Here is a 57,671-nt window from a genome sequence, read left to right on the forward strand (position 1 = left end):
AGTATCTGGAGAGTCTAACGATTGTTCAACTGCTTTTGTTTTAAATTCAATTGAATGACTACGCCTAGTTTTGATTTTCATAACACTTATTCCTTAAATAAGTGTCCACTTTTATAGAGTCGTATCAGGTTCGAGCGACGAGTTGCGTGGAACCACTGCGCTTTAATTGTTCTGTAGGCGAGGCTTTATGCCGCGCACTTTAGTTGCGGGCAACGGGCTTCGGGTAACGGGCCTAGAAACTCGAAGCTCGAAGCTCGAAGCTAAATAACTGAACCTAGTTGGAATATAGGTAAGTACATGGCGACAATTAAGCCACCGACTAATACACCGAGCACTGCCATTATTAACGGCTCAAGTAAGCTAGATAGGCCATCTACCGCGTCATCCACTTCTTGTTCGTAAATAGTGGCAACTTTTGCCAGCATACCATCAAGCGATCCTGACTCTTCTCCAATGGCTACCATTTGTACCACCATATCAGGGAATATTTTTGAGTTGCGCATCGCCCAGTTCATTTGATTACCTGAACTCACCTCGGCTTTTATTTCTAAAATAGCATAACGGTAAACTGCATTGCCTGAGGCACCTGCTGCAGAATCAAGCGCATCGACTAGCGGTACACCGGCAGCAAAGGTGGTCGATAAAGTACGCGCATAGCGTGCTACCGCTGCTTTATTGAGTATCATGCCAATAACTGGGAGCTTTAGAATTGCTCGGTCGGTAGCATCTCTGAGCGCTAAACTTCTGAGTGCAGCTTCTTTATATATGTAGCCAAATGCCATTACAGCAATCAGTATCATCCACCAATAGGTTTGCATAAATTCAGAAATGGCGATGACGAATAAAGTAAAGGCGGGGAGCTCTGCACCAAAGCCGGCAAAAATCTCTTGGAATTGCGGCACTACAAAAATCAATAAGATGGAAGTTACAATTCCAGCAATTACTAATACTGATATTGGATAAAACATAGCTTTTTTAATTTTTGATTTTAGTGCTTCTGATTTTTCTTTATAAAGTGCTACACGATCAAATATTTTATCTAAAGCGCCCGATTGCTCACCTGAAGCCACTAAGTCGCAATATAAATCATCAAAGTAACGAGGATACTTTCTAAGTGCCATTGACAGTGGTTGCCCTGCTTTGACTTCATCGCCTATAGCACCCATGAGTTTGCTGACACTTTTATTGGTAGAACCTGAGCCTATCATCTCAATTGATTGGATCAGTGGTACACCCGCCATGAGCATAGTGGCGATTTGTCGTGTGACGAGTGCAATATCTTTTGGGGTGATTTTTTGTACGCTTTGCAAACCAAATAACGGTTTAGCTTTGCGTTTAACTTTAGAGGGGGTAATGCCTTGTTTACGCAATTGGGCTTTAACAAGCGAAATACTAGAGCCAGAAAGCTCGCCTTCAAGCTTTTTCCCTCGAGCGCTAACACCAACCCACTGAAAGGTATCAAGCCCTTTATCTTCTTGTTTTATTGCCATAGATTATGTTACCTAAGCGTGAGCAAAATTTACTATGAAACTAAAAAACCAAATTATTACTATAAAAAAGCGCTCATATAAGAGCGCTTAGCATAACTTCAAGATCACTCTTTAAGCGTGAGGGCAGCTCTTCGGTGCAAGATCTGTAGCATCGCCTGTTAAACCTGATGTAGCACATGTCCATTCACCTGTGGAAGCTCTTGTCCAAGTAATTACAGCTGAACTTATTTGCGTAGGAGCATTTCTAATTGTACATACAATAGTTGTTGCAGTTGCAGTTATCGCACAATTTTGTGTTGTAGTTTGTTTTATGCTCTTTAAGCTATCAACGTCAGTAATAGATTCTCCATTGTTACTGAGTATTTCAAACTCTGTTTTTGCACCTGTTATTTCAGATAGACCAGCCGTTAACTTTGATGACGCTTGGTAATCCGAATAAGCAGGTAATGCTACCGCTGCTAAAATACCGATGATTGCTACTACAATCATTAATTCAATTAGGGTGAAACCCTTTTGGTTTTGTTGTGTCATTGTTTGCATGTTTCCTCTCCTAAAGGATAATGTTGTGGTAAGCCAAACGGGTATAAGTTTATAAACTGTAACTTATGTTGTTTACTTAACCTGTTACTACAAAAATAAAATCATTTTGCCAAATTTAGTGCTGTGTTTAAGCGGTAAAAATTTTTCCGCGAAGACACGCGCTTTATGGCGGTTATTCGTTAATTTGTCCCTTACTTGAGCATAAACCTAACTATTAAAAGTTAGTTATAACCCGCGTAAGTTACAAGCTAATTATAAAAATAAACCCTATCGCTTATTTTTACTCTGTCCCTTATAAATGCTTTTCCACTCTTTTTAACTAATTAAATATTTAAAACTAGTCAATATGAATGAGTCTAACACTGTTTATTGCGCTTTTGTATGTAAAAACTTTATAAAAAACGCATTAATTTAATAACTTGTTACAAATAGTCCTTTTGGATTATTTAATGCCCTTTTTTAAAAGCTGTCAATCAATTAGCGCAAGAAACTATAAATAGTTTTTACATTATTTACTCAAATCGCATCGATAAATCGATTGATTGTAAATTTTTTGTAAGCGCACCACTTGAGATAAAGTCGACCCCAGCTTGTGAGTAGGCTTTTAGTGTTTCTAGGGTCATATTGCCCGACACTTCAAGTTTTGCGCGCTTATTTGTAATGCTAACTGCTTGGCGTATTTGCTCTGGATTAAAATTATCTAACATAATAATGTCGGCGCCTGCGTTAATGGCTTGCTCTAGCTCATCAAACGATTCAACTTCAACCTCTATAGGTTTATCGGCATGATTTAGCTTAGCTTGAGTAACCGCGTTATTAATTCCTCCACAGGCTGCTATGTGGTTTTCTTTAATTAAAAACGCATCAAACAAACCAATTCGGTGGTTTGCACCGCCGCCACATTTAACTGCATACTTTTGCAGCGCTCTAAGTCCTGGAATAGTTTTACGGGTATCGAGTAGTTGCGTGCTAGTGCCACTTAACTCTTTTACATAGTGCGCTGTAGTTGTGGCCGTACCAGAAAGCGTTTGTACAAAGTTAAGTGCGGTGCGCTCGGCTGTTAAAATAGCGCGAGCAGAACCTGATGCGGTAAATAAAGTGCTATTGGCACTGACAAAGTCGCCGTCGTTCACGCATATATTTACAACCACGCTTGGATCGACTTGCTTGAACACTTCAATGATTAGGTCTTTACCACAAAAGATGCAGTCTTCACGGGTGATCACTTTCGCATTGGCTTGCTCTGCTTGAGGAATAAGCTGTGCGGTAATATCGCCTTGTTCGGCGCTTTGGTAATTTAGATCTTCATCAAGTGCTAAGGTAACAAGTTGACTAATTAGGGTATGCGAAATAGACATGAAAAAGCTCATAATAGATAATAAATTAACTAAATTTTACTCTGTTTAATTACTAAATAGAAGCAGCTAACAACTAAACTAATAAGCCAGCGCTTAATTTACACGTTGATCATATTTTATCGTTTAGTATTACGCTATCTTTATAGGGTTAAATCTATTAGCATCTTGATATACATCAATTTTGGTTAGTTATGAAAATAGATTCTTTAGGCGTTATAAATAATATTAGCCAGCGGGCGTGTAGCCACTTTGACGAGCGACCTGCTCAGTGCGATATTTCGCTGTTGGTTATTCATAATATTTCATTGCCCGCAGGGCAGTTTAACACTCCGTACGTTGATGATTTATTTATGGGGTGTATTGATTGTAATGCACATTCTAGCTTTAGTGACCTAGAGGGGCTTAAGGTGTCAGCGCATTGTTTTATTAAGCGCTGCGGCGAAGTTATACAGTATGTGCCTTTTGAAAAACGTGCATGGCATGCGGGGCGCTCCTGCTTTGCTGGGCAACAAAATTGTAATGATTTTAGTATAGGTATAGAGCTTGAAGGCACAGATACAATTAACTATACCGATGCGCAATATCAAAGTTTAGCTGCATTGGCGCAGGCTATTATGCAGCGTTACCCAAAAATAACAGCCAGTAATATAGTAGGGCACTGCGATATTGCCCCTGGGCGAAAAACCGACCCTGGAGAGAGTTTTAACTGGCGTAAATTTTTTAACCTAATTAAATAACTAGGGTCTGTTGACCTTTCAAGGTTGAATTTGCAGCAGTCTGTTTGGTATTTAGGCAAGGCAGCGCCTATGTGGTGTGGTTATTCCCCATAAATAGGCGATAACGTAGCATCAATGCCAAACAGGCGCTGCCCTTCGGGTTCTGCCTAGGGACGATTTACTCTTTAGTTGCTCGGTTTTGACTTAGCCCACTAGGTTACAAACCTCGCGCCGCGATTAAATCGCCCCTAGTTTGAACAAATTATAATCCGCAAAGGTCAACAGACCCTAAATTAAGCGAGTAACAACATGATTTTGGTTTCAATAATAATTGCACTGATACTTGAGCGTTTAGGTGCTCGCTCTGCGCATTGGCAAATGAGTTATTACGCTAATGGCTACTTAACTCGCTCTGTTAATTTATTGACCAATAAAGGTTTATTTGGCACAGCTACGGGGTTTTTAATTTGGCTATTCCTGCCTGTGATTGCTGTTGGGTGTGTGTATTTTTTATCTGACTTTGTACTTTGGCAACTTGTTTTTAATGTGGCAGTGTTATTGGTGTGCTTTGGTTGTGCTAAACAGCGTGCTTTGTATAAGTCGTACCTCAATGCATTAACTCGAGGTGATCAAACTGCAGCTACCTTATACGCTTTGCAATTAGGGCAAAAACGCACCCAAGAGCAACAAGGCGGCGAAACCTTAGGGCAAACGCTGGCCTGGGTTAACTTTCGATTTTATTGTGCGGTTATATTTTGGTTTGTGGTATTGGGCGTTGCTGGTGCTGTTTTTTATGCATTAGTGCGTACCTTTGCCGACTTAGTGAGTGATAACCGTGATGAAGTCATTGCTAAGCATTTTAAACTCCTCCACCGTTTACTATTTTGGCTTGATTGGCTCCCTGCGCGTATTACCAGTTTTGGCTATTTAGTGATTGGTAACTTTAATAAAGGGACTAGCTGTTGGTTACATTACGTGTTTGACTTTTCAAGTCCTAATCGCAAGGTGGTTACTTATACGGCGCTAGCGGCTGAACAAGTTGAAGAGCGCTACTATGGTTGCACCTTTGAAGCCACCTGTATGATCAAACTGGTTAAGCGAAATGTACTTTTTTACTTAGTGTTAATTGCCTTGATGACTTTATTTGGTGGTTTAAGTTAAAGAGCAGGGATTAGGCTTTAGATTCTAGGCACTAGGGTTTACTTTTGCTTCTCATTTACTCTCATTGTCTTCTCTTTGTGTAATAGTTTTTAAGTAATTTATTTACCACAGAGAATGCAGAGTACACAGAGTAAGTGACAATGAATGGTTTTTCCCTCTTTGGAACGCGTAGCGTCTCTGTGCCCTCTGCGGTTCAAAAAATAAATATATTTGGTGCCTAGAGTTTTAGGTTCTAGGCAGAGATTAAGCTAAGCATAGTGTTGGGTTAATCGTAGGCGGGGCTTTATGCCGCGCGCTTTACGCTTTTTTGTGACGGGCTTCGAGTTGCGGGCTTAAAACCTTTAACCTAAACATGCGCGAGGTAAACTCCCGCCTACAATGTAAAAACATGTTTGCAAATTACTCTACGTTTTATCTTATTGCCGAACCCCGAACCCCGAACCCCGAACCCCGAACCCGAAAATTCAAATTAGCTGGTCTGACCATTTGTTTTTCATCTTATTAACCTTTCTTTATCCTCTGCATTCTGTGTATTATTTGAACTTTGTTTAAATTACGTTACGCTGGCCTTAGGGCTTTAAAACTGCTGTAAATTGACAGTAATTACGGTTTTTGATAACGTATGGCAAAATTTGGTATGACCAATTTACCTTTTGGTCAGGTCATTCGGTTAAAAGCCTTATTTAATGGGCTGCTAGCACTTATACAACGCGGACGTTGATTGATGTCTTTAAAAATTAAAGCGGCAAAATTATCTGATGTTATTTTACAACAACTTGAGAACATGATTCTTGAGGGGTCGTTAGCACCAGGAGAAAAGTTACCACCGGAGCGTGAACTCGCCAAGCAATTTGAAGTGTCGCGTCCGTCGTTGCGTGAAGCCATTCAAAAGCTTGAGGCAAAAGGGCTTGTAACCCGTCGTCAAGGTGGTGGAACGTATGTAAAAAATCAATTGGAGGAGGGGCTGACTGATCCGTTGTTTGATTTGATCAGTAAACACCCCGAATCGCAATTTGATTTATTAGAATTTCGTCATGCGCTAGAGGGAATTGCGGCTTATTACGCAGCACTTCGCGGAACAAGTAACGATTTTGCAAAAGTAAAACAGAGCTTTGATCAGATTGCATTAGCTAAAGATGAATTAAAGCAAAAAGCCAAAGCGATTAATGACTTTCATTTTTGCATTGCTGAGGCGTCTCATAACGTAGTGTTACTGCATTTAGTAAGAGGGATGCAAAGCTTACTTGAGCAGAATGTTTTACAAAATTTAACGGTGTTACTTAAAAAGTCAGATATAAGCAGCCAATTAGCCGAGCATAGACGCTTATTAATGGATGCAGTGATTGACGGTAATCCTGAACAAGCTCGCTTAGCGAGTAATGCGCATTTAGCCTATATTGAAGAAGCATTGCTTGAAGCGGGTAAAGAGCACTCGCGAATTGAACGTAGTTTGAGACGCACCAAACAAAATTAAGCAAGTACATTCACTGTTAACTTGATTCAACAGTGAAGTATTCAATACATAAAATTAGTATTTTAAACATAAGGAAACCTCCATATGTCTGAAGTCAATAAAATTGACGTAGACGCGCTAGAAACACAAGAGTGGTTACAAGCTCTTGAATCAGTTGTGCGCGAAGAAGGTGTTGAACGAGCTCAGTTTTTACTTGAGCAAGTGTTAGAGCAAGCCCGCTTAGACGGTGTTGATATGCCAACTGGCATTAACACAAACTACGTTAATACGATCCCGGTTGATCAAGAACCTGCTTACCCAGGTGATGTAAATCTTGAGCGCCGTATTCGTTCAATTATTCGTTGGAACGCGATTATGATTGTATTGCGTGCATCGAAAAAAGATCTCGACTTAGGCGGCCATATGGCGTCTTACCAATCGTCTGCTGCATTTTATGAAGTATGTTTTAACCATTTCTTCAAAGCGCCAAATGATGTTGATGGTGGCGATTTAGTTTATTACCAAGGTCATATTTCTCCGGGTATTTATGCGCGTGCATTTGTTGAAGGGCGTTTAAGTGCCGAACAGCTTGATAATTTCCGTCAGGAAGTAGATGGTAAAGGCTTACCTTCTTACCCTCACCCTAAATTAATGCCGGAGTTTTGGCAGTTCCCAACGGTATCTATGGGCTTAGGTCCAATTTCTTCAATTTACCAAGCACGTTTCTTAAAATACTTAGATGGCCGTGGCTTAAAAGACACTAAAAACCAACGTGTATACGCGTTTTTAGGTGACGGTGAAATGGATGAGCCAGAATCACGTGGTGCTATCTCTTTCGCTGCACGTGAAAAGCTAGACAACTTATGTTACTTAGTTAACTGTAACCTACAGCGCTTAGATGGCCCTGTAATGGGTAACGGTAAAATCATTCAAGAGCTAGAAGGGCTATTTAAAGGCGCTGGCTGGAATGTTATTAAACTTGTTTGGGGCAGCGGTTGGGATATTCTCCTTGCTAAAGACACCACAGGTAAATTACTGCAACTAATGAACGAAACTGTTGATGGCGATTACCAAACATATAAAGCAAAAGATGGTGCGTACGTACGTGAGCACTTCTTTGGTCGTTACCCTGAAACTGCAGCATTAGTTGCTGATATGACGGATGACGAAATTTTTGCGCTTAAGCGTGGTGGTCACGAATCTTCAAAACTTTATGCCGCATTTAAAAAGGCAGAAGAGACGAAAGGTCGTCCAACAGTGATCCTAGCTAAAACTGTAAAAGGTTACGGCATGGGTGAAGCAGCTGAAGGTAAAAACATTGCGCACCAAGTTAAGAAAATGGATATGTCGCATGTGGCTCACTTACGCTCACGCTTGGGCTTAGATGATTTAGTATCAGAAGAGCAATTAAAAGAGCTACCTTACTTAGAGCTTGAAAAAGATTCACCTGAGTACAAGTATTTACATGCTCGTCGTGATGCATTACAAGGTTACACACCAACACGTATTGCTAAGTTCTCTGAAAAGTTACAGTTGCCAGAAGTTGACGCATTCAAGCCATTACTTGAAGAACAAAAGCGTGATATTTCAACGACTATGGGCTTTGTTCGTGCTCTTAATATTTTATTAAAAGATAAAGGCATTGGTAAAAACATCGTGCCTATTATTGCCGATGAAGCACGTACCTTTGGTATGGAAGGTTTATTCCGTCAAATCGGTATTTACAACCCACACGGCCAAAACTACACGCCTCAAGACCGTGACATCGTTTCTTACTACAAAGAAGCAACGTCAGGACAAGTACTACAAGAAGGTATTAATGAGCTAGGTGCAATGTCGTCATGGGTTGCTGCTGCAACATCTTACAGCACCAACGACTTACCGATGATTCCATTCTACATTTACTACTCTATGTTTGGTTTCCAACGTGTTGGTGACATGGCGTGGATGGCAGGGGATCAACAAGCACGTGGCTTCTTATTAGGTGCTACGGCGGGTCGTACAACGCTAAATGGCGAAGGCTTACAGCACGAAGATGGCCACAGCCACATTCTTGCAAACACGGTACCTAACTGTATTTCTTACGATCCTACTTATGCATTTGAAGTAGCGGTTATTGTGCAAGACGGTATTCGTCGTATGTACGGTGAAGATCAAGAAAACATTTACTACTACCTAACGTTAATGAACGAGAACTACCATCAGCCAGCAATGCCAGAAGGCGCTGAGGAAGGTATTCGTAAAGGTATCTATAAGCTAGAAAGCTACGAAGGTAAAAAAGCCAACGTACAGCTATTAAGCTCAGGTACTATCATGACTGAAGTGCGTAAAGCGGCGGCAATTTTAAGCGAAGATTATGGTATTGCATCTGATGTTTACTCTGTAACTTCATTTAATGAACTTACGCGTGATGGACAAGATGTTGAGCGTTTCAACATGCTTAATCCAGAAAGCGAGCAAAAAACAGCTTACATTACAAGCGTATTAAACGATTCAGTCACTGTTGCTGCAACGGATTACATGAAAAACTACGCAGAGCAAGCACGTTCATTTATCCCAAGCAGTAACTACAAAGTATTGGGTACAGATGGTTACGGTCGTTCAGACAGCCGTGAAAACCTACGTCGTCACTTTGAAGTTAACGCAAGCTACGTGGTAGTTGCGACATTATCTGAACTTGCTAAACGTGGTGAAGTTGAAAAGTCAGTGGTTGTTGAAGCAATTAAAAAGTTCAACATCGACACTAACAAACTTAATCCACTGTACGCATAAGAGGTTTGCAATGAGTATTGAAATTAAAGTACCTGATATCGGTGGCGATGAAGTAGAAGTAACCGAAATACTAGTGAGCGTTGGCGATAAAGTTGAAGTTGACCAATCACTATTAAGTGTTGAAGGCGATAAAGCTGCGATGGAAGTACCTGCTGAACAAGCGGGTACGGTAAAAGAAATTAAAGTAAATGTGGGCGATACAGTAACCACAGGCAGTTTAGTGTTCATCTTTGAAGGTGAAGCGCAAAACCCTGCTGCTGACTCTAAAGAAGCTGAAAAAACCGAGGAAGCAGCACCGGCTGCGTCATCGGGCTCGTCAACCAAAGAAGTGACTGTGCCAGATATTGGCGATGATGAAGTTGAAGTGACTGAAGTGATGGTTGCGGTTGGCGATAGCGTAGAAGAAGAGCAATCTATCTTAAACGTTGAAGGCGATAAAGCCGCCATGGAAGTACCTGCACCCTTTGCTGGCACTGTAAAAGAAATTAAAGTAAATACTGGTGACAAAGTGAAAACGGGCTCATTAGTGTTTGTTTTTGAAGTCGCTGGTGGTGGTAACGAAACTGCACCTGCAAGTGATTCAAAAACGCAAGAGAAGCCTGCTGAAAAAGCTGCTTCATCTAAAGCGTCAGAATCAAGCACAAAAGAAGTTAGCGTACCGGATATTGGTGATGACGAAGTTGAAGTAACCGAAGTCATGGTTGCGGTTGGCGATAGCGTAGAAGAAGAGCAATCTATCTTAAACGTTGAGGGCGATAAAGCTGCTATGGAAGTACCGGCGCCGTTTGCTGGTACTGTAAAAGAAATTAAAGTAGCGACTGGCGATAAAGTTAAAACGGGTTCCCTGATTTTTGTATTTGAAGTGGCGGGTAGTGCACCAAGTGACGCGCCTGCAAAACAAGACGAGCCAAAGGCTGAATCTAAGCCAGCGGCTCAAGCAGAGTCAAAACCAACTGCTGCGCCTGAAAAAGCAAGTGCCGAAAGCTTTGAAAACAACAGCGCTTATGCTCATGCATCGCCAGTTGTTCGTCGTTTAGCACGTGAGTTTGGTATTAACCTTGCGAACGTAAAAGGCACAGGTCGTAAAAACCGTGTTGTTAAAGAAGACGTGCAAAACTATGTTAAGCAACTGGTTAAGCAAGTTGAATCTGGTCAAGTACCTGCAGCTAAAGGCAATGCCGGTGGCGGTGAGCTTGGATTAATTCCGTGGCCAAAAGTTGATTTTGCTAAGTTTGGTGAAATTGAAGAGAAAAAACTCTCTCGTATTCAAAAGCTATCAGGTAAAAACTTACACCGTAACTGGGTGCAAATCCCACATGTTACCCAGTTTGATGAAGCGGATATCACGAGCCTTGAGCAGTTCCGTAAAGAGCAAAACGCGCTTAACGAGAAGAAAAAGCTAGGTGTTAAAATTACGCCACTCGTGTTTGTAATGAAAGCAGCAGCTAAAGCATTAGCTGAGTTCCCAACATTTAACTCATCACTTTCTGAGGATGGCGAAAGCTTAATCCTTAAAAAGTACATCAACATTGGTGTAGCGGTTGATACGCCTAATGGCTTGGTTGTGCCAGTATTTAAAGATGTTGATAAAAAAGGCATTATTGAACTCTCTCGTGAACTAATGGAAGTATCTGTTAAAGCGCGTGATGGCAAGTTAAGTTCATCAGATATGCAAGGTGGTTGTTTTACTATTTCAAGCCTAGGTGGTATTGGCGGTACGGCATTTACGCCGATTGTGAATGCACCAGAGGTGGCTATTTTAGGTGTGTCTAAATCTGAAATGAAGCCTAAGTGGAATGGTAAAGAGTTTGAGCCTAAGCTAATGGTTCCACTTTCAATGTCTTACGACCATAGAGTGATTGACGGTGCACTTGCTGCACGCTTTACTGTTACTCTTGCAAGTTACATGAGTGATATACGCCAGTTAGTGATGTGATCACTACAGAGTGAGTAAAATCAAATCCCAGCCAGTTGTTTTTAGCTGGGATTTTTATCATTTGCAATGATACAATATTTGCACAAATGCCCTTTTCTGCCTTGCAGAAACATGGCAGTTAAATTTTGGGGCTGTGTCCCGTTCAAACAATAAAGGTAATAGCATGAGCAACGAATTAAAAACTCAAGTTGTTGTACTAGGCGGTGGTCCTGGTGGTTACTCTGCGGCTTTTCGCGCTGCTGACTTGGGCTTAGAAGTTACATTAGTAGAATCTCGCGAGACATTAGGCGGTGTATGTCTTAATGTTGGTTGTATTCCTTCTAAAGCACTTTTACACGTAGCTAAAGTGATTGATGATGCTGCAGAAATGTCATCTCACGGCGTTACTTTTGGCGCACCAAAAATTGACTTAGATGAAGTTCGTTCTTGGAAAGAGTCTGTTGTTGGCCAGCTTACAGGTGGCTTAGACGGTATGGCTAAAATGCGTAAAGTAAAAGTTGTATCTGGTTACGGTAAATTTACTGGTAGCAACACTTTAGACGTTGAAGGCGCTGACGGTAAAACAACCATTACCTTTGATAACGCAATTATTGCTGCGGGTTCTAAACCTGTAAACTTACCTTTCATCCCAGAAGATGATCGCGTTATTGATTCAACGGGTGCGCTAGAGCTTAAAGATGTTCCTGAAAAACTACTTGTTTTAGGTGGTGGTATTATCGGTCTAGAAATGGGTACGGTTTATCGTGCACTAGGTTCTGCAATTGACGTTGTAGAATTTGCTGACCAACTTGTACCTGCTGCTGATAAAGACATCATTAAAATTTACCAAAAGCATGTTAAAGACAAGTTTAACGTGATGCTTTCAACTAAAGTAACTGGCGTTGAAGCAAAAGACGACGGTTTATATGTTACTTTTGAAGGCAAAAATGCACCAGCAGAGCCAGTTCGTTACGACAAAGTACTTGTTGCTGTAGGTCGTACACCAAATGGTAACATGTTAGACGCTGATAAAGCGGGTGTGAATGTTGATGAGCGTGGTTTTATTAACGTTGATAAGCAATTACGTACTAACGTAGAACATATTTTTGCAATTGGTGACTTAGTGGGTCAGCCTATGCTTGCGCATAAAGCAGTTCATGAAGGTCATGTTGCTGCTGAAGTTATCTCTGGTCAAAAACATTACTTTGATCCTAAGTGTATTCCTTCAATTGCTTACACTGACCCTGAAATTGCATGGGTGGGTGTAACTGAAAAAGAAGCCAAAGAGCAAGGTTTAAGCATTGAAACAGCAGTATTTCCTTGGGCTGCATCGGGTCGTGCAATTGCCTCTTCACGTACTGAAGGTTCTACTAAGCTTATTTTTGATAAAGAGAGCGGCCGTATTATCGGTGGTGCTATGATTGGTATTAACGCAGGCGAAATGCTGGGCGAAATCGGTCTAGGTATTGAAATGGGTGCAGATGGTGAAGACCTAGCGCTAACAATTCATGCTCACCCAACATTGAACGAATCAATCGGCCTTGCAGCTGAAATTTTTGAAGGTTCAATCACTGATTTACCAAACAAAAAAGCAGTTAAAAAGAAGAAGTAATTTAACTTTTTAATTTAGTTTTTAAAAACCCAGCTTTTGCTGGGTTTTTGTTTTTATAGCCGCCAATTCAAAAATAGATAAAACAAAACTAGCTTTTGTTGGTATCGTTTTTTATTTTGAGCTGATAGCTGATAGCTGATAGCTGATAGCTGATAGCTGATAGCTGATAGCTGATAGCTGATAGCTGATAGCTGATAGCTGATAGCTGATAGCTGATAGCTGATAGCTGATATCTATTCCTTTTTATTTTAGCTACAATGCGCAGCCATCAATTTATAGGTAATAAACCACAGTGACTCAAGGTTTCAAAAATTCAGTTTTAGCGTTACGTGCCCAGCAAATAAGTGAATCTCGACGCGAGTTTAATGCCCGGGGCGGTAAGATGGACCGCTGTGAGCAATGCTTAATTGCAAAGCATTACTGTATTTGTGAGGGCGCTGAGTACGCAAGTTGCGACGCTGCGGTTTGTTTACTGATGTATCATAATGAAAGTTTTAAACCGTCTAATACAGGGCGTTTAATTGCTGAAATAGTCCCTGACAATTATGCGTTTCGCTGGGATAGAACCTCCCCAGATCCTGCTTTATTAGCATTATTGAATAATGATAAATATCAGCCTTTTGTGATTTTTCCTGCAGAAGATGTTGAAACAGATAGAGTAGTAACGCAAGTAGAGCCTGTTGCAGGTAAAACGCCTTTATTTATATTCTTAGATGGTACATGGCGTGAAGCTAAAAAAATGATCCGCAAAAGTCCTTATCTAGATAATTTGCCCGTGCTTTCTATTACCGCACAAAAGCTCTCAGATTACCGATTACGTGTAGCACCCCATGCTCACCAGTTAGGTACGGCAGAAGTGGCTATTATGGTATTGGCATTGGCTGGTGAAGTTGATGCGAGTACTAAATTAGAACAGCATTTTATCAAATTTCGCGACGCCTATTTGCTCGGTAAGCGCAACAAAGGCAGGCCGGAATAAACTGCAAGATGTTGATACGAAAAGGCTGGATTTAATGTTTGTTCATAGTTTGAATGTATATAATCTTGGCTGACCGCTGACCGCTGACCGCTGACCGCTGACCGCTGACCGCTGACCGCTGATTTTCAGGCAAAAGAAAAGCGCGAACCATCTCTAGTCGCGCTTGCGGAATCTTCTAACTTTGTTGCATCCTGCAATTGAACCTAATCAACTCCAATTTTTACGATCCGTGTTATTACAATATTACTTTCTAGTTCTATGTAATATAGGCTATCCGGGCCTGTCTCCATAAATCCCTAAAACATCCTGTAAGGTAAAATCTATTACCAATCCTTATTGCACATCCGAGTGCATTCCTTTTGCTACCATTCCGTTGTGTTGCCCTAAGGCCTGTCCGTTTTATTCCCTATCCTTTAGCAACAACTTTTCCGTGTTGTTATCCATTACGCATCATCCTGATGCTATCCCTTATGCAACATTCCATTGCGATACTCATCCTGAGCCTGTCCTTAAATCCCTGTTATCCTAAAAACCAAACCTTGGTATTCGAGTAGTTAGTCCGTTTCCATTTACTCGGTAAGCGTCGTTGCTTATTTATGGGTTAATTATAGAGAGTGATTTGCAGTAAATGTAGGATAAAACCGCTTATGGTTTAGGTTCTTACAAATGAAATATTTTTAAATTATATAAAATACAATAACTTGCTATGTTTTTGGGGTGTTGAACAGAGTGTTTTTACTCATTAGCTGTCATAAGCGTAAGAGATGTCTTACAAGGGTTTTCTTTTTTGGGCGTATTTATCACGAAGTGATTATATAAAGTGTGCACTTTTTAGTTCATCGCGGTAAAATTAATGATAATAATTATTAGTTAGGTAAGACAATATGAAAAAAACACTCGCGCTTGTTGTTGGGTTAATTGCCTCAGCACCGGCTGTTGCAACCGATGTTGTGAATATTTACTCATTTCGACAACCTTTTTTAATTAAACCTATTTTAGACGATTTTACACAGCAAACGGGCATTAAAACCAATGTGGTGTTTGCTAAAAAAGGCTTAATAGAACGTGTTAAGCGTGAAGGTAAACACAGCAAAGCCGATTTAGTTTTAACCTCAAACTTTAGTGCTTTAATTCAATTAGAAGAGCTAAATCTTACGCAAACCATAGAAAGCGAGCTGGTTAATAATAATGTCCCGGCGGCATTTCGTGATGGCGATGGTCAGTGGGTGGCGCTCACTAAGCGCGTGCGTAATGTTTACTCTTCAAAAGAGCGTTTAGGCGCATTGCCTAACCTTACCTACGAAGCGCTTGCTGAGCCGCAATACAAAGGACAAATTTGTACTCGCTCTGGCAAACACCCATATAACTTAGGCCTTGTGGCTTCTATGATTGCTCATCATGGTGAAGCACAGACGAAAACATGGCTTGAGGGTGTAAAAGCTAATTTAGCGCGTAAACCTCAAGGTAACGATCGAGCGCAAGTTAAAGCGGTTAAAGAAGGTTTATGTAATTTAGCCTTAGGTAATAGTTATTACTTGGGCAAAATGCTGCAAGACGAAGCACAAAAACCATGGGCTGAAGCCGTTCATATTAACTTTCCAAATCAAACTGACCGAGGATCACATATAAATGTATCGGGTGCGGTTATTACTAAGTATGCTAAAAACCCTGAAAATGCCTTGAAACTCATAGAGTATATGACAGACAATAAGGCGCAAAATATGTATGCCTCGCTCAATATGGAGTATCCGGTTAAGCCAGGTGTGAAACTTTCTAGTTTGGTTGCATCATGGGGAAGCTTTAAGGAAGACAGCTTACCGCTTGATGAAATTAGCAAATATCGTCCGTTAGCCCTTAAGCTAATTGATGAGGTGAAGTTCGATCTTTAATGACTTATAAATTTCAGCTGTCAAAATGGCAGCTTATTGCGTGGTCGACGGGGTTATTGCTGTCGACCCCGTTGTTTTTCCTACTATTAGAATCTTTACAAGGCGACTCAGAGGTATTTACCCACCTGTGGAATACCGTACTGTGGGACTATATAAGCAATACCGTATTACTGGTTTTAGGTGTAGGGCTGCTTAGTTGCGCCATTGCATTGCCGCTGGGTTGGTTAACCGCTTATTGCCGTTTTCCTGGTAAAAAACAATTTGAATGGGCATTGATGCTGCCTCTTGCCATGCCTACTTATATTATTGCTTATGTGTACACTGATTTACTCGATTATGCGGGGCCGGTACAAATAACTCTAAGAGAGTGGTTTGGTTGGCAGTCGCCAAGTGATTACTGGTTTTTTGATATACGCACCTTACCAGGGGCTATTGTTATGATTGCGCTGGTACTCTACCCGTATTTATATTTAATTTTTAAAACTGCACTGCGAGAACAATCTTTTAAGTTAGTCCAAGCCAGTCAGTTAATGGGGCTAAATGCATGGAAAAGCTTTTTTAAAGTCAGCCTTGTATTATCCCGCGGTGCCATTGTAGCGGCACTTGCTTTGATCAGCATGGAAACCATGGCTGATTTTGCCACCGTAAGCTATTTTGCTGTCAGTACATTAACCACTGCCGTATACGATACCTGGTTTGGCTATTATTCATTAACTGCAGCAGCAAAAATTTCAGGGGTGATGTTGTTATTGCTGTTCTTAGCATTGATCACCGAGCGTTTTAGCCGTCGTAACCAAGCGGTATTTGAGCGTCAATCGAGCGTGAACAGCGAGGCGCTTTATATCCTCAAAGGCAAGTCTGCGTGGCTAGCAACGGGGTTTTGTAGCTTTATTTTAATTATTTCGTTTATTATTCCGATGGTTGTATTGCTCAAATATGCAGTTATGTATTTTGATCAAGCGTGGAATAGTGAGTTTTTTAGCTATGCATGGCAAAGTTTAAAAGTGGCGGCTGTAGTCAGTGTGGTGACTATTATACTGAGTGTTTTAGTGGTGTTTTATCAGCGCATTGCTAAACAAACAAATCCATTAATACCCGGGCGTTTGGCCAGTACGGGCTATGCGTTACCCGGCACAGTATTAGCGATAGCGGTATTGTTGCCACTCACCCTATTAGAAAATACTATCAACCGCACTTTAGTTCCTTATGATTTAGATATTGGTTTATTACTTACTGGCAGCTTACTCACTATTATTTTTGCTTATATAGTGCGGTTTTACGCCGTTGCACACGGAGCTATTGAGTCGAGCTTTTCACGCATTAGTCCCTCCCTTGATATGGCAAGCCAGTCAATGGGAAAAAGCCAAGGGCGCACATTACGCTTAGTGCACTTACCTTTATTACGCCGAGGCTTATTAACCGCCGGTTTATTGGTCTTTATCGAGTGTATGAAAGAGCTACCCGCAGCTTTGTTGTTAAGGCCTTTTGATTTTGAAAGCTTAGCAACTCATGTGTTTCAGTATGTAAGCGATGAACAATTAGAGCTGGCCTCTATATCGGCTTTGTTTATTGTGGTGGTGGGGTTTATTCCGTTATATTTTATTAACCGTTCAATGGAGCAACGTAGCTAAATGAGTAGTTTGATTTTACAAGGCGTGAGCTATGCATATAACGGGACTAAGGTGATAGATAATTTAGATTTAACCTTAGGTAAAGACGAAATAGTGTGTTTGCTCGGAGCCAGTGGCTGCGGTAAAACCACCACACTAAAAGCCATTGCAGGATTAATTGAAGCCAAACAAGGGCAGGTATTTATTGATGGTAAGCTAGTCAGTGATGCTAATACGTTTGTTTCACCTGAGCACCGTAATATTGGCATGATGTTTCAAGACTATGCGTTATTTCCGCATTTAACGGTGGCTAATAATATTGCGTTTGGGCTAAGTGGCATGAGCAAAGCAGATAAACACGCACGCGTAAGTGAAATGCTAAAGCTGGTACACTTGGTAGGCTGCGCCGATAGATTCCCTCATCAACTCTCTGGTGGGCAACAGCAGCGAGTAGCGATTGCACGCGCATTAGCATATAAACCTAGCTTACTGTTACTTGACGAGCCATTTTCTAATATTGATACCCAAGTACGATTTGAGTTAATTGCCGACATTAGGCGCATTATTAAGGCGCAGCAAGTATCGGCTGTGTTTGTTACTCACTCAAAAGAAGAGGCGTTTGCTTTTTCAGATACACTTGCGGTTATGCACCAAGGCAAAATTGCGCAGCAAGGTACGCCAGAACAGCTTTTTGCTAAACCACGTTCAAAGGAGGTTGCAGAGTTTCTGGGTCAGGGCATATACTTAAGCGCAACCGTATTAACCGCCACTGAATATCAAACGCAGTTTGGGGTGGTTGAATCAATACAGCCACAGCAGCATGGCGTGGCCGATAAGGGCGTTATTTATGTGCGTCCGCATCAACTTGAACTTGTTAGTAATAACGATACTCAACAGCAACCTGAGCGGGTTAGTATATTAAGTAGTCGCTTTATTGGCTCTGCTTATGTATACACTGTGGTTATTGCTGAGCAAGAAATAGAAGTTGCAGCCCAGTATGGCCAGTCATTTGAAATTAATGAACAGGTTATAATAAAAATAAAACCGCACACGGTGAATTTTTTTGAATCGTAATTAATCGCTGTGTTTTGCTCTAAAAAGTAAGGAATAACAATGGCGCAAGCGCAATCAGGGATTTGTGCTGAAGCAAACTTACACGGTTTGCACTTATTTTTTAATGTACTTGATGGTCACGACGAATCACTTCGCGCTAAGCTTAAAAAAGTGAGCGATATTGAAGATGAGTTTAGTGATCAATTCTCTGAATCTATGCTTTCTTGTATGGTCGCCATTGGCGCGCAATATTGGCCACACATTCTGCCCGATTATATGCCAAGCGAGCTGCAAAGCTTTCCTAATATTACCCATAGCGATTTTGTGATGAGTGCAAGGCCTTGCGATTTATTTGTGCAAATCCGCTCAGACAGAGAAGATGTGAACCACCTGTTTGCATTGCAAATATTAAAACTTTTCAACCCTGATGTTGAGCTGGTGGAGCAAATTCGTAATTTTCGTTTTCTAGATGGCCGTGATTTTAATGGTTTTATTTATGCCGGTGATACACCGCATGGTCGTCAAAAACGGGTTACGGCCCTCGTTAATAAGCCTGATAGCTTTGAAGATCAAGGCAGCTATATTCATGTTCAGCGCTATAAGCATGACTTAACGTTATGGCAGCACTTGTCGTTGCAAGAACAAGAACAAATAATGGGGCGTACTCGTCTCGACAATACCCTAATAAGCCCCGCACTTGAAAGCAGCCATGCAACCCGAAGTGAATTAAAAGATGAACAGGGGCAAGCATTATTACTAAATCAAAGTATGCCTTATGGCGACGTGTATGAGCAGGGGATGTTAATGATTACGTGCTCGGCTAAAGGGGATGCGTTCGAGAAAGTACTCAATAGCCGATTAGGGCAGGGGGAGTATTACGACCATTGGCTTGATTTTACTCAAGCAGATATGGGCTCTGCGTTTTTTGCACCCTCAGTGCGATTTCTAAAGCAGCTATAAAACAAGCCAGTAACGGCTACGTATTAGTATAGCCGTAACAGTGATAACCGAACGAGTTTAAACCGTATCAAACAAAATACGCACACGCTCTAGTGTGAGGTCTATTTCTGATACTTTCGCTGGCGCAATAAAAATAGTGTCATCGCCGGCAATTGTTCCTAATACGCCATCTGCTTTACCTAATGAGTCAAGTAAACGGGCAATTAGCTGCGCAGCGCCTGGGCTGGTGCGAATAATAATCATCATTTCGTTATGCATAATGTCAATAACTAACTGGCGTAACGGGCTTTTAGCGGTTGGTACACCCATTTCGGCAGGTAAACAGTACACCATTTCTTGTTTTGCATTGCGGGTGCGTACCGCGCCAAACTTACTTAACATCCGCGACACTTTACTTTGGCTAATATTATCAAAGCCTTGTTCTTTTAATGCGTCAACTATTTCGCCTTGTGAGCCAAAATTCTCTTCTTTTAAAAGTGCTTTAAAGGCTTTTACCAATGCTTCTTGTTTGTCTTGTGGTTGCATAGTGTCTAATTAGTTATGTTGTCGATACTGCAAATTCTACACAAAAATGCATATTTATGCAGCAGTTGTTTAGGTTTTGCTGCGTTTAAACAGCAAAGTTTACAACTATGGTCGAAAATATAGCTAAAATAGGCAGGATAAATTTGTTTTTAGTCGCTAATTTCTTTATCTTATAAACCACAAATATTTCCTTCCTCAAATCACGGAGAATTCCAATGAAAGTTGCTGTATTAGGTGCTGCAGGTGGTATCGGTCAAGCGTTGTCTTTATTATTAAAAACAGGCTTACCAGCTGGTTCAGAATTATCACTATATGATGTTGCGCCAGTAGTTCCTGGTGTTGCTGTTGACCTTTCTCATATCCCAACAGATGTAAAAGTTGAAGGTTTTGGTGCAGATGCACTAGATAAAGCATTAACAGGTTGTGATATTGTTTTAATCCCAGCGGGTATGCCACGTAAGCCAGGTATGGATCGTGCAGATTTATTTAATGTTAACGCCGGTATCATTAAAACATTAGCAGAAGGTATTGTTGCTAACTGCCCTAAAGCGCTTGTAGGTATTATCACTAATCCTGTTAATGGAACTGTACCGATTGTTGCTGAAGTATTCAAAAAAGCAGGTACTTACGATGCTAAGCGTGTATTTGGTATTACAACACTTGATGTTATCCGTTCTGAAGCGTTTATTGCTGAACTTAAAGGCGTAGACGTAGCAAGTGTTAAAGTACCAGTGATTGGTGGCCACTCAGGCACAACCATTCTACCGTTACTTTCTCAAGTTGAAGGTGTTACTTTCACTGATGAAGAAGTAGCTACACTAACTCCTCGTATCCAAAACGCAGGTACTGAAGTAGTTAATGCTAAAGCGGGCGGTGGTTCTGCAACATTATCTATGGGTGCTGCTGCAGCACGTTTTTGTATGTCTTTAGTTAAAGGCTTACAAGGTGAAGACGTTGTAGATTATGCATACGTTGCTGTTGAAAATGGCGATGCAGAGTACTTTGCACACCCAGTACGTTTAGGCAAAAATGGCGTAGAAGAAATTCTTTCTTACGGCACTTTAAGCGCATTTGAAGAGCAAGCTAAAAATGACATGCTTGAAACGCTGAAAAAAGATATCAAAGAAGGTGTTGATTTTATGGCGTAATAGCCAAAATTAACCCATAAAAAAGCCTGCATTTGCAGGCTTTTTTATTGCTCGGAATTATCTACACAGTATTACTTAGTGGTCGCGGTCAACCCTTAGTGGTCGCGGTCAACCGCTATTCTAGCTAAACTAATTAGTGCTTGCTTATAACTCGACTCAGCTAAGCAATCTAAACAGGCAATTGCTTTATTAGCTTCTTGCTCGGCTTTTTCCATTGTGAACTCAAGGGCATTGGTATGTTTAAGTGCAGCCAGTATCTCGTCAAGGTGCTCCATACCATTACAGTGCTCAATAGCGTCTCTTATTAACTGTGTTTGATGCTCACTACCGTGTTGCATTGCATATATAAGAGGTAACGTCGGCTTACCTTCAGCTAAATCGTCGCCAATGTTTTTACCAAGTTGGTCGGCATCAGCGTTGTAATCTAAAACATCATCCACTAACTGAAAAGCAGTACCTAAATGCATGCCATACAAATTAAGTGCCTCTAGTACAGTATCGTCTTGCTCAGTAATAATGGCCGCAAGACCCGTCGCTGCTTCAAATAGCTTGGCGGTTTTAGAATAAATAACCTGCATATAACTGGCTTCAGTGGTATCAGGGTCGTTGCAGTTCATTAATTGCAGCACTTCACCTTCAGCAATAATGTTGGTTGCATCAGCCAGTACTTGCATTATTTGCATTTTACCAAGACCCACCATTAGCTGAAACGAGCGGGTGTAAATAAAATCACCCACCAGTACGCTAGCAGCATTACCAAACTCAGCATTTGCTGTAGGTGTGCCACGGCGCAAATTAGATTCATCTACAACATCATCATGTAAAAGCGTTGCGGTATGAATAAATTCAATGATAGTTGCTAGCGTAATGTGATCTTTGCCTTGATAACCTAGCGCTTTAGCCGCCAAAATAGCCAACATAGGGCGAACACGTTTGCCACCGCTGTTAACAATATACAAACCAAGTTGATTAACTAACGCCACATCTGAGCGCATTTGCGCATGTATTAGTTGATTGACGTCATTCATATCGCTTTCGATTAACGCCTGGATAGCTTTTATATCCATTGATCTCCGAGCCAATTTTAATGTGTGAACGGCGCAGATTGTACAACAAAAAATGCATTAGCTCGATATTTTGTGATGATTCCTTAAAAAAACACCCTTAAGTAGGTTAAATGACCTATTAACCTTGTGAATAATTGATTAAACACCCTGGTTTAATTTTGAATCACCCTTGGCGGTTAATTGAACTACATAGGCTCGCTTTGCTCTTGCTAATTTATTTTCTGTAACCGTTAAAAAGCGCTTGGCAAAGGGGGATTTTAATATAAAATAGAGGAAATATTGAATTGCTCTCAATGCAGCTACTTTTTATTCATTTAATTACAAAAAGAGGCTTGCTAGTTTTTACGCATTAGCGTAAACTTCGCGCCCTATTGAAGAATATTTTAGTTGCGTCGATTTGAGGGCGCACAGACGGAGTTAATTATGTACGCGGTTTTCCAAAGTGGTGGTAAACAGCACCGTGTGACTGAAGGTCAAACAATTCGTCTTGAGAAATTAGACGTTGAAACTGGTGCAGCAGTTGAATTTGATTCAGTACTTTTAGTTGCTGATGGTGAGAAGATCGAGATTGGTGTACCGTTCGTAAACGGTGGTAAAGTAACAGCTGAGGTTGTTTCACACGGTCGCGGTGAGAAGATTAAGGTTGTTAAATTTAGACGCCGTAAGCATTCTCGTAAGCAAATGGGCCATCGTCAATGGTTCACAGAAGTTAAAATCACTGGCATTAGCGCTTAATTAGAGGTACTTAGAAATGGCACATAAAAAAGCAGCTGGTAGTACTCGTAACGGTCGCGATTCAGAAAGCAAACGCCTAGGTGTTAAGCGTTTTGGTGGCGAATCAGTTCTAGCGGGTAGCATCATTGTTCGTCAGCGTGGAACTCGTTTCCACCCAGGCGCAAACGTAGGTATCGGTAAAGACCACACTATCTTCGCAAAAGCAGATGGTAAAGTTCAGTTTGAACAAAAAGGTCCTTTAAACCGTAAATACGTAACTATCGTAGCTGAGTAATCAGTAAGGTAGTTAAAAAACCCCGCCTTTGCGGGGTTTTTTGTTTTAAGCATATTTAAATATATACCCAAGTGTTTTTATGCTCAGTGTGCTCTATAGGCCACTTAGGTATATAATAGAGTTATTAACAAGCCAATCCCTAAAGTGAGTAATCATGAAGTTTGTAGATGAAGTAGAAATTCGCGCAGAAGCTGGTGACGGTGGCAGCGGCATCGTGTCTTTTCGTCGTGAGAAATATGTTCCAGATGGTGGACCTGATGGCGGTGACGGTGGAGACGGTGGTAGTGTTTATCTACAAGCTGATGAAAACTTAAATACCCTTATTGACTATCAATTTGAGCGTTTTCACAGAGCAGAACGCGGTACAAACGGTCAAAGCCGTAATTGTACGGGTAAAAAAGGTGAAGACCTGATCGTTAAAGTGCCTGTTGGTACACGTATTATTGATGTTGATACACAAGAATCATTAGGGGATTTAACCCAAGATGGTCAACGAATTGTGGTTGCAAAAGGCGGTTTCCATGGCTTGGGGAATGCGCGTTTTAAATCAAGTACTAATCGTGCTCCACGTCAAAAAACACTTGGCACACCGGGTGAAGTACGTAACCTTAAGTTAGAGCTAATGCTACTGGCTGATGTCGGCTTACTAGGCTTACCAAATGCAGGTAAATCAACCTTTATCCGCAGTGTGTCAGCTGCAAAACCTAAAGTAGCTGATTATCCATTTACTACGCTGATTCCTAACTTAGGGGTTGTTCGTCCTGAAGCAAACAAATCATTTGTAATTGCTGATATTCCAGGTTTGATTGAAGGCGCGTCAGAGGGTGCGGGATTAGGTATTCGCTTCTTAAAGCATTTAGAGCGTTGTCGTGTGCTTTTACATATTATAGATGTAATGCCAGTTGATGGCTCTAACCCTGTTGATAATGCATTTGCAATCATCAACGAGCTACACCAGTACAGCCCTAAGCTTGCTGAAAAGCCACGCTGGTTAGTATTTAATAAAATTGATTTATTGCCTGAAGATGAAGCCAAAGCCTTATGTGAGCAAATTGCAGAAGAGTTGGGTGAGTCTGAAAATATTTACAGTATTGCTGCAATTAATAAATTAAATACGCAGCCATTAATTCACGACATCATGACGCTACTTGATAACATGCCTAAAGAGAAGTTTGTTGAAGTGGCAGACGAAGAGGTTGAATTTAAGTGGGATACCTACCATCAAAAAGCCACTAAAGGCGATGATGATGACTGGGATGATTGGGATGAAGATGATTACGACGTAGAAGTTGTCTACGAGCGTTAATAATTGTTTATATTTAAAAGGAGCTAACGCTCCTTTTTCTTTGATTAGTAATAAAGTATTGGGTATTTAGTGTGATAATTTCAATGATTGCAGCAATGGCAAATAACCGTGTCATTGGCTTAGATAATAAAATGCCATGGCATTTACCTGGTGACCTTCAGCACTTTAAAAAAGTAACCTCTGGTAAACCCGTTATTATGGGGCGCAAAACATTTGAATCAATAGGCCGACCGTTACCTGGGCGACGTAATATTATTATTACTCGTAATAAAGACTATCACGCATCAGGAATTGAAACAGTAACCACACCAGAAGCTGCACTTGAGCTTGTTAATGATGTTGCAGAGGTGATGATAATTGGTGGCGGAAACATCTACCAGCAGTTTTTAGCGCAGGCGCAGCGCTTGTATTTAACCTTTATAGACTTAGATGTTGAAGGGGATACACAATTTCCTGATTATAAAAGTGTTGCAAACTGGCAAATTGAAGATGAAATGTTGATGACGCCCGATGATAAAAATAAATATAGTTATAAGTTCGTAACTTTGAATAAAGTTTCTTAACATTATTGCGAAAATCTGAGCGTGTTGGTACAATATTAAACAGTCGAGTACGAAAAAAGTATTAATATAGGGTGTCCAATCAATGATTAAATTACCAAAGCTAGTTGTAATTGCTGCTATTGCAGCGGGTTCGTTCGCTTATACTGCGCCTGTAAGCGCTGATGATCAGTTAGCTGTTTCAGTCTGTGAATACATTGCCGCTGATGATAAAAATCGTCTGCGTAGCAAACTAAAAAGTTCACGTGTGAAAGTACGTAATATCTATGATGCAGTTTTCTGTAATGGTAACAACTTATTGCGTCACGCTGTTGCAAGTAATGCGGTTGATACGGGTGAGTACATTGTTAAAAACTTATCAAAAAGCTCACTTGAAGATGGCGCAGATATCGCTTGGGCTGAGGCAAATCATGCTGGTTCAGCTTTAATCCCTATTATTAAAGACCGCGCAGGCCTTTAATTAAAAGCTTAATTTAAAAAAACCGCGTTTATACGCGGTTTTTTATTAGTTACTTAAAACATCCTTCTATTGAGTCTTTATCTATCTCTCAATACACCTGACTATTACCCTAATTAAGTCTTTTACATAAAAATGTCATAAAAATTCAATACTCTGTATGAATGTCACTTTTGAGATATGTTTATGCGTGTATCATTTTTTACCCGTCTTTTAGCTATTTTATTAACGTTAGCCAGTGTGTTGCTCGCCGCTACCTTGTTATGGGCAAGTCATACATTACTAAAAATTCAACAACAAGATATTGCTTATAGCCAATTAAAAAATACCATAATGGTCGATCTTGCTGGCCTTTTAGAAGACTACTTGGCACGAGGCAATAGCCAATACCTGACGCAATCTTCAGTTTTAATTGAGCAACTTAAAGCGCAGCAGCTAACTGTACTTCCCTCTGAGTTAGAGGTGCGCCTTTCAACACAGCTATTTTCACTAAATAAAGACATTAACGGTAAATACAGAGCACTAGGAAAGCTCTCAGGTAACGAAACTGCGCTTTTAGACAATGCACTGAGACAAATGGCGGGCTCAGCGTCATCGCTTATAAATTATGTACAAAAAGCATCAACTCAAAGTAGCCATGCTCTAAGCTACAATAAGTTGGCGAGTGATTATTATAGTGAAGTGGTTAATTTATCTTTATCGACCTATCAACTGCTAAATGATTACCAGCCTGAAATTGAAAAAAGCCTGCAACAAAGCGTAAAAAATTTAAACTTACTCGCTGCAAAAATTGCACAGTTGCCTAATTTAGGAGTGATGACTGAGGTTGATGAATTTGCTTTATTTGTAGATGAGGAGCCAGAGGATTTGGCTGCTGATATAAAAGCGGAGTTGGTTAGTTGGCCTAAGCGCTATTTACGTGATTTAAGCAGTACTTTATCGCAAGCAAAGCAGCGTAATTCTGGAACGAATGAGTTACGTGAACAAATTAGCGTGTTATCAAAAACAGTGATTGAGGCAGAGCAAACATTAAAAGCGCAGCAAGATACCGTTAAACAACAAGTATTTTGGGTGTTTGGAATTGCAATAGGTGGTTTAGTAATATTAGCTTTTGGTGTTTATTGGGTGCAACGTAAACAGGTTTTACAGCCTTTGCGGCAACTACGAGATGGGTTTGCATTTTTAATCGAAAGTAATGAGTTAAAAAATATTACAGTGAATAATCCTAAAACAGAGGTTGGTGAAATAGCGCAGTATTTTAACCTGTTAATTGAGCGCCAGCGTCTGGAGGCGCAAGAAAGAGCGAGTATGCTTGGTGTCGTTAGTGACTTCATGGAGCAAATGAGTGAGCATTTAGAAAAAATAGGTACAAAAAGCGCGACTAGCTACGAACAAGTTGTTAAAAATGAAAGTTTACTAGTAAATATTCAACACATAGGTGAGCAGGTTAATCATATTAACGCTCAAGCTGCTGAAAATGCTCAAAGTACTTATGAGGCAATGCAGCAAAGTGTTGGTTTTGCTAAAAATATGCTTAATGCGAGTTCTGATACACAGCAACGTATTGAACAAGGTATGCACAGTGTGCAAGAGTTACTGAGCGGCGTACAAGGAGTGAGTAATATAATAACGGTTATTCGCACCATAGCTGAACAAACCAATTTATTAGCACTGAACGCTGCAATAGAATCAGCAAGAGCCGGTGAGCAAGGCCGAGGTTTTGCGGTGGTTGCTGATGAAGTAAGACAATTAGCCATGCAAACCCAAGGTTCGTTAAAAGAGATTAACGATCAGCTGGCGTTATTAAGTGAGAACTCTCAAATGGTCTATTCACAAATTAATGCGTTAACTGAGGATGCACAGCTACAAACCGAAAATGCCCAAGAGCTTCAAGCAAACTCTGAAGGGGTCGCAAATAATGCTCAGCAGGCAAACACAGTTGCAGTTGAAGCAATGGAGCTTGCAAAACAGCAAAGCAATTTCCTTAGTGACTTTACCCAATCAATGCATAATATGAAAAGCCAAGTAAATGAGTCGAGTGAGTTGGTGTCTGATATTCGCTCGCAGCTAGAGCTGCAAATGGCAACAATTAGAAAGGGATTGGGTTTAGACAGTGATGCAGTTTAATCGCGGTATAAACTCGAAACCGTAAATATTAACCTGTATGCTAAAAGTCTACGTAATTACCCAAAGGATTTAACATGATTGAACAAGGTCAAACAATACCCGCAGTTAGTCTATCTAAGCTAACCGATGACGGTATGCAAACACTGACAAGCAATGAATTATTTGCAGATAAAAAAGTCGTGTTATTTGCAGTGCCAGGCGCTTTTACACCAACGTGTTCGAATGCTCATTTACCTGGATATATCGCGCTAGCCGATAAAATTAAGGCTAAAGGTATTAACGCTATCTATTGTGTATCGGTAAACGATGCATTTGTGATGAAAGCGTGGGGTGAGTCACAAAATGCAGAGCATATAGATATGCTTGCAGACGGTGATGCTAGTTTTACCCGTGCTTTAGGGCTTGAAAAAGATACCGCAGGCTTTGGTGGAATACGCTCAAAACGATACGCGATGGTTGTTGATAATGGTGTTGTTACTGGTCTATTTGTAGAACAAGACAAAGAGTTTGTAATAAGCAGTGCTGAAGCTGTTTTAGCAACGCTTTAACACTGACGACTTTAATCAGAGAATAAAAAGCCGATACAGTGTATCGGCTTTTTATCTAAAGAGAGGATGTTTTATGGCTGGTATTGACCGCTTAGCGTTAAACCAGAGAATGTTTGATACGCATTAACACTTAAGTGCCATGTTCCCGCTTGAGGATTACTAAAAGTACAAGTTTCGGCGTTACCATTTTTATATGGACGACAATCATAGCTTGAGCTTGTTGGCTGGCTACCAAATTTTACAAATAAGTCTGCATCACCGGTGCCGCCTGACGTTGTAACAGTAAAGTTTGCCATACCCGCCGGTACATCTAGCGTGTAATGTTTCCACTGACCTGCATTTGCTGTGATATCATACACTGTGCCACCACCTGCTTGAGGTGTGCCTGAACCACCACCTGTTGAACCACCCGTAATGTTACCGACTAAACTCACGCCACTGTAGGCTGAATAACCACGCAGCATTACATGATAAGTGCCGGCTGTTGGACTATCAATAGAACATTCTTCACTGTTTCCACCTTTATATGGACGACAATCATAAGTGGTTGAGGTTGGTTTACTACCTGCACGTACATACAAGTCAGCATCCCCTGTGCCACCACTCATAGTGAAAGTAACATTGGTTGCACCACTTGGTACTGTCATAGTGTAAAAGTCTTGTGCACTTGCCGCACCGCTTAAACCGGTTTTGACTTCTCCATCAACAAGTTCGTTATCACCCGTTGTTGGCGGTGTACCACCAGATGCTGCAGCAACCGCAGCGGCCGCATCAACAATACCTGTACCACAGCTGGTACACGTGGCAGAGAATGGACGAGTGGTTGTTTTTAAAATACTTTCTATTTCATCAGGAGTCGCGTTTGGTTTTGCTTGTTTGATCAGTGCAGCAACACCCGCAACATGAGGAGCCGCCATTGAGGTGCCTTGCGAAAAGCCATAACTGTCGCTTGATGGTGTTGTTGAGCCCGAATTGTAAGTTGATAAAACACCTTCAGAGTCATTGGCAAAGCTTTGCGCGCCACCCGGTGCTGCCACATCAATATTACTTCCGTAATTTGAGTAATAAGCGCGGCCACCATTACGGCCAACCGATGCAACATTAACAACACCATTACAGTTACCTGGGTTGTAGTTTGCAGAATTATCGTTATCGTTACCTGCAGCAATAACAACAACTGTGCCGTTGTTACGAGCGGTATTAATGGCATTTTGCGTGGTTGAACTACATGCACCCGCACCACCTAAACTCATGTTAATTACATCAGCAGGATTAGCATTTGCTGATGTACCCGACACATTACCACCTGAGGCCCAAATGATACCGTCAGCAATATCTGAGGTTAAACCGCCACATTTACCCAATACACGCACTGGTACTACTTTGGCGTCATAAGCAACTCCAGCAACGCCTTCACCGTTATTCGTTACTGCAGCGACAGTGCCTGCAACGTGAGTACCATGCCAACTAGAGCCTTGTGCACCGTTATTACCACATTCACCAGCTGCAACCGCATCCCCTGGATCGCGAGCATCGTTGTCACGGCCATTGCCATCATTGGCGACTGATAGATTAGAGATCATATCGTAGCCTGGTAAAATATTAGCGTTTAAATCAGCGTGAGGGCGGTATCCCGTATCAAGCACAGCGACAACCACACCACTGCCTGTTGCTGTATCCCAAGCTGTTGGTAGGTTAAGTCCACCGGCTTGCTCATAGTAATGCCATTGATCGCCATAACGCGGGTCATTTGGTGTCGCAAATGGTTTTAGCATTTGATCGACTTCAATATATTCAACATTACCTGAATTAACCATTTCCTGCATGAACTGCTGAGCTTCTTCGGCGTTGAGTTTTTTATCGGCACGCATTACGTGATGGTTATTGAGTGCCATTGCGCGGACATACTTGGCTTTAACTTTGCCTTTTTTTGAGGTGAAGTTTTTTACAAAGCTTTGCGCTTTTTTATTCATCATTGCTGGTGATACATCAGCGGTTGAGGTACTTATCATATCGTTGTTATTCTTATATTTAATGATGAATTGAGTCTCAAAGCCACCTTGATTTTGTAACTTGGCTGAGGTTTCTGCCATTGAAGGTGCGATTGCTTGCGCTGGGTTTGCCATGCTTGAGCTGGCAGCAAAGAGTGTACTTATTGTTAGCGCAACAGCGCATTTTTTGAATGAATTATTAGAAGTCATAATTACCCTTAGTTTTATTATTATTTGTGAAAATCCACAAAGCGGGTACAAAGGTAAATGATCTGTTAACTATTTTGAAATATTAAATACGTATGTACCTATTTCATTTAGTTATAACCGCGTATTTAGTGCGCTTTCAGTTGTTTTGTGTTTGTTTTATTGCTATTAACGATCCTAATGTATTAGATTTTTTTTGGTGTTTTTTATCATTAATTAACTTTTATTGATAAATTAAAAACAATACAAAAGGGGTGTTGACCTTTGCGGATTAAAATAAGTTCAATCTAGGAAGAAGACAATCACGGCGCGCGATTTGTAACCTTGTGGGCTAAGTAAAAATCGAGCAAAGCTTCTTCGTCCTGCTTACGCTTAAGATAAACACGCTCTGGCTATCTGGTTATTATTGAAACTTTGTTATAATTCACAAAAGTTTTTAAGAGATAACTAAATGACTCACGTTGATGTGATAGTGATTGGTGCCGGAGCCGCTGGTTTAATGTGTGCGGCACAAGCAGGGTATCGCGGTCGAAGCGTCACAGTACTTGATATGGGTAAAAAGCCAGGACGTAAAATTTTAATTAGTGGCGGTGGGCGTTGTAATTTTACCAATGAAAATGCAAGCCCTAGCAACTATTTATGCGCAAACCCCCATTTTGTAAAATCGTGCTTAAGTCGTTATACGCAGCACGACTTTGTAGAGCTTGTAGACCGACATGGTTTGACATATCACCATAAGACACTCGGGCAATTATTTTGTGACAATAGCGCACAAGACATTGTTGATATTTTACTAACCGAGTGTGAGTGGGCGGGCGTTACTATTAAACTGCACAGCGAAGTGTTAAATGTCGCTAAAACAGCTACCGGCTATAGTGTGACTACTGAACAAGAAACACTTACTTGTGAGTCGCTTGTGGTTGCATCGGGTGGGTTAACCATGCCTAAACTGGGTGCTACGCCAATCGGCTATAAAATTGCAGAGCAATTTGGCTTAAAGATATTGCCGACTATGGCTGCTTTAGTTCCCTTTACCTTACATCAGCACGATAAAGACCGTTTTGAAGGGCTTTCGGGTATTAGTATTCCTTGTGAAGTTGCAAGCGAAGATGGCACCGTATTTAAAGAGAATATTTTATTTACTCATCGTGGTCTATCTGGGCCTGCTATATTGCAAATAAGCTCATTTTGGCGAGCAGGTCAGGCGGTAACGATCAATTTACTGCCTGAACTAGATTTAAAGCAACAGCTAGCTGATTGGCGAGAAACACAAGCGCAAAAATCGTTGAAAAATAGCCTCGCGACTATCCTACCTAAACGCTTTGTAGAAATACTCCACGACAGTAACGCCATTCCCGATTGTAATATTAATCAACTAACGCATGGCCAAATAGATGCGCTTGCTGATTATATTCATGCGTGGCAAATTAAACCAAATGGTACTGAGGGTTACAGAACCGCAGAAGTGACTTTAGGCGGTGTAGATACCGACGAGTTGAGTTCAAAGACATTTGAGGCTAAAAAAGCCAAAGGCTTATACTTTATTGGCGAAGTAACCGATGTAACGGGTTGGCTAGGAGGCTATAATTTCCAATACGCGTGGAGCTGTGGATTTGCCGCCGGGCAGTACGCGTAGTCGTTTTTAATCAATTATAAAATTTCGCTGCAAACAGCGTATTAACACGCCACTTCATCTTTGAGGTGGCGTTTATTCCTGCTCTGTTTATAACTTAAGTTTTTAACTCGTCTGGGTAAGTTTATACTGCTGCATTTTGCTATTTGGTTTTTCGGGAATAGTCATTTCTATAATTCCAGCCTCAATGGCAGGCTTTAAGTAGCGCTCTCTAAAATGTTTACGGTCTTTTAATCCAAGCTTATTTTGTAGCTCTTGTCGGTTTAATGGCTTTTCGCTTTGGGTAAATACATTAATTAAAGCGATGACTTGGGGGGCTTGTAAGTCTACATTTATAGCCTGTTTAACTTGAGGGGGTTGTTGGGGGTTTTTGGATTTTGTTATTGATTTTAAATCACTTTCTAATGAATTTAGTGCCGCTAGTAATGCTTCCAACATATACTCAATAAACACGGATGAGTCACCGGACTTGGTACTTAGGTTAATGCTTTCAAAGTAATGTTGGCGAGTTGTCGCTATAACATTGTTAATGTTTATTAGTGAAAATAGCGAATGCCATTGCGATAATTGCAGAGTTTGCCACGTACACGCTATTTCAGTATTACCCTGTGCAAAAGGTTGAATAAACTGTAATTCATAATGGCATACTGCACTACTGATTAAAGGATGATGCGCGGTTGTTTTAAACCAAGCAAATAACTCCTCTACCATTTGTGGTACTCGCATTGCTTGTGGTGCCATTTGCAAACCACTTTTTAACGCTAAACTTTGCTGCCTATAACTGCCCGATTTTTCACTCAGATCTTTGATTAAGCTTCGATGCAAGGCTAATAAGCTATCAGGGGTTGATAGGCCAGATGATATTGATTGAATATCAAGGTTATTGATTTGCAGGGAGGCGGTTTTTTGTTGCTTATAGTGCTCAAGCATTGCAGGAGAATATAAGGCACTGATTTTGCCTAAAACTTCACTAATATTTACCATACTGTGAGTCATGCTAGCTGAAATAGAGAAGGGGGGAGTGGCGTTGCTCATTTTGGTATAGGGGTTATTCAAATCAGGGGGTTAAGAATACGCGAACTGAGTTTAAAAGTCAGTTTTAATGGGTTTTTAGTCTGGTTTTTTGTGCTGTTATTGGTTCTTTATAATTAGTTTGGTGTGTGTCGATACATTAATTGGGTACCTTCCTTAGTTATAAAAGGCTAGCTGAAGCGACTATTGTTAGTTTATTGTCGCTAAAATAAACTGAATTACGACCATTATTTTTAGCTTCGTATAGTGCGCCATCGGCACGTTCTAACACGCTAATAACTGAATCATCAGACCTGATGGTAGCTACCCCTATGCTTATGGTTAGCTGAATGTTGGCAACAGGGTGTGTCGAAATATAGTCTTTTAACGCGTTTGCTTGTGCTAATGCATTGGTCAGTGAGGTGTTTGGCAAAATAATAGTAAACTCTTCTCCCCCCCAACGTGCAATTAATGAGTGGTTGGGCATGCTACTTTTAATTAGTTTAGCAAACTCAGCTAGCACTTTATCACCGACTAAATGACCATAGGCGTCGTTTATTTTCTTAAAGTGATCAATGTCACAAATGAATAAGCAGTTTGTGGTTTTTGTTTCTTTGCTGCTGGTAATGACTTGCGACAATGCATAATCAAATTTTTGCCTATTATAAAGCCCTGTGAGTTTATCTGTTTCAGCGAGATGTTGAATCTCTATATTACGGGTTGTTAAATGCGCATATGCAGAAAAACGTGTTTTTTCATAAAATCTGAAAATTAAGATATGGGCAATGCTGACCTCAATGATATTAAATAAAGAGCCCAGCCCTATAGTGACGGTTAGCTGTTGTTGCTTATAAGTTAGGTAAGCACAAATACAAAAAGCAATGGCGCTAAAAATGCTTCCCCAATTTCTACCCACTAAAAAAAACGCAAAAGGGGGAATAAGTGTTGCCCAAAATAAAGAGTGAGCAAGGCCACCTACAGAGATAACAAATGTCATTATTAAACTAACGACCATAAATGTAACCGCCCATGCCGCAGCACTTACATTTGCAGTTTTACTAAACCAGCCATAAATAGCTAATGATATAACTAAGCCTAATGCATCAATGGCGGCAATATCGTAACTGTGAAAGTAGAACAGGTTGAGTAGGGTTAAAACTAAAAAGTAGCAGGTTGCCGTTAATAATGAATGAGCAATTAAGCGTGTGCGCCAAAAGTCTTTATGATCTTTTGGATACTGTGGTAGTCCTTTGTACCAAAAATCTAGCATGCTTTATTTCTCTTAGACTGTGTCTTTTTTATTAACTGATTATTACTCATAACCCGCTCATATAAAAGTACCGAGTAAATAACTACAAAAAGAAAGGGTTATCTAGCTTGCGCTATTTTTGTATGCAAAATACAGTTCTGCATTGCAGTGATAGCGAGTAGATCTTCAGCTAAAGATCTGACGGGCACATTATTACTTTGGACACTCTCTTTAAAGTTTTGATAGTTACATAGTTAAAAACCCCGATATCATGCAGTGCTATCGGGGTTTTTAACTTCTAGTGGTTACTCTTCGATAAACGCTTCACCTTCTTTCATCCACTTAGCGGCCGGTTTGCCTTTAAGATAATGATCAAAGTACTGCATCATACGCACTGAAAAATCGACCTGATTAGGAAACTTTTTCAAGTGGTGTGGTTCACCTTCGTATTGTAAAAAGGTTGCATCTTTACCTGCGCGGCGAAGCGCTAAGTAATATTGCACGCCTTCATGCCATGGCACCGCATCATCTTTGTCGCCAAACATAATTAAGATAGGCGTGTTTACTTTATCGGCAAAAAATACCGGTGAGTTTTCAATATAAAGCTCAGGTGCTTCAAATAAATTTTTACCAATACGGCTTTGCCCTGTTTCGTATTGAAATTGGCGTGCAAGTCCAGATTTTAAGCGAATGCCACTGTAAGCACTGGTCATGTTAGACACTGGCGCGCCCGATACCACTGCTTTAAACATATCAGTTTGGGTGATCATAAATGCACTTTGATAACCCGCCCAAGAGTGGCCTTGTAAACCTATTTTATCTGGGTCGGCAATGCCTAAATCAATCAGCTTTTGGGTGGCGTTGATCATGGTTTGAGTTGAAGATTTACCAGGGTGTCCTATTTCAAAGCGAATGTCAGGTAAAAAAATGGCGTAGCCATTTGAGGTAAACATCGGGAAATTAGGGCGATGATTTAATTCCATTTTTGGAAAGTCATACATGCGCTGGCTCATGTAGCGGTAAAAGTACACCACAACAGGCACTTTATCGCCTTTTTTGTAGCCGGCAGGCTTGATTAATACCCCTTGTAAATCTTCACCATCAAAGCCTTTATAGCTAATGAGTTCAGGTGCTTGTCCCCAAGCAAAGTTGCTTATCTGAGGGTTAAGGTTAGTTACGCGTTGTGGTTGTTTAAAGTTAGAGTCTGTTTGATAAATGTCTGGAAATTGCTGATAGGTTTGCTCAGTAAATAAGTATTTATCGGCATGTTTGGCCTTTTTAATTACATCAAAGCGCTTATTACCTGTAAGTAATTTAGTGACTTCAAGAGTTGCTAAATTAAGTTTTGCCACTTCACTTTGCTTGCTTTGTAAATTAATTGCAGAAAGCAGGAGCGTATCATTGTTGTTAAAGGCTACTTGGTTTTTATCAAGTTTGATCACTCTGTATTGCGTGTTACTTTTTTTACCATTAGTTAAGCGTTTAGCTTGCTTGGTATTGACGTTAAATGACCAAATATCGTATTTGCTGTAAACCAGTATTTCGCTGCTATCGTTCAGCCAGCCTGCAAAACCATAACCAGGCTGCTTGGATGGATAGTCGTGTTTGTCATCGGCAAACGTGGCGTTAATCGCCTTGCTGAGTACGCTCACTTTATTATTACCTAAGTTTTTAAGCTGTACTTGGTTATTATCAAAGTAAGCAGCAAACTGCCCATTGGGCGCAAGGCTCGGTCTAAATGGATAGTCGTTAATGATAGGAGTCTGTTTACCCGTGTTTATATCAACAGCAAAGTAGTCAGCAAAAAAACCGCCATACATTACTTTTTCAAGATGCGCTAAATTTGAGTAGCCTAACAATGAAGTGGCACGCTCAGTATTAAGCGACAGCTCAGGCATATTTGGCGTGCTTAACTGAACGACTTGCTGTGAGTTTACATGGTATACCGCCGTGTAATGACGGTTTTTATTATTTTCATTCCATTGCTGCTCTTCGCGAGGTTTAATTTGCGCGTCATTGTTGTGCCATACATTTAACCCTTTATGGTCGCGAATTACCTCAAAGTCATACAGTGATGACTCATCTGTGTATTCTTTTTGTTTAATTTTTGCTGCGAGTTTTGGGCGGTTTTCAAAGTATAAACGTGTACCATCTTCGGCCCAAGTTAATGTAGCGGTTTTGCCCATTAACCATTCTGGGTTAGGTGATTGCACAGTGGTTAGCGTGTCGTTTTGCCATAGCGTTAATTCGTACTGACGACGACGCTTATCATCGTTTACATAGTTGCCTAAGGTAAACGCAACGGTTTTTTCGATTGGGTGCCACGCTATTTTGCTAGCAACCACACCAGGCTCATCAATTAATACGGTGCTGGTAAAATTATCGAGTGAGAATAAAGTAATTTGATTATTGCCGCCATCCACATAGCTTTGACTCACCAATAGCTGATCGCTGGTGGCACTAATGCCATAGGTAAAGGCATTTTCAAGAGTATGAGTGCGTTTATCACTTAAGTTGATGATAACCAGCGGATAGCTTTTATCTTTTTTGTCGGCAGTGATAGCGCTATCGTTGTCGAGCTTTTTATCGTCTTCTTCAGCGTTTTCATTTTTGCGATAGGCCAGCCACTGGCCGTTATTAGCTAGCACGTAATCTTTTACATTATTAAAGCTTTGCTGCTCACCGGTTTGGGTGTTCACTAATACTAAGTTATTTTTTAAGTCACTTTTTTTCTTAGTGGTTTCTTTTTCAAGCAGAGTAGGCACCTGCGTAAATGCGACCCAGTTTGCCATTTTGCTAATGGTAGGACGGGTTCCTCGTTCCACTTCAGCAATAAGCTTATTGCTATTGAGTGAGTAGACTTTCCCTGTAGCATTCCCGCGATAAGGGGTTGCACTTAAAGAAAGGATTTGACCATTTTCAGAAAGCTGCGTGCCTTTTGCAGATTTAAAATCAAATACATCTTTAAATTCTAGTGGCTTATTAGCTAAAGCACTGGCGCTCGTTAAGCTGGTAATAAGTGCACAGCCTACAAGAGTGAGTTGTGTTTTCATTATAGATTCTCGTTTTTTAACATTATTTTATTGTAACGAGTTTTAATAACAATTCGAGTAGATACGATAAGTGGTAGCAGGGCAGAGATGAGAGGTTAAAAATAAAAGGTAAAAGGTGAAAGGTAAAACTTTCGGGCTACGGGATGCGAGGTGCTAAGTATCCGTAAAAAGTTAGGGAAGCGGAAGTTTAATTGTGGTTTTCAATTTTTTTATTTTCAGCTCTGTGTTCAAATTTATTTTTAAGTCTAATTTATAAAAAGAACACAGAGTTTATGTGGAATAGATTATAAGAAATGGCTAAATAGTTTAATTTAATAACCTTGCTAGCAAAATTAACTAAACCTTATAACCAAATTTTTTGTAATTCTGGCCATTGTTTTTCAAATTGCTCGCTAGGTCGTGCACTAAAATTACTGCGCACAAATTGGTTCATTTTACCCTCAACGTAGGCAAGCAAAAAGTTAGCTAGGGTCAGTTCATCACTTTGAAAGTTTTTACCTTCACGTAATTTACGCTCTCTAAGAATCTGTTTGAATTGGGTTTCTAGCTTTTCAAACAAGCCTTGTACACGCTCACGAAGTCGCTCTTGTTCACCCTGTAGAGCATCGCCTGTTAATATACGGGTTATGCCTGGGTTTTTTTCAGCAAACGTTAGCAGCAGTAATAGGGTGTTGTATACACGTGCTTTACTTTCTTTCTCGTTATCTAAAATAAGATTAATACGTGATAGCAGCGTGTCTTCAATAAATTCAATTAACCCTTCAAACATGCGTGCTTTACTAGGAAAGTGGCGATAAAGAGCGGCTTCAGATACGCCAACTTCTGCGGCAAGTTTGGCTGTTGTAATACGCTGGCCTGGGCTGGTTTCTAACATTTGTGCGAGTGCTTGCAGTATTTGCTCTTTGCGATTACTTTTTTTTGTCGCAGGCATGAACATTCCTTTTTAATAGTTATTTTTTTCAACATAAATGTGCGATAACATAGCTTTGTGCCAAGTGTTACAGCGCGCAATACTCAATGGGGTGTTTTTGCACGTATTACAGCGATACATTAGTAATGCGCAAGCGTTAAGCTATTTTAGCGCAGTAAAATTACACTAAAAGGTCACAAGGCGTCATCATGTTAATGTTTTATTCAGTTTGTTTCCAGCCTTTTTATAATCGTTTGGCGAGCTGCTCGATCACTTTAACCGCTATTTCTATTTTACTGGTTTCAGGTAAGTCGAGTTGTTCATTTTGCCAATACAGGGTGAGTGCGTTGCGCTCAGAATTAAAGCCTACATCACTGTGCGATACATCGTTGGCACAAATCATATCGAGGTTTTTATTGGTTAGTTTCCCCTTTGCGTAATTAGCAACGTTCTGCGTTTCTGCGGCGAAGCCGACGGTGTAAGGGCGGTTTTGTGTGAGGTTTGCAACCGCGGCTATTACATCTGGGTTTTTAACTAAGCTAAGAGTGAGTTCATCGCCTTGTTTTTTCATTTTTTGCGTAGCGATACTTGCTGCACGATAATCGGCCACAGCGGCACAACCAATAAAGGCATCTGAGTGAGGCGCATATTTGAGTGACTCATGCAGTAACTGTTCAGCACTTTCTATATTAATTAAATTAACGCCTTGCGGTGCTGTAATAGTTACTGGGCCTGAAATTAAGTTCACGTGTGCGCCAAATAATAACGCAGCTTGCGCCAGTGCATAGCCCATTTTTCCAGAGCTGTGATTTGATATAAAACGAACAGGATCGAGAGGTTCACGGGTTGGGCCTGCGGTAATAGTAATGGTTTTACCTGCTAAGAGTTGTGGTTGCGCAGGTTCAGTGCATAAGCTCACTAATTCATGCGGTTCAAGCATTCGCCCAGCACCTACATCGCCACAGGCTTGCTCGCCTTTGCCTGGCCCCCATATAGCAACGTTACGTGCTTTTAAAGTGGCTAAATTAGCTTGCGTTGCAGGGTGAGCATACATTTGCTGATTCATAGCTGGTGCTATGGCAACTTTTGCGGGGGTTGCAAGTAATAAAGTCGTGAGCAAGTCGTCAGCAATCCCTGCGGCCATTTTAGCAATAATATTGCTAGTGGCAGGGGCAACTAAAATTAAATCAGCCCATTTTGCAAATTCAATGTGCCCCATAGCGGCTTCGGCTGATGGGTCTAGTAATGAGTCAGACACCATTTCACCACTCACAGCTTGCATGGTTAGCGGGGTGATAAAATGTTTTGCTGATTCGGTCATTACTACTTTAACGTCACAACCATGGTCTTTTAAGCGTCTTACGAGTTCAGCACATTTATACGCTGCAATTCCACCGCTAATACCCAGCACTATTTTTTTATTTGTTAAATTAATCATGGTTGTTCATCAATTTTATAAAATATGGTGGCTAAAATAACAAATCTTGAGCGTGACAGCTAAGATAAAATGCGTTTTATCGCGCTAATTTTTGATTTTGCATTACAGTTATACAGTACAGTAATCTTTCAAGGATGAATCATGCAATTAACGTCACTGCCTAATTCGCTCCGCCCGCGAGAAAAACTGCTAGAAAAGGGCGCAAAGGCACTCTCTGATGCTGAACTATTAGCCATATTTTTGCGCACGGGCCTACCCGGCATGAATGCCATAGAGTTGGCGCAGCATCTGATCAACGAAAATAAAACCCTGCATAATTTGTTTAATGCCAGTATGGATGAATTTTGTGCGCAAAAAGGCTTGGGAATGGCTAAATATGTTCAGCTACAAGCAGTACTTGAACTAAGCCAGCGATACATGCAAGAGGGCTTTGTGCGCGACGCCGTTTTTAACTCCCCACAAGCCGTTTATGACTATTTAACGCTGCAAATGCGTGGATTGCAGCAAGAGGTATTTATGGTGTTGTACCTTGATAGTCAAAATCGTTTATTAAAAGATGAAATATTATTTTACGGCACAATTAATGCGGCCAGTGTATATCCGCGTGAAGTGGTAAAGGCGGCACTGAAAAATAATGCGGCGGCGGTTATTTTTTCACATAATCACCCCAGTGGTATTGCAGAACCGAGTCAGGCCGATAAGCTCATTACCAATAAGTTGTGCCAAGCACTGCAATTAGTCGACATAAATGTGTTGGATCATATTATTATTGGTGGTGAAAGCAGTGTTTCGTTTGCCGAACGGGGACTGATTTGAGTTTATCGCTTCAGATATGTGCTAAAAATGAGCGGTTTAGTGCGTTTTGGCAAATTAGTTTAATTTAAATGCAGTTTTTACTTTCCCTAAGGGCATTCGATCTTTATAATTAGCCGCTATCAAATTTACACATGAGCTGGTTGGATAAGATCAGTATTTGATCTTTGCCTGTAAAAGCTGTATAAAGAGCGCCCTTCGATTTATCTCTAGGGCACAAATACATGGCCTTAGGGAAAATTAAGCTCGAGCGAAGTTATTGGAGATATATAGACATGTCTAAAGTATGTCAAGTTACAGGTAAGCGTCCAGCGGTTGGTAACCACCGTTCACACGCGAGAAACGCGACTAAACGTCGTTTCCTACCTAACCTACAAACACACCGTTTTTGGGTTGAAAGTGAAAAACGTTTTGTAACATTACGCACTACTACTAAAGGTATGCGTATTATCGATAAAAAAGGCATTGACACGGTTCTTACTGAAATCCGTGCTCGTGGCGAAAAAGTTTAAGGAACTGAATTATGCGCGATAAGATCCGTTTAGTTTCAACTGCTGGTACTGGTTTTTTCTACACTACCGACAAGAACAAGCGTAACATGCCTGAAAAAATGGAAATCAAAAAATTCGATCCTAAGGCTCGTAAACATGTGATTTTCAAAGAAGCTAAAATCAAGTAATTTAGTTTTCTTTCAGAAATGTAAAAACCCAGCTTATGCTGGGTTTTTTGTTTTTAAAATCTGCTCTATCATCCACCGAAACCATATCACCGTAATGATACCCATTGAATTAAATCGCTAATTGGCTTTTGTTAAGCACCACGAATTATTCCGTAGATAATTGCATCAGTTGTTTATAACTAAAAAAACATAAAGAGTATGAGCATTAAATGACTTTACGGGCTAAGTCGTTTGGTGTTGTTGATTTAGAGTGCGGATGAGCTGTTTAAGTATGCCTGAAGAGGAATAAGGGGGCTTTACGCTGACTTACTAGGGTATGAGCTGTAAGTAGCTCTAAGGCTACTTACAGCGCGATATTTATACTTTAAAGTTCTCTACTGATATTCTTAGTTCTTCGGCTAATTTAGCCACTTCTGAACTTGAAATATTCGTTTGTACAGCGCCTTCTGCTGTTTGCTCGGCAATAGCAACAATAGACTCTAAGCGCTCACTGATCTCTTGTGATACTTGTTGTTGCTCTTGTGCTGCTGTTGATATCTCTTCACTGACATTATGCGCTTGTGATACTGCAAGGGTAATTGAGTCCAGTGCACTGTTGGCTAAGTCACTTTGCTCAACACACGAAACCGCGCGTTCTTTACCTTTTTCCATAGCTTTAACCGCTTCTTCAGCGCCCGACTGTAGTGATTCAATCATAGATTGAATTTCTTGGGTCGACTCTTGTGTTTTACTCGCAAGCGATCTTACTTCATCAGCTACCACAGCAAAGCCTCTGCCGTACTCTCCGGCACGAGCGGCTTCAATCGCTGCATTAAGTGCGAGTAAGTTAGTTTGCTCGGCAATACCGCGAATAACATCTAAAATACTACCAATTGATGCGCTATCTTTGTGTAGTTTATTGATAACACTTGATGCTTCGTCTACTTCGTAGGCGAGTTGCTCAATGGTTGCTTTATTTTGATTTGAAATACCTTTAACGCGCTCCGCTTCTTTATCGGCATTTTTAATTTCGCTCAGTGCTTGTTGCGCACTATTACTCACTGTTTGTGATGTGCTGCTCATTTCAGTGGTTGCGGTTGCTGCTTGCTCTACTTGCGCTTGCTGATTACTGATTGCTTTGCTTGATTCACCGGTAATTGTTGAGGTTTGCTCAGAAGCGGCTGCAAGTTGTGTTGAACGTGAAATAATACCGGTGATTAAGCTACGTAAGCTATCAATTAAGGTATTACAACTTTTCGATAACTCACCAAATTCATCTTTTGCGCTGTCATCTAAGCGTTGAGTCATATCACCACTGGCAACAATATCTAGAATACGATTTACTTCCGCTAATGGCTTAGTAATACGGTTAACCGTAATGATGGCTACAAGCACAGCGATAATAGTCGCAATGATCATACCTATCCATGTCCATAAATTAGCTGAGTTTACGTCACTACGTACGCCTTCTTGTAATGTAAATGCAACGCCACTGGCTTGTAATACTAATTCGTCAATTTGGCTAAGCGCTGTTTTAGTCGCTTTTTCAGACTCTGCTAATTCACGCTCGGTTGTGCTTATTGCGTCAATAAGGCGTTTTTTATTAGCTGAAAGGCTATCGTTACCTAAAATATTGCTCTCTAGGGTATCTACATAACCCTTTAAGTCATTAAACAAGCTGCTGTGACTTTGCTCTATCGCCGGCTTTATTAATGAAACGGTACGAACGACTTCTTCAAAGTAATACACTTGCTCATTTTTGATAATATCGAGCGTGTTAAGCGTTTTAACGGTTAGCATGTCGGTGCTGCTGGTAACCACGGACATAAAGTTATTTTCTAGATTATTAGCTGCTTGATAAGCGCGTGGATGATTATCCTCTAAACCATCAATATCAATAATATCAAGCACCATAGAGTTTGCATCTTCTGCCGCAAGCTCAACGGTTTCTAATTGAGCTTTGAGCTTTTTGTTAAGCACTAGCTGGGTGTTTTTATCTTTAAGCAGGCTGTTTATGATATTTGAAAAGCTCTGGTAGGTTTTTTCAACTTCAAGGCTGCTTTTGTTTAACTGTGGATCGTCTTTAACAACTTGTTGTAGTTCGCGGTGCAATTTATTAAATATTTGTTTTTGCTCTTCTATTTGCGCTTTTAACGTGGCGAGTTCTTGAGCCGATGTTATATGGAAACTAGCTTGAGCGGCTTTACTCATCAAAATAAATTCTGCTTGTAACTGAGCGCTCTTGTTTAATGCAGGAAGCGATAGCTGATTAACTTTTTGAGTTGAACGATCTATATTTGCTATTTTTATTAAAGAGTTACCGCCAATAATTAAAAGTAATAAAGTGATAAATATAAAACCACCCCAAATACGTTGACTCACTGTTAGATTCATATGGTTTTCCATTCAAAAATACGTCTATTAAAACTTATCGGCGCTTTCAACAATAAGTTAAGTAATTAAAAATAATTAATTTTTACTGTTAATAGTTAGTTGCTAAATTTACCGCAAAACTTAATTACAAACTAAGTCTTTTATTAAAGATAAAAAATAATGTAGGCAATAACACTCGTTTACTGTCTATGTTTAACTCAATTATAAGAGCATTGCTATTTTTTACACATTATTGTGAATGTTTTGTAATTATACAATTTAACATCCACTCTTAAACTTAACAGATGTATTAACTTTTTTCAGTTTATTTAGACAAAAGTTGTGATTTTTCTGAAAATTTTTGCTTACTTTGCAGTTCTATTAGTGTCATTGAGCCACCCCATACGCAACCCGTGTCTAGAGCATAGAGGTGGTTGTAGGGCGTTTTGCCTTCAAGTGCTGCCCAGTGTCCAAAAATTAGGTCATGTTGAGCGTTCATAATGGCAGGATGAGAAAACCAAGGAATTAGTGATGATGAATTTGTTGTTGCTTCTTTTGCATTAAAATCGAGCAAATTATCAGGCGTAATAAAGCGCATGCGAGTGAAATAATTAACGATGTAACGAAATTTAGCAGCATCATCAAGTTGCTCCGTCCATTTTAGCGGGTGAGGCTGATACATGTTTTTAAAATAGAACTCGGCATTGTTTTGACTGTAACATTGCTGCGAAAATTGAGCGTGCTTAATGGCTTGCTCGCACGACCAATCAGGGTTAAGGCCTGCATGAGAGATAAAACAATTATATTGTTCTAAATAAAGCGCTAAAGGCTGAGTTTGTAAAAACGCGATGTAGTGGGGCAGTTTACTACTGTTAAGCAGTGCAGTGAGTTTGTCTTTGGGGTTAGGTGTAACGTTATTTAAATAACAGGCAATCATGTGTAAGTCATGATTGCCTAATGTGACGCTAACGCTGTCTTGATGTTGATAAATATAATCAAGGCACGCTTTAGAGTCTGGGCCGCGAGCGACAATATCACCCACTAAATATAAGTGATCTTTGCTAGGGTTAAAGTCGACTTGCTTTAACAATAAACTAAATTCGTCAAAGCAGCCTTGTAAATCACCTATCGCGTAGTCGGCCATTGTTACCTGTTTTTGTCAGTGTAAGATATTAGGACAGGCTAAGCGGAATACGTTTATGGGTGCTTTAAATTCAGCACCAAACTCGTTACGTAAAGTGTAATGTCCCTGCATGGTGCCTACTGGTGTATCTATTATTGCACCACTGGTATATTTGTAGCTTTCACCTGGGGCTATATCTGGGGTTTCACCGACCACACCTTCGCCTTGCACTTCTACTTCTTTGCCATTGGCATCAGTAATTAGCCAATAACGGCTAAGTAACTTTGCACTGCATAAACTGTGGTTTTTTATAGTAACGGAGTAGGCGAACACAAACTTATCAAGTTCAGGTTGCGATTGCTCTTCTACATAAAATGTTTCTACAGATACCTTTACAGGTGATCCTATATTACTGCTTGTTGTCATAAATCCAGTTAGCTATATCAATAAATTGTTGTAACGACAGGCTCTCAGCACGCAAGGTGATATCAATGCCAATGCTGGTTAACTCTTCAGCGGTTAAAAGGTTGCCTAGGCTGTTGCGTAGTGTTTTACGACGTTGATTAAACGCTTCTAAACAGACTGTATTTAATATTTTAACGCTCTTAGCTGTGCGCTGCTCTGCCTTTTTGGGGATTAAGCGAATAACCGCAGAATCTACTTTAGGTGCAGGTTTAAAGCACTCTGGTGGTACTTCTACTACAGGCATCGCATTACAGTAGTATTGAGTCATTACACTCAAGCGGCCAAAGGTTTTGCTGCCTGGGCCTGCAACCATGCGTTTTACCACTTCTTTTTGCAGCATAAAGTGCATGTGCTCAATATGATCGGCAAATTCAAAAAGATGAAACAACAAAGGAGTAGAAATGTTGTACGGTAGGTTACCAAATACTTTTAGCTTTTTGTCGTCTTTAACTAGGCTAGCAAAATCAAACTTCATTGCATCGCCTTGGTTTACGGTTAATTTAGGCCCTAAAAAAGGGTGTTCAATTAAACGTTGGGCTAAATCTTTATCTAGCTCAACAACCGTTAAATGGCCACTTAAATCGGCTACAGGCTCAGTAATAGCGCCAAGGCCAGGGCCAATTTCGACTAAATTATCTTGCGGCTTGGGATCAATAGCGGTGACGATTTTATCGATGATTGACTCATCGAATAAAAAGTTTTGGCCAAAACGTTTACGGGCGCGGTGTCCTAAATGTACTTTATCGGTCATTGATTCTGTGCTTTTTCATGGGCGAGCTTAATTGCTTCGCGGATCGCTAATTCAAAACTGCCAACATCAGCATCGCCTGTACCGGCTAAATCAAGCGCAGTACCGTGGTCGACTGAAGTGCGGATAAATGGAAGGCCAAGAGTTATATTCACTGACTTACCAAATCCTTTGTATTTTAGCACAGGTAATCCCTGATCGTGATACATAGCCAGTACTGCATCGGCTTCATTTAGGTATTTATCTTGAAATAATGTATCTGCTGGTAAAGGACCGATTAAGTTCATCCCTTCAGCTCTTAGTATGTCAAGTGTAGGCGTTATCGTGTCGATTTCTTCGCGGCCTAAATGGCCATCTTCACCAGCGTGCGGGTTTAAGCCACAGACTAAAATACGCGGTTGCTCAATACCAAATTTCGTTTTCAAGTCATGATTAAGAATATTAGCCACTTTAACTAGTCGCTCTTGCGTAATGGCACGAGAAACATAAGCAAGCGGAATATGTGTTGTTACTAGGGCAACACGCAGACCTTCGGTGGCTAATAACATAACCACATCAGCAGTACCTGATTGCTGAGCAAAGTACTCAGTATGGCCACTAAAAGAAATGCCGGCTTGGTTAATAATACCCTTGTGAACAGGCCCCGTAACAACGGCATCAAATGTGCCATCCATATTCTTCTCGCTGGCAATACGTAATGTATCTAAAACGTATTGCCCATTAGCGTCATTAAGCACGCCAAGCTCAACGGGCTCTGCTAAATCAATCTGCTTAATATATAAGCTGCCTGCTGCTGTTGGCATTGCTTTGGCTTGTTCATCAAATTCAATTAATTTAATGTTTAAACCTAAATGCTTAGCGCGCTGTTTTAGTAGCGATGCATCTGCAATCGCTACTAGTTGCGCATCCCAGCTATGCTGTGCCAGTTTTAATAGCAAGTCTGGGCCAATGCCTGCAGGCTCTCCGGGGGTTACCGCAATTCTTAAAGTCATAATTATTCGTCTATTGGGAAAATTTCAACATGGGCTTGTTCGCGCATTTCTTGCTGCCAGTTAAAGCTTTCCTCTTTAAATTTACGATTAAACAACATGCCATGTGCACGATTACGTTTAGCTTGCTCGGTCTTATCTGCAACACGTTTATCTAGTAACTGCACAATGTGCCAGCCAAACTGACTTCTAAATGGTTCGCTGATTTCGTTTTTATCAAGTGATAGTAACGTATCTCTAAACGCAGGCACGTAGGTGGTTGGATCAGTCCAATCGTATTGACCACCTTTAAGTGCTGAACCTGGGTCTTGTGAGTACTCTTTAGCAAGTTCTGCAAAGTCAGCATCGCCGGCGCGTAAATCTTTAACAAAGCCTGCTAACATAGTGCGAGCTTTTTCTTCACTTAAAATAATTGAAGGCTTAATAAGAATATGGCGAGATTTAACTTCAGTGGTTTCTACTACTTGGCGGCCACGTACGTCTTGCACTTTAATGATGTGGAAACCCGCACCGGAACGAAGTGGACCAATAATCGCATCTTTCTTTTTACCTTTTACAGCTTCTGCAAATAACGATGGCATTTCGTTAATGCCCATCCAGCCTAATTGTCCGCCCTCAAGCGCTTTTGAGCCGCTTGATGATGAAATGGCAATACGTTTAAATTCTTGGCCATCTTCCAGCAGTTCAATAACTTTGTCTGCGCGTGTTTTTGCTGAGCTTACGTCGTCTGCACTTGCACCACTTGGAATATCGATAAGTATGTGACCAATATCGTATTCTTCGGCATTTTGGCCTTGGCTATCCATAATTTTTAGTAAGTTATCAATTTCTTGGTCGCTTACATATATACGGCGGTCTACGTTTGCACGTGTAACTTGTTGCGTGGTTATCTCTTTACGAATTTCTTCGCGGTAAGCTTGAAAGCTCTCACCCGACGCTTCAATAGTACGACGCAAATCAGCAATTGTACCGCCTTGCTCTTTAGCCATGTTGGCAAGTGTTTGGTCAAGCTGGCTATCTGAAATTTCTAAGCCCATGCGCTCAGCCATCTGCATCATCAAGGTTTGATTTACTAAACGCTCAATCGCCTGAACACGTAGTGTTTCGTCTTTTGGCAGCTGTTGGTTTTGTTTTTCTGCTTGTTTTTTTACGCGATCAACAATAGTGTCTACTTCACTTTTTAAAATAACGCCTTGGTTTACAATACCAATTACTTTGTCTATTTCGACAGGGGCGGCAAATGCACTTTGGCACAAGCTGAACGTTAAAACTGCTGATGTTAATAATTTTTTTAAATTCATATTCTTTTTACTACTCTTACTAATAGTACTGTTGTAATGCTAAATACGGCTAAATTAATATAGTTATTTGTAAATTTTTACTATAAATAAAGCAGTTTAGTCATTAAGAAAATACGGCCTACGATAACCAAAAATACCTTGTTGTAATAATTTTTGAGCATCGTAACGGCTTTTACTACCAAGCCCTTTTAATACAAAATTCAAACGAATGCTCGAATCAAAAGTGGCTTGGGGTTGCCCAATTGACTGATTTAAATCAGTTTCAATTTGGCGATGGCCAGTAATTTGGAACGCCCAACAGCACGATTCATACTGTAATCCACTCAATACTTCAATACTGCGGTTATTATCAAGATCGCGATGGTAACTTGCAATAAATTGCCACTCGTCACTGATAGGGATGCTTGTAAATAAGCCCGCTTGCTCGATTGTATTTCCTGAGACATCATTTGCATAGCGATGGTTCAATTGAACCAGCTGATTATCGTCACCTTTATAGTCTAAGGTTAAATTTGACTGGATAATTTGCTTGCCATCCGTGTCGTACTGAATACCACCCGATAAATACCAGCGGCGGTGCCAATGTAACATGGTTTGCGCTGCAAACAAGGCATTGTAGTTACTACCGCTATTAAGTCCTTGCTCTGTAGGCTTGGCTGAATCACTTAAATAAAATATTTGGCCTGCGCTGAAGTTAAATACTTCTTCATTTTTCTTATCAAATAAACGCGTTGTAGCCCCTAATGTAAATTGATTAGCTGCGGCAATTCGGTCAACACTTGAAAAACGCGCATCCCTGAATAAACCAAAAAAGTCATCTTGTAACTTGGTGGTATCGTATAAGCCAATGTCAGACTGATCTTTATTAGGCGTATATAAATACTGAATTTGTGGCTCTAGAGTTTGAATACCATCGTCAATAAAAATTGAGGTGTCGCGCTCAAAGTTAAGCTGAGAATATAAGCGCACTTTAGGCAAAGTACGCGAAACATTATCGCTATACTGTGTACCCTGTAAATCACCGTCTTGTTTATAGTTAGTTTGCAATAAGCTCACTTCAGATAAAAATGACCAGGCATACTCTTTGTAATCAAAGCGTGCTTTAGGTTCGATGTGCACGCGAGTAGCTTGGTCAATTACCGCAGAGCTGTTAGTAAAATGGCTCAGCTCGCCTGAAACACTAAAATCGAAATAATCAATTTTCCAAGGGGTGGTTTGGGTAAAGCTAATTTGTGGTAACGCCGTGTATGATTCTAAGTGGTCACCGAGTACTTCAAAGTTTTGCATCTTTATATCAGTACGCCACATTTCGCCCATATGGGTTAGCGAGCCGGTACGATAAAGCTGCGTATCGGTTTTACTTGCATAGGTTGAGTTTAAATCAGTGAGGTAGTTATCATCACTAACATTGGTAATATCAATACTGGCTCGCCAGTCTTCACCAATATAACTTTTTTGTTGCCAATGAAACAAAAAACGCTCGTTAAGCTCAGGCTCTGAGTCATCTTTATTTAAATATTCTACAGCCACTAAACCTTGGTGCTCTGGGGTTAAATATCTAAATTCAGTTTGTAATTGTAGCCCCTTACGTGACATATAACGCGGGGTAATAGTGGCATCATAATTAGGGGCAATATTCCAATAATAAGGCGTAATCGTTTCTAATCCATAGCGATCTGAACTTGAAAAGCTGGGCGTTAATAAGCCTGACTTACGGCGCTCATCGAGTGGGAAAGTAAAATAAGGTAAATAGAGTACCGGCGTATCTAAAATACGTAGCACGGCATTGTAGGTTTCGCCCCAGCCTTCTTCACGTGATAAGTTTATTTCATCGGCTTCAATAGCCCACACAGGCGTATTACCTGGGCACGCAGTAAAGCTTGCATTCATCAGCATTAAGCCAGACTTATCGACGGTGAGCTTTTCCGCGCCGCCTTTGCCTTGTTGTTGTGTTAGGCTATATTGTGCGCCTAATAAACTAAATGCTGAGTTATTTAAATCGGCATTTAAGCCCGAACTTTGTACGTGGCTTACATAATCGCGATAGGTAATTGGGCCAGTGGCATTAAGCAGGCCACGTTGTTTATCAATCAGTGCTGATTGTGCGGACAAACTCATGTTAACGGTGTTAATATCAACATTGCCAGTAAATTCAGCGCTTTGCGTTCCTAAAAGCTCAACGTCATCAGCGCTGATATCAACCGTTCCAAGCTCAAGGCCAGCAAGCGGTTGCCAAGCTCTGGTTTGCATTGAAGTGCCACAAAAATTGTGTGTCAGTTCAGTTTCGGCAAGCGATGGTGCGCTCAGTACGCTTAGCATCAAAATGCCCCAGGTTTTGCTCATTTATCGACCTTTATGCTCTGTGATTAGTTACAAGCTATACATAATAAAGGAAAACAATGGCAAAGTAATTAGTGAAAAATAGATAGCTTATAAAATGACACGCTTTGAGAGTTTACAACAGTTTATTAATACTCACTTTAGTGAGCAATCCTATGCGCTTAATGCAATAACTGCAGATGCCAGTTTTCGCCGTTATTATAGGTTAAACGCTGAAAATAAAAACTTTATTGTGATGGACTCCGATCCAAAAAAAGTTAACAACGTCCCTTATATTGCATTAAACAAGGTGTTTTCTGAGCAGGGGTTTTTATTGCCATCCATTATTCATAGTGACGAGCAGCAAGGTTTTTTTATTCTAAGTGATTTAGGTAGCACCCATTTAGCTGACTTGCTTGATGATGCCAATCGCAGCGAGTATTACCAGCAACTGATCAGTTTAAGTGCCAAGTGGGCAAAAACTCCAGCTGCGCCGTCAATGAATCCGTATGACCGTGACTTTATTGCATTAGAGTTGGATATTTTTAAAAATTGGCTGGTTAATGATTTTATTAGCGCAGAGCTCAGCGCTGAGCAGCAACAGACTTGGCAAACAAGTACAGCGCTGCTAATAAATACACTGCTTGAGCAACCCACAGTCACAATGCACCGCGATTATCACAGTCGGAATATTATGCGCTGCGAGCAGCAATGGGCGATTATTGATTATCAAGACGCGGTTCAAGGTCCGTTATGTTATGACTTAGTCTCACTTTTAAGAGACTGCTACTTTAAATTGCCTAAAGACGAGCTGAATCATTTACTTGAGTTTGGTTACGACGAATTTAAACGCCAAGGTTTAATAGCTAACGAGTCATTTGCAGAATTTAAATATTGGTTTGATTTAACGGGTTTACAACGCCATTTAAAAGCGGCGGGTATTTTTTGTCGTTTATATTTGCGTGATGGTAAACAAGGTTACTTAGCAAACATACTCCCTACACTTGAATACGTAATAGAGGTGGCGGCACAATACCCTGAGCTTAGCGACTTATCGGCTTTGATAAAAACTAGCGTGGTGCCAAAGGTGCAACAGCGGTTAAAAGAGGAACAACCATGAAGGCGATGATATTAGCCGCTGGGCGCGGTAAACGTATGATGCCGCTCACCGCAGAGTTACCTAAGCCTATGTTATGTGTAGCGGGAAAACCACTGATTGAGCATCATATTATGCGCCTAAAGGCTGCAGGTATTACTCAAATAATAATTAACCTTGCGTGGCAAGGAGATAAAATAAAAACCTATTTTGCAGATGGGCGCGCGTGGGGCGTGACTATAACCTATAGCCAAGAAGTGACGGTCGGGCTTGAAACCGCAGGCGGTATTATTCAAGCGCTTCCTTTACTTGGTGAATCATTTATTGTGATCAATGGCGATGTTTACAGCGACTACGATGTCAGTGCATTAATGCAGCTACATTTACAGCCTAAAGAGGCGCACATTGTATTGGTTGAAAACCCTGCGCATAATCCTGATGGCGATTTTATACTGAGCCACTTACCGACAAGTAGCCAGCGGTATACCTTTTCAGGGATAGGGCGCTATCAAGCTGACTTTTTTGAGGGGCTAGCCCCAGGCATTCGGCCATTAGGCCCTTTGCTACGTGAAAAATTAAATGAACATTTAGTCTCCACTGAACTCTATATTGGCCAATGGGACGATATAGGCACACCAGAGCGTTTATCGGCTCTTAACCAACAATTAGCACCATAAGCTAAATATAAAACACTAGAGGTAAGTTTTAAAATGTGGGGAAAAATTCTCGGTTTCTGTTTTGGTTTTATGTTTGGCAAAATATTTGGTGCCATTTTAGGCTTATACCTAGGCCATATGTTTGATAAAAGCCTAAAAAAAGACTTTGATAAAGCTGGCGGCTTTTCTAACCTTTTTAAAGGCGATGATGTTAACGAACGCCAAGCGTTGTTTTTTTCGAGTTGCTTTGCGGTAATGGGACATATTGCCAAGTCGAATGGCCGTGTTAGCGAAACCCACATTAAAGCAGCGACGCTGTTTATGGATGAAATGGGCTTAAAAGGCGAAGAGCGCCGTGAAGCGCAGCAGGCGTTTCAATCGGGTAAAGACAGCGACTTTTCACTCAAAGATACGGTTTATGATTTTAAAGAACGTTTTGCTAAACGTTATGATTTACTGCAGTTATTTTTAGAAATTCAAATCCAGATGGCGTTTTCTGACGGGGTACTTGCTGCACAAGAAAAGCAATTACTGCAAGAAGTTAGTAAGCAGCTAGGTGTGTCTAAAGCACACTTTGCCTTTGTATTAAAACGTTATCAAGCAGAGTTTAACTTTAGGCAGCAACAACAGCGTTTTAAACAGCAGCAAAGTCAAAGTAGCAGCTACCGTGAAGGCTCAGGGCATCATGTACCACCAAGTAATGATATGAACCGTTCGCAAGCATTGGCCTTATTAGGGTTAAATAAAGACGCATCGCAACGTGATATTAAAGTAGCCTACCGAAAGCTCATGGCTCAGCACCATCCTGATAAGCTCGTATCGCAAGGTTTACCTAAGCATATGATGGAAGTCGCGGTTAAAAAAAGCCAAGATATTCAAGCAGCATACGAGTATTTAAAAAAGGCGGCGTAAAAAACCGTCTATTTCTTTGCTTAGCCGCGCATGTTGCTGCGGCGCATCGCGTAATCCAAACAACTGACGTTGGCGATAATCAAACTTTGCATTTCGATTAACCCAACGCTGACGGTTTTTAAGGTTCATTAAGATATCATTACTGTCTGTAGCAAAATAAATATCCAACAAAGCGGGGGTGACCAAGGATGTTATTTGGCTTAACTTTGCATTACGTTTTGTATTAGGAAGGTAGCTACTTAAACTAATGAAGGCGCTTATTTTTGAGTCTGAAAATTCAGCGTAGTGCTCCAACAACACCCCAGCACTGGTGCCTTGTGCAATAACAACAATATTCTCAGACTCCATCGCAGCTTGTTGGTATAAAGCGTCGTAGCGAGCGACTAGTTTTAATTTATAGTTATCTACCACTTCAGTATTTACTTGTTCAACATAGTCAGCATGATGGGGCTGTTTTTGTGTACTGGTGTCTGGCTTAGTATTTGCGTTGGCTGTTTCATTATTTTTGCCCACAGGATCATTAATCGTTTTTGCTGCATCATCTTGAGCTGCTTGCCAATCAATATCAGGAACTGTCATCGCATAAGAAGTATACCCTTGATTATTCAGCTCTTTACGTAAGAAATTCATGCCTGCATTGTTTGTTGGCGTTGATTGCCAATCAGGAATGAGTATGACTACCCCTCTAAAGTCGGCACTCATATACTCACTGTATAAAGTTAAAAACTCAGTATCACCAGCTAAAATAGGCTTTACTTCATCACTTTGGGCTAGGCGAGAGATATCCGCATCAATATTTTTTGAAAAGGGAGGAGGAGCGATATACTCAGCACTCAGCGCTTGGAAACTGATTAACGTACAGCCAAGCACAAGAGTAGTAATAATGGCTTTAAACATCTGCGTAATAAACATAAATAAGCTTTTAATTTAAATCTTATTTATGTATCGGCGAAGCACTCTTAAAGTTTAGCTATTTACAGTAAATAGCTAAAAGATTAATCCTTGTTAAAACTCGTTCTCAGCTTCAAAAGTAAGTACTTGCTCCGTTACAGGGTGTTTGAGTTGTAGCATTTGTGCATGTAGCTGTAGGCGAGGTGCCGCAGCAAGTGCGTCTTTGTGAGCATATAAACGATCGCCTAAAATAGGGTGGCCTAAGCTTAACATGTGCACGCGCAGCTGATGTGAGCGCCCTGTAATAGGAGTAAGCTCTACACGGGTTGCCTGTGCTTCACGTTCAAGGACTTTAAAATGAGTGAGCGAAGGTTTGCCATTGTCATGATCAACCATTTGCTTAGGACGATTCGGCCAATCACAAATAAGAGGTAAATCAACAGAGCCTGTTTCAGTTTCAAGTTGCCCGTAAACACGTGCAATATAACGTTTTGCTGTTTCGCGTTCTTGAAATTGCATACTTAAATGCCGATGAGCAGCTTTGTTCATTGCTAAGCAAAGTATGCCAGAGGTAGCCATATCTAAACGGTGAACAATTTTAGCACTAGGAAAAACACGGTTGACGCGATTTATTAAGCTATCGGCATGTTTTGGGTCTTTACCTGGGACGGTGAGTAATTCGCTAGGCTTATTTACAATAAGTAAATCATCATCTTGAAACAGTATAGTTAAATACGGGCTCATAGGGGGATTGTAGTTAACTAACACGGCAGACCTCAGTGATTTTGAAGTGCGCTATTTTAGTGGAGCGAGCGCAAAGGCTCAAGGGAAAAGGTAAAAGTTTAATTGCGTATTTTTTAATCTGGTGTAAAATTACACCAGATTAACGTTTTGGAAATTCATTATGGCAAGACAAAGTATTTCACTTACTGAACAAAATGATTTATGGCTACGTAATCACGTTGAGAACATTGGTGATTATGCAAATAAAAGTGAATTGGTGAATGATTTAATTAGACGTGCAAGAAGGGCTGAAGCTATAAATAGTAAGCTTGCTAACGCAGAAAAAAGCGGTTTTAGTGCTCAATCTGCGGATGAAATGTTAGCAGAATTTAAAGCAAGCATTAAGTAGTGCGCACATTTAAGCTTTCAAACGATGCTAAAGAAGACTTACGTCGTATTTATCAATATGGTTGCAAAGCATTTTCACAACAGCAAGCAGATATTTACTTTTACAGTTTCTTTTCTATGTTTGAAAAGCTAGCTGCAAATCCTTATTCCTACCAATCAGTTGATCATATTCGTAAAGGTTATCGGCGTGCCGTTTGTGGCTCAGACAGTATTTATTACAGAATTTCAGCAACAGATGTCGAAATAATGGCTATTTTAGGCGGTCAAGATACTGATGAGTGGCTGTGATTTATTTTGAAATAAAGGAATATTTATATGTATGGAACTATTGAGTTTTACTGCAGTCGTTGCGGCGAGTTAAATAGTCATGAACCAGAATTGAGTAATGATGCATCTTTAGCGAGTGAAGATGAGATGGAGCACCAGTTAGAAGTTTTATTTTGTTCTAACTGTGATACGCCTTTCCAAGTACATGTAAGTAAAGATCCTAGCTCATTAAGTTTTGATTATCATTTAGAAGATGGTTACAAGTTGAGTGAAGGTGGAGAATATCAAGCCATTTTTAAAAGTGCTATATTTAATATAGAACAATTAATTTACCACCTTTTATCAGATAGTTATGTTAATAATAATTACTTTAACCGATTGTTTTATACTCAGTGCATCATCACGTTGGAAACTTATTTCGGCGATGCATTAAAAAGCTATGTTGTAAATTCTGATGAGTATATAAAAAAGTTTATTTTAACTTCAGATAAACTTAAAAATGAAACTTACTCACTAAAAAATATTATTCAAAAGCCTAATCTACTATCTGAAAGAGTTCAGAATAGATTATCAGAAATCCTCTACCATAACCTTAGTGTTGTAACTAAGATATATTCAAATGTATTAGATATTGACCTCGATAGATTACTTGGAAAAGAAAGACAATACTTTGAAACTGCGATATCTATAAGACATGATTGTGTTCACCGGAGCGGCAAAACAAAAGATGGGAAAACTCATCATATATCAAGAGATGATATTCAAAAACTTGCCGTATCAGTCAGCCAATTAATTCTAAATTTACATGATGCAATGCAGTATATAAACTCTTCCTTTAATGATGAAATTGAAAATATCAATTTTTACTAAAAAGCTAATTTTAGTATTTCTATTTTCAAGCTGATAACTATCTTTATATGGTTTTGCAAAAGCGCGATATAAATATCGCGCTTTCTTTTTTATACACACACGTTAGTAATCTTTAACTAACGACTGACAGCTAGATTCTCTAGTGCGAAACCACAATCAAACGAATCGCATCGAGTTTTAACTGCGCTTTTTCAATATGTGCGGTTAGCTCATTGCGTTGTTTATCGTAAAAGGTAATTTCCTCTTGGCGAATGTTTGGATTAATTTGCTTCAGTGCAACTAATCGCTGTTGCTCTTCGTTTAACGATGTTTGCATTTTTACTAATGACTCAGCACGAATAACATCCAACTTTTGTTGCGCCATGTCTTTTGCGGTGTTGATCATTGGATGAACCGCACTTTGTAATGCACCTGCTAATTTACTCGCCGTTTGACGACCTACCGCAGATAGTTGCTGATTAAAGCCATCAAAACCAACATTTTCACCTAAGTTATTACTGCTCTTATCGAGTAAAATACGAATTGGCGTAGGGGGTAAAAAGCGACCCACTTGCAGGACTTTTGGTGCCATGGCTTCGGCAACAAATATTAGCTCAACAAAAAAGGTGCCTGGTGGTAACTTTTTGTTTTTAAGTAACGCCACCGATGAACTACCAAAATCATCATCACAAATCATATCCATAGTGCCTTGCACCATAGGGTGATCCCAACTAATAAAGTGCACATCTTCTTGCGAAAGAGCGGTATCACGGTCAAATGTTACCGTCATGCCATCTTCTTTTAAAGCAGGGAATGACGCGTTAAGCATATGCTCAGTGGGTTTTAAAATAATAGTGTTTTCACCTTTATCTTCTTGGCTTACGCCAAAGGTGTCGAACACATTGATCATGTAACTTGGTAGCTCAAACTGATTATCGAGTTTTTCAATGTCAGCTACGAGTGAATCAGCAGCGCCTTGCCCTGATGAATGCAGTTCTAGTAGGCGATCTCGGCCACTTTCCATTTGCTTACGTAATACTGCATTCTTTTGTGCTACTTGCTCAAGCAATGGGTCTAGCTCATCTTCGTCACAATTATGAGCTGCAATATATTCAAGTAAGTCTTCGCTAAATTCTTTATATAATAACTGTCCTGTGGTTGAAGTGCTTTCAAATGCATCTAGGCCTTCGTTGTACCAACGTAATAACACTTCCTGTGCCGTATTTTCAAAGTAAGGCACATGAATGTTCACATCTTGTGTTTGTCCTATGCGGTCTAAGCGACCAATTCGTTGCTCAAGTAAATCTGGGTTGAGCGGTAAATCAAACAACAC

50 protein-coding genes (1 of these 50 running past the window's edge) are annotated in these 57,671 nt (G+C 40.4%); 29 read left to right on the forward strand and 21 right to left on the reverse strand.

Features of this window, described 5'->3' with window-relative positions; genetic code table 11:
• Positions 1-260: 260 nt before the first annotated feature.
• The 3 genes from QL986_RS16020 to nadC form a co-directional block, all read right to left on the reverse strand.
• Positions 261-1,490 (reverse strand): type II secretion system F family protein, encoded by a 1,230-nt coding sequence (locus QL986_RS16020; RefSeq protein WP_290191703.1) that lies wholly within the window; start codon positions 1,488-1,490, stop codon positions 261-263.
• A 111-nt stretch (positions 1,491-1,601) separates the two neighbouring features.
• Positions 1,602-2,030 (reverse strand): pilin, encoded by a 429-nt coding sequence (locus QL986_RS16025; protein ID WP_290191704.1) that lies wholly within the window; start codon positions 2,028-2,030, stop codon positions 1,602-1,604.
• A gap of 512 nt (positions 2,031-2,542) precedes the next feature.
• On the reverse strand, positions 2,543-3,388 hold the full coding sequence (nadC, locus tag QL986_RS16030) for a carboxylating nicotinate-nucleotide diphosphorylase (RefSeq protein WP_290191705.1): 846 nt from the start codon (positions 3,386-3,388) through the stop codon (positions 2,543-2,545).
• A gap of 191 nt (positions 3,389-3,579) precedes the next feature.
• On the opposite strand from nadC, the gene ampD reads away from it, so the two are divergent.
• The 11 genes from ampD to QL986_RS16085 all read left to right on the forward strand — a co-directional run bounded on the left by ampD (position 3,580) and on the right by QL986_RS16085 (position 19,508).
• A complete protein-coding gene (gene ampD / locus QL986_RS16035) occupies positions 3,580-4,125 on the forward strand; it encodes a 1,6-anhydro-N-acetylmuramyl-L-alanine amidase AmpD (protein ID WP_290191706.1) in 546 nt (181 codons plus the stop codon).
• Positions 4,126-4,413: 288 nt separating this feature from the next.
• Complete coding sequence (gene ampE, locus QL986_RS16040; protein WP_290191707.1) at positions 4,414-5,265, forward strand: beta-lactamase regulator AmpE; 852 nt, start codon at positions 4,414-4,416, stop codon at positions 5,263-5,265.
• A 724-nt stretch (positions 5,266-5,989) separates the two neighbouring features.
• Positions 5,990-6,739, forward strand: a complete 750-nt coding sequence (pdhR, locus tag QL986_RS16045; RefSeq protein ID WP_008114937.1) for a pyruvate dehydrogenase complex transcriptional repressor PdhR — start codon at positions 5,990-5,992, stop codon at positions 6,737-6,739.
• Between the two features lie 84 nt (positions 6,740-6,823).
• A complete protein-coding gene (gene aceE / locus QL986_RS16050) occupies positions 6,824-9,490 on the forward strand; it encodes a pyruvate dehydrogenase (acetyl-transferring), homodimeric type (protein WP_013465930.1) in 2,667 nt (888 codons plus the stop codon).
• 10 nt (positions 9,491-9,500) lie between these two features.
• The gene (gene aceF / locus QL986_RS16055) at positions 9,501-11,426 is read left to right on the forward strand and encodes a pyruvate dehydrogenase complex dihydrolipoyllysine-residue acetyltransferase (RefSeq protein ID WP_090493727.1); all 1,926 of its coding nucleotides are present in this window, start codon (positions 9,501-9,503) and stop codon (positions 11,424-11,426) included.
• A 163-nt stretch (positions 11,427-11,589) separates the two neighbouring features.
• Positions 11,590-13,017 (forward strand): dihydrolipoyl dehydrogenase, encoded by a 1,428-nt coding sequence (lpdA, locus tag QL986_RS16060; protein WP_290187404.1) that lies wholly within the window; start codon positions 11,590-11,592, stop codon positions 13,015-13,017.
• A gap of 292 nt (positions 13,018-13,309) precedes the next feature.
• Positions 13,310-13,996, forward strand: a complete 687-nt coding sequence (locus QL986_RS16065) for a DTW domain-containing protein (protein ID WP_033103968.1) — start codon at positions 13,310-13,312, stop codon at positions 13,994-13,996.
• A gap of 884 nt (positions 13,997-14,880) precedes the next feature.
• Complete coding sequence (locus QL986_RS16070; RefSeq protein ID WP_013465926.1) at positions 14,881-15,885, forward strand: Fe(3+) ABC transporter substrate-binding protein; 1,005 nt, start codon at positions 14,881-14,883, stop codon at positions 15,883-15,885.
• Positions 15,885-17,516: an iron ABC transporter permease gene (locus QL986_RS16075; protein WP_290187392.1), complete on the forward strand. Its 1,632-nt coding sequence runs from the start codon at positions 15,885-15,887 to the stop codon at positions 17,514-17,516. Before QL986_RS16070 ends, QL986_RS16075 begins: the two co-directional genes overlap by 1 nt.
• Entirely contained in the window at positions 17,517-18,569 is a 1,053-nt protein-coding gene (locus QL986_RS16080) for an ABC transporter ATP-binding protein (protein WP_033103971.1), read from the forward strand.
• 39 nt (positions 18,570-18,608) lie between these two features.
• The gene (locus QL986_RS16085; protein WP_013465923.1) at positions 18,609-19,508 is read left to right on the forward strand and encodes a Dyp-type peroxidase; all 900 of its coding nucleotides are present in this window, start codon (positions 18,609-18,611) and stop codon (positions 19,506-19,508) included.
• A gap of 57 nt (positions 19,509-19,565) precedes the next feature.
• Here QL986_RS16085 and argR read toward each other — a convergent pair whose 3' ends face one another.
• On the reverse strand, positions 19,566-20,033 hold the full coding sequence (argR, locus tag QL986_RS16090; RefSeq protein ID WP_008114955.1) for a transcriptional regulator ArgR: 468 nt from the start codon (positions 20,031-20,033) through the stop codon (positions 19,566-19,568).
• 215 nt (positions 20,034-20,248) lie between these two features.
• Here argR and mdh point away from each other — a divergent pair, with 215 nt between their 5' ends.
• Positions 20,249-21,181 (forward strand): malate dehydrogenase, encoded by a 933-nt coding sequence (gene mdh / locus QL986_RS16095; protein ID WP_013465922.1) that lies wholly within the window; start codon positions 20,249-20,251, stop codon positions 21,179-21,181.
• Positions 21,182-21,276: 95 nt separating this feature from the next.
• On the opposite strand, the gene ispB is transcribed toward mdh, so the two are convergent.
• The gene (gene ispB / locus QL986_RS16100) at positions 21,277-22,248 is read right to left on the reverse strand and encodes an octaprenyl diphosphate synthase (RefSeq protein WP_138686861.1); all 972 of its coding nucleotides are present in this window, start codon (positions 22,246-22,248) and stop codon (positions 21,277-21,279) included.
• Between the two features lie 423 nt (positions 22,249-22,671).
• Between ispB and rplU the strand changes: the two genes are divergently transcribed.
• From rplU to QL986_RS16135, 7 genes are all read left to right on the forward strand, one after another.
• A complete protein-coding gene (rplU, locus tag QL986_RS16105; RefSeq protein ID WP_004587921.1) occupies positions 22,672-22,983 on the forward strand; it encodes a 50S ribosomal protein L21 in 312 nt (103 codons plus the stop codon).
• 16 nt (positions 22,984-22,999) lie between these two features.
• A complete protein-coding gene (rpmA, locus tag QL986_RS16110; RefSeq protein WP_008114963.1) occupies positions 23,000-23,257 on the forward strand; it encodes a 50S ribosomal protein L27 in 258 nt (85 codons plus the stop codon).
• A 154-nt stretch (positions 23,258-23,411) separates the two neighbouring features.
• Positions 23,412-24,563, forward strand: coding sequence for an Obg family GTPase CgtA (gene cgtA, locus QL986_RS16115; RefSeq protein WP_013465920.1), 1,152 nt, complete (start codon positions 23,412-23,414; stop codon positions 24,561-24,563).
• 71 nt (positions 24,564-24,634) lie between these two features.
• Positions 24,635-25,126, forward strand: a complete 492-nt coding sequence (gene folA, locus QL986_RS16120; protein ID WP_024601745.1) for a type 3 dihydrofolate reductase — start codon at positions 24,635-24,637, stop codon at positions 25,124-25,126.
• Between the two features lie 82 nt (positions 25,127-25,208).
• A complete protein-coding gene (locus QL986_RS16125; protein WP_013465918.1) occupies positions 25,209-25,583 on the forward strand; it encodes a DUF3718 domain-containing protein in 375 nt (124 codons plus the stop codon).
• Positions 25,584-25,766: 183 nt separating this feature from the next.
• The gene (locus tag QL986_RS16130) at positions 25,767-27,707 is read left to right on the forward strand and encodes a methyl-accepting chemotaxis protein (RefSeq protein ID WP_290191708.1); all 1,941 of its coding nucleotides are present in this window, start codon (positions 25,767-25,769) and stop codon (positions 27,705-27,707) included.
• Between the two features lie 74 nt (positions 27,708-27,781).
• On the forward strand, positions 27,782-28,255 hold the full coding sequence (locus QL986_RS16135) for a peroxiredoxin (protein ID WP_013465916.1): 474 nt from the start codon (positions 27,782-27,784) through the stop codon (positions 28,253-28,255).
• Positions 28,256-28,326: 71 nt separating this feature from the next.
• On the opposite strand, the gene QL986_RS16140 is transcribed toward QL986_RS16135, so the two are convergent.
• Complete coding sequence (locus QL986_RS16140) at positions 28,327-30,456, reverse strand: S8 family peptidase (RefSeq protein WP_290191709.1); 2,130 nt, start codon at positions 30,454-30,456, stop codon at positions 28,327-28,329.
• A 448-nt stretch (positions 30,457-30,904) separates the two neighbouring features.
• On the opposite strand from QL986_RS16140, the gene QL986_RS16145 reads away from it, so the two are divergent.
• Positions 30,905-32,089 carry an NAD(P)/FAD-dependent oxidoreductase gene (locus QL986_RS16145; RefSeq protein WP_290191710.1) on the forward strand — a complete coding sequence of 395 codons (1,185 nt, stop codon included), beginning with the start codon at positions 30,905-30,907 and terminating at the stop codon, positions 32,087-32,089.
• A 102-nt stretch (positions 32,090-32,191) separates the two neighbouring features.
• Here QL986_RS16145 and QL986_RS16150 read toward each other — a convergent pair whose 3' ends face one another.
• The 5 genes from QL986_RS16150 to coaBC all read right to left on the reverse strand — a co-directional run bounded on the left by QL986_RS16150 (position 32,192) and on the right by coaBC (position 39,747).
• Positions 32,192-33,070, reverse strand: a complete 879-nt coding sequence (locus QL986_RS16150) for a Fic family protein (protein ID WP_290191711.1) — start codon at positions 33,068-33,070, stop codon at positions 32,192-32,194.
• A 208-nt stretch (positions 33,071-33,278) separates the two neighbouring features.
• The gene (locus QL986_RS16155; protein WP_290191712.1) at positions 33,279-34,367 is read right to left on the reverse strand and encodes a GGDEF domain-containing protein; all 1,089 of its coding nucleotides are present in this window, start codon (positions 34,365-34,367) and stop codon (positions 33,279-33,281) included.
• 284 nt (positions 34,368-34,651) lie between these two features.
• Complete coding sequence (locus tag QL986_RS16160) at positions 34,652-37,399, reverse strand: prolyl oligopeptidase family serine peptidase (protein ID WP_138764312.1); 2,748 nt, start codon at positions 37,397-37,399, stop codon at positions 34,652-34,654.
• A 343-nt stretch (positions 37,400-37,742) separates the two neighbouring features.
• Complete coding sequence (gene slmA / locus QL986_RS16165) at positions 37,743-38,330, reverse strand: nucleoid occlusion factor SlmA (protein ID WP_008113236.1); 588 nt, start codon at positions 38,328-38,330, stop codon at positions 37,743-37,745.
• A 223-nt stretch (positions 38,331-38,553) separates the two neighbouring features.
• Positions 38,554-39,747, reverse strand: a complete 1,194-nt coding sequence (gene coaBC / locus QL986_RS16170; RefSeq protein WP_028835621.1) for a bifunctional phosphopantothenoylcysteine decarboxylase/phosphopantothenate--cysteine ligase CoaBC — start codon at positions 39,745-39,747, stop codon at positions 38,554-38,556.
• 141 nt (positions 39,748-39,888) lie between these two features.
• On the opposite strand from coaBC, the gene radC reads away from it, so the two are divergent.
• From radC to rpmG, 3 genes are all read left to right on the forward strand, one after another.
• Positions 39,889-40,563 (forward strand): DNA repair protein RadC, encoded by a 675-nt coding sequence (gene radC, locus QL986_RS16175; RefSeq protein ID WP_013465906.1) that lies wholly within the window; start codon positions 39,889-39,891, stop codon positions 40,561-40,563.
• Positions 40,564-40,835: 272 nt separating this feature from the next.
• Positions 40,836-41,072: a 50S ribosomal protein L28 gene (gene rpmB / locus QL986_RS16180; RefSeq protein WP_008464111.1), complete on the forward strand. Its 237-nt coding sequence runs from the start codon at positions 40,836-40,838 to the stop codon at positions 41,070-41,072.
• An 11-nt stretch (positions 41,073-41,083) separates the two neighbouring features.
• Complete coding sequence (gene rpmG, locus QL986_RS16185) at positions 41,084-41,239, forward strand: 50S ribosomal protein L33 (RefSeq protein ID WP_004587947.1); 156 nt, start codon at positions 41,084-41,086, stop codon at positions 41,237-41,239.
• Positions 41,240-41,596: 357 nt separating this feature from the next.
• On the opposite strand, the gene QL986_RS16190 is transcribed toward rpmG, so the two are convergent.
• From QL986_RS16190 to lptD, 7 genes are all read right to left on the reverse strand, one after another.
• Positions 41,597-43,612, reverse strand: coding sequence for a methyl-accepting chemotaxis protein (locus tag QL986_RS16190; protein WP_013465904.1), 2,016 nt, complete (start codon positions 43,610-43,612; stop codon positions 41,597-41,599).
• A 304-nt stretch (positions 43,613-43,916) separates the two neighbouring features.
• Positions 43,917-44,735 carry a symmetrical bis(5'-nucleosyl)-tetraphosphatase gene (locus tag QL986_RS16195; protein WP_138764314.1) on the reverse strand — a complete coding sequence of 273 codons (819 nt, stop codon included), beginning with the start codon at positions 44,733-44,735 and terminating at the stop codon, positions 43,917-43,919.
• 15 nt (positions 44,736-44,750) lie between these two features.
• On the reverse strand, positions 44,751-45,140 hold the full coding sequence (gene apaG, locus QL986_RS16200; protein WP_008113223.1) for a Co2+/Mg2+ efflux protein ApaG: 390 nt from the start codon (positions 45,138-45,140) through the stop codon (positions 44,751-44,753).
• Entirely contained in the window at positions 45,124-45,930 is an 807-nt protein-coding gene (rsmA, locus tag QL986_RS16205) for a 16S rRNA (adenine(1518)-N(6)/adenine(1519)-N(6))-dimethyltransferase RsmA (protein WP_010391631.1), read from the reverse strand. The genes apaG and rsmA overlap by 17 nt, the downstream gene beginning before the upstream one ends.
• A complete protein-coding gene (gene pdxA, locus QL986_RS16210) occupies positions 45,927-46,919 on the reverse strand; it encodes a 4-hydroxythreonine-4-phosphate dehydrogenase PdxA (protein ID WP_008113219.1) in 993 nt (330 codons plus the stop codon). The genes rsmA and pdxA overlap by 4 nt, the downstream gene beginning before the upstream one ends.
• Positions 46,920-46,921: 2 nt before the next feature.
• Positions 46,922-48,217, reverse strand: coding sequence for a peptidylprolyl isomerase SurA (surA, locus tag QL986_RS16215; RefSeq protein ID WP_290191713.1), 1,296 nt, complete (start codon positions 48,215-48,217; stop codon positions 46,922-46,924).
• Between the two features lie 96 nt (positions 48,218-48,313).
• Positions 48,314-50,560, reverse strand: coding sequence for an LPS assembly protein LptD (lptD, locus tag QL986_RS16220; protein WP_138564017.1), 2,247 nt, complete (start codon positions 50,558-50,560; stop codon positions 48,314-48,316).
• A gap of 94 nt (positions 50,561-50,654) precedes the next feature.
• Here lptD and QL986_RS16225 point away from each other — a divergent pair, with 94 nt between their 5' ends.
• Genes QL986_RS16225 through djlA form a run of 3 tightly spaced genes read left to right on the forward strand, consistent with a single transcriptional unit; the run spans position 50,655 to position 53,200 of the window.
• The gene (locus QL986_RS16225; RefSeq protein WP_138564019.1) at positions 50,655-51,656 is read left to right on the forward strand and encodes a phosphotransferase; all 1,002 of its coding nucleotides are present in this window, start codon (positions 50,655-50,657) and stop codon (positions 51,654-51,656) included.
• Complete coding sequence (murU, locus tag QL986_RS16230) at positions 51,653-52,309, forward strand: N-acetylmuramate alpha-1-phosphate uridylyltransferase MurU (protein ID WP_138764317.1); 657 nt, start codon at positions 51,653-51,655, stop codon at positions 52,307-52,309. The genes QL986_RS16225 and murU overlap by 4 nt, the downstream gene beginning before the upstream one ends.
• Before the next feature lie 33 nt (positions 52,310-52,342).
• Entirely contained in the window at positions 52,343-53,200 is an 858-nt protein-coding gene (djlA, locus tag QL986_RS16235) for a co-chaperone DjlA (RefSeq protein WP_008113211.1), read from the forward strand.
• On the opposite strand, the gene QL986_RS16240 is transcribed toward djlA, so the two are convergent.
• Together QL986_RS16240 and rluA are read right to left on the reverse strand one after the other, a co-directional pair.
• Complete coding sequence (locus QL986_RS16240; protein WP_033103987.1) at positions 53,183-54,112, reverse strand: DUF3530 family protein; 930 nt, start codon at positions 54,110-54,112, stop codon at positions 53,183-53,185. The genes djlA and QL986_RS16240 overlap by 18 nt on opposite strands.
• A gap of 93 nt (positions 54,113-54,205) precedes the next feature.
• Positions 54,206-54,859 (reverse strand): bifunctional tRNA pseudouridine(32) synthase/23S rRNA pseudouridine(746) synthase RluA, encoded by a 654-nt coding sequence (rluA, locus tag QL986_RS16245; RefSeq protein WP_076921932.1) that lies wholly within the window; start codon positions 54,857-54,859, stop codon positions 54,206-54,208.
• Positions 54,860-54,995: 136 nt separating this feature from the next.
• Between rluA and QL986_RS16250 the strand changes: the two genes are divergently transcribed.
• Genes QL986_RS16250 through QL986_RS16260 form a run of 3 tightly spaced genes read left to right on the forward strand, consistent with a single transcriptional unit; the run spans position 54,996 to position 56,359 of the window.
• Positions 54,996-55,223 (forward strand): CopG family transcriptional regulator, encoded by a 228-nt coding sequence (locus QL986_RS16250; RefSeq protein ID WP_033103989.1) that lies wholly within the window; start codon positions 54,996-54,998, stop codon positions 55,221-55,223.
• Entirely contained in the window at positions 55,223-55,510 is a 288-nt protein-coding gene (locus QL986_RS16255) for a type II toxin-antitoxin system RelE/ParE family toxin (protein ID WP_076921933.1), read from the forward strand. The genes QL986_RS16250 and QL986_RS16255 overlap by 1 nt, the downstream gene beginning before the upstream one ends.
• 27 nt (positions 55,511-55,537) lie before the next feature.
• Positions 55,538-56,359 carry a hypothetical protein gene (locus QL986_RS16260; protein ID WP_290191714.1) on the forward strand — a complete coding sequence of 274 codons (822 nt, stop codon included), beginning with the start codon at positions 55,538-55,540 and terminating at the stop codon, positions 56,357-56,359.
• 139 nt (positions 56,360-56,498) lie between these two features.
• Here the strand turns inward: QL986_RS16260 and rapA are convergent, their stop codons facing one another.
• Positions 56,499-57,671, reverse strand: the final stretch of a protein-coding gene (rapA, locus tag QL986_RS16265) for an RNA polymerase-associated protein RapA (RefSeq protein WP_290191715.1). The gene runs 1,722 nt beyond the window's last position; only the last 1,173 of its 2,895 coding nucleotides appear in the window; its start codon lies beyond the right edge, outside the window — the gene reads right to left on this strand; its stop codon occupies positions 56,499-56,501.

It is taken from the genome of Pseudoalteromonas sp. APC 3250, assembly GCF_030407915.1.
Classification (GTDB): domain Bacteria; phylum Pseudomonadota; class Gammaproteobacteria; order Enterobacterales; family Alteromonadaceae; genus Pseudoalteromonas; species Pseudoalteromonas tetraodonis.

What these genes read in the sequence shown, in the direction of transcription:
- rpmA (WP_008114963.1), top strand. Translation starts at nt 23,000, where the DNA reads ATGGCACATAAAAAAGCAGCTGGTAGTACTCGTAACGGTCGCGATTCA.
- QL986_RS16145 (WP_290191710.1), top strand. Translation starts at nt 30,905, where the DNA reads ATGACTCACGTTGATGTGATAGTGATTGGTGCCGGAGCCGCTGGTTTA.
- QL986_RS16075 (WP_290187392.1), top strand. Translation starts at nt 15,885, where the DNA reads ATGACTTATAAATTTCAGCTGTCAAAATGGCAGCTTATTGCGTGGTCG.
- QL986_RS16260 (WP_290191714.1), top strand. Translation starts at nt 55,538, where the DNA reads ATGTATGGAACTATTGAGTTTTACTGCAGTCGTTGCGGCGAGTTAAAT.
- ampE (WP_290191707.1), top strand. Translation starts at nt 4,414, where the DNA reads ATGATTTTGGTTTCAATAATAATTGCACTGATACTTGAGCGTTTAGGT.
- QL986_RS16085 (WP_013465923.1), top strand. Translation starts at nt 18,609, where the DNA reads ATGGCGCAAGCGCAATCAGGGATTTGTGCTGAAGCAAACTTACACGGT.
- QL986_RS16240 (WP_033103987.1), bottom strand. Translation starts at nt 54,112, where the DNA reads ATGTTTATTACGCAGATGTTTAAAGCCATTATTACTACTCTTGTGCTT.
- aceF (WP_090493727.1), top strand. Translation starts at nt 9,501, where the DNA reads ATGAGTATTGAAATTAAAGTACCTGATATCGGTGGCGATGAAGTAGAA.
- QL986_RS16025 (WP_290191704.1), bottom strand. Translation starts at nt 2,030, where the DNA reads ATGCAAACAATGACACAACAAAACCAAAAGGGTTTCACCCTAATTGAA.
- rplU (WP_004587921.1), top strand. Translation starts at nt 22,672, where the DNA reads ATGTACGCGGTTTTCCAAAGTGGTGGTAAACAGCACCGTGTGACTGAA.
- mdh (WP_013465922.1), top strand. Translation starts at nt 20,249, where the DNA reads ATGAAAGTTGCTGTATTAGGTGCTGCAGGTGGTATCGGTCAAGCGTTG.
- QL986_RS16190 (WP_013465904.1), bottom strand. Translation starts at nt 43,612, where the DNA reads ATGAATCTAACAGTGAGTCAACGTATTTGGGGTGGTTTTATATTTATC.
- QL986_RS16125 (WP_013465918.1), top strand. Translation starts at nt 25,209, where the DNA reads ATGATTAAATTACCAAAGCTAGTTGTAATTGCTGCTATTGCAGCGGGT.
- ispB (WP_138686861.1), bottom strand. Translation starts at nt 22,248, where the DNA reads ATGGATATAAAAGCTATCCAGGCGTTAATCGAAAGCGATATGAATGAC.
- apaG (WP_008113223.1), bottom strand. Translation starts at nt 45,140, where the DNA reads ATGACAACAAGCAGTAATATAGGATCACCTGTAAAGGTATCTGTAGAA.
- QL986_RS16080 (WP_033103971.1), top strand. Translation starts at nt 17,517, where the DNA reads ATGAGTAGTTTGATTTTACAAGGCGTGAGCTATGCATATAACGGGACT.
- coaBC (WP_028835621.1), bottom strand. Translation starts at nt 39,747, where the DNA reads ATGATTAATTTAACAAATAAAAAAATAGTGCTGGGTATTAGCGGTGGA.
- QL986_RS16160 (WP_138764312.1), bottom strand. Translation starts at nt 37,399, where the DNA reads ATGAAAACACAACTCACTCTTGTAGGCTGTGCACTTATTACCAGCTTA.
- djlA (WP_008113211.1), top strand. Translation starts at nt 52,343, where the DNA reads ATGTGGGGAAAAATTCTCGGTTTCTGTTTTGGTTTTATGTTTGGCAAA.
- lptD (WP_138564017.1), bottom strand. Translation starts at nt 50,560, where the DNA reads ATGAGCAAAACCTGGGGCATTTTGATGCTAAGCGTACTGAGCGCACCA.
- QL986_RS16140 (WP_290191709.1), bottom strand. Translation starts at nt 30,456, where the DNA reads ATGACTTCTAATAATTCATTCAAAAAATGCGCTGTTGCGCTAACAATA.
- QL986_RS16020 (WP_290191703.1), bottom strand. Translation starts at nt 1,490, where the DNA reads ATGGCAATAAAACAAGAAGATAAAGGGCTTGATACCTTTCAGTGGGTT.
- QL986_RS16155 (WP_290191712.1), bottom strand. Translation starts at nt 34,367, where the DNA reads ATGCTAGATTTTTGGTACAAAGGACTACCACAGTATCCAAAAGATCAT.
- rsmA (WP_010391631.1), bottom strand. Translation starts at nt 45,930, where the DNA reads ATGACCGATAAAGTACATTTAGGACACCGCGCCCGTAAACGTTTTGGC.
- argR (WP_008114955.1), bottom strand. Translation starts at nt 20,033, where the DNA reads ATGCAACCACAAGACAAACAAGAAGCATTGGTAAAAGCCTTTAAAGCA.
- QL986_RS16130 (WP_290191708.1), top strand. Translation starts at nt 25,767, where the DNA reads ATGCGTGTATCATTTTTTACCCGTCTTTTAGCTATTTTATTAACGTTA.
- pdhR (WP_008114937.1), top strand. Translation starts at nt 5,990, where the DNA reads ATGTCTTTAAAAATTAAAGCGGCAAAATTATCTGATGTTATTTTACAA.
- QL986_RS16250 (WP_033103989.1), top strand. Translation starts at nt 54,996, where the DNA reads ATGGCAAGACAAAGTATTTCACTTACTGAACAAAATGATTTATGGCTA.
- QL986_RS16070 (WP_013465926.1), top strand. Translation starts at nt 14,881, where the DNA reads ATGAAAAAAACACTCGCGCTTGTTGTTGGGTTAATTGCCTCAGCACCG.
- surA (WP_290191713.1), bottom strand. Translation starts at nt 48,217, where the DNA reads ATGAATTTAAAAAAATTATTAACATCAGCAGTTTTAACGTTCAGCTTG.
- aceE (WP_013465930.1), top strand. Translation starts at nt 6,824, where the DNA reads ATGTCTGAAGTCAATAAAATTGACGTAGACGCGCTAGAAACACAAGAG.
- rpmG (WP_004587947.1), top strand. Translation starts at nt 41,084, where the DNA reads ATGCGCGATAAGATCCGTTTAGTTTCAACTGCTGGTACTGGTTTTTTC.
- slmA (WP_008113236.1), bottom strand. Translation starts at nt 38,330, where the DNA reads ATGCCTGCGACAAAAAAAAGTAATCGCAAAGAGCAAATACTGCAAGCA.
- radC (WP_013465906.1), top strand. Translation starts at nt 39,889, where the DNA reads ATGCAATTAACGTCACTGCCTAATTCGCTCCGCCCGCGAGAAAAACTG.
- murU (WP_138764317.1), top strand. Translation starts at nt 51,653, where the DNA reads ATGAAGGCGATGATATTAGCCGCTGGGCGCGGTAAACGTATGATGCCG.
- pdxA (WP_008113219.1), bottom strand. Translation starts at nt 46,919, where the DNA reads ATGACTTTAAGAATTGCGGTAACCCCCGGAGAGCCTGCAGGCATTGGC.
- QL986_RS16195 (WP_138764314.1), bottom strand. Translation starts at nt 44,735, where the DNA reads ATGGCCGACTACGCGATAGGTGATTTACAAGGCTGCTTTGACGAATTT.
- QL986_RS16225 (WP_138564019.1), top strand. Translation starts at nt 50,655, where the DNA reads ATGACACGCTTTGAGAGTTTACAACAGTTTATTAATACTCACTTTAGT.
- ampD (WP_290191706.1), top strand. Translation starts at nt 3,580, where the DNA reads ATGAAAATAGATTCTTTAGGCGTTATAAATAATATTAGCCAGCGGGCG.
- lpdA (WP_290187404.1), top strand. Translation starts at nt 11,590, where the DNA reads ATGAGCAACGAATTAAAAACTCAAGTTGTTGTACTAGGCGGTGGTCCT.
- cgtA (WP_013465920.1), top strand. Translation starts at nt 23,412, where the DNA reads ATGAAGTTTGTAGATGAAGTAGAAATTCGCGCAGAAGCTGGTGACGGT.
- nadC (WP_290191705.1), bottom strand. Translation starts at nt 3,388, where the DNA reads ATGTCTATTTCGCATACCCTAATTAGTCAACTTGTTACCTTAGCACTT.
- rpmB (WP_008464111.1), top strand. Translation starts at nt 40,836, where the DNA reads ATGTCTAAAGTATGTCAAGTTACAGGTAAGCGTCCAGCGGTTGGTAAC.
- QL986_RS16135 (WP_013465916.1), top strand. Translation starts at nt 27,782, where the DNA reads ATGATTGAACAAGGTCAAACAATACCCGCAGTTAGTCTATCTAAGCTA.
- QL986_RS16150 (WP_290191711.1), bottom strand. Translation starts at nt 33,070, where the DNA reads ATGGTAAATATTAGTGAAGTTTTAGGCAAAATCAGTGCCTTATATTCT.